The 57,671-nt window shown below is 34.6% G+C and carries 49 protein-coding genes, 2 tRNA genes and 1 rRNA gene (2 of these 52 only partly in view); 25 read left to right on the top strand and 27 right to left on the bottom strand.

Translation table 11 applies throughout. From position 1 onward, the window contains the following. The 5 genes from RBH94_RS00390 to RBH94_RS00370 form a co-directional block, all read right to left on the bottom strand. A protein-coding gene (locus RBH94_RS00390) for a T9SS type B sorting domain-containing protein (protein WP_307881878.1) crosses the window boundary here: on the bottom strand, positions 1–2,198 show its 5' portion. Its footprint begins 127 nt before the window's first position; only the first 2,198 of its 2,325 coding nucleotides appear in the window; the start codon lies at positions 2,196–2,198; its stop codon lies off the left edge, out of view. Positions 2,199–2,253: 55 nt separating this feature from the next. Beyond that, positions 2,254–7,122 (bottom strand): choice-of-anchor L domain-containing protein, encoded by a 4,869-nt coding sequence (locus RBH94_RS00385; RefSeq protein ID WP_307881877.1) that lies wholly within the window; start codon positions 7,120–7,122, stop codon positions 2,254–2,256. Positions 7,123–7,239: 117 nt separating this feature from the next. Continuing rightward, entirely contained in the window at positions 7,240–9,966 is a 2,727-nt protein-coding gene (locus RBH94_RS00380) for a T9SS type B sorting domain-containing protein (protein WP_307881876.1), read from the bottom strand. A 26-nt stretch (positions 9,967–9,992) separates the two neighbouring features. After that, on the bottom strand, positions 9,993–10,817 hold the full coding sequence (locus RBH94_RS00375) for an ABC transporter permease (protein ID WP_188223365.1): 825 nt from the start codon (positions 10,815–10,817) through the stop codon (positions 9,993–9,995). A gap of 19 nt (positions 10,818–10,836) precedes the next feature. Then, positions 10,837–11,733 (bottom strand): ABC transporter ATP-binding protein, encoded by an 897-nt coding sequence (locus tag RBH94_RS00370; RefSeq protein WP_307881875.1) that lies wholly within the window; start codon positions 11,731–11,733, stop codon positions 10,837–10,839. A 123-nt stretch (positions 11,734–11,856) separates the two neighbouring features. On the opposite strand from RBH94_RS00370, the gene RBH94_RS00365 reads away from it, so the two are divergent. Then, complete coding sequence (locus tag RBH94_RS00365; RefSeq protein WP_188223367.1) at positions 11,857–12,918, top strand: hypothetical protein; 1,062 nt, start codon at positions 11,857–11,859, stop codon at positions 12,916–12,918. A gap of 15 nt (positions 12,919–12,933) precedes the next feature. Here the strand turns inward: RBH94_RS00365 and RBH94_RS00360 are convergent, their stop codons facing one another. From RBH94_RS00360 to RBH94_RS00345, 4 genes are all read right to left on the bottom strand, one after another. Next, the gene (locus tag RBH94_RS00360) at positions 12,934–13,452 is read right to left on the bottom strand and encodes a hypothetical protein (RefSeq protein ID WP_307881874.1); all 519 of its coding nucleotides are present in this window, start codon (positions 13,450–13,452) and stop codon (positions 12,934–12,936) included. Between the two features lie 38 nt (positions 13,453–13,490). Continuing rightward, a complete protein-coding gene (locus tag RBH94_RS00355; protein ID WP_307881873.1) occupies positions 13,491–14,507 on the bottom strand; it encodes a COX15/CtaA family protein in 1,017 nt (338 codons plus the stop codon). Positions 14,508–14,527: 20 nt separating this feature from the next. Continuing rightward, on the bottom strand, positions 14,528–15,949 hold the full coding sequence (locus tag RBH94_RS00350; protein ID WP_307881872.1) for a CCA tRNA nucleotidyltransferase: 1,422 nt from the start codon (positions 15,947–15,949) through the stop codon (positions 14,528–14,530). Between the two features lie 69 nt (positions 15,950–16,018). Further along, positions 16,019–16,579 (bottom strand): L-threonylcarbamoyladenylate synthase, encoded by a 561-nt coding sequence (locus RBH94_RS00345; RefSeq protein WP_307881871.1) that lies wholly within the window; start codon positions 16,577–16,579, stop codon positions 16,019–16,021. A gap of 116 nt (positions 16,580–16,695) precedes the next feature. On the opposite strand from RBH94_RS00345, the gene RBH94_RS00340 reads away from it, so the two are divergent. Both RBH94_RS00340 and RBH94_RS00335 read left to right on the top strand, forming a co-directional pair. Then, a complete protein-coding gene (locus tag RBH94_RS00340) occupies positions 16,696–17,349 on the top strand; it encodes a DUF1919 domain-containing protein (RefSeq protein ID WP_307881870.1) in 654 nt (217 codons plus the stop codon). 9 nt (positions 17,350–17,358) lie between these two features. Then, positions 17,359–18,120 carry a lipopolysaccharide kinase InaA family protein gene (locus tag RBH94_RS00335; RefSeq protein ID WP_307881869.1) on the top strand — a complete coding sequence of 254 codons (762 nt, stop codon included), beginning with the start codon at positions 17,359–17,361 and terminating at the stop codon, positions 18,118–18,120. Here the strand turns inward: RBH94_RS00335 and RBH94_RS00330 are convergent. Then, positions 18,117–18,878 (bottom strand): glycosyltransferase family 2 protein, encoded by a 762-nt coding sequence (locus RBH94_RS00330; RefSeq protein ID WP_307881868.1) that lies wholly within the window; start codon positions 18,876–18,878, stop codon positions 18,117–18,119. The genes RBH94_RS00335 and RBH94_RS00330 overlap by 4 nt on opposite strands. A 43-nt stretch (positions 18,879–18,921) precedes the next feature. On the opposite strand from RBH94_RS00330, the gene RBH94_RS00325 reads away from it, so the two are divergent. Genes RBH94_RS00325 through RBH94_RS00315 form a run of 3 tightly spaced genes read left to right on the top strand, consistent with a single transcriptional unit; the run spans position 18,922 to position 21,375 of the window. Next, positions 18,922–19,746, top strand: a complete 825-nt coding sequence (locus RBH94_RS00325) for a glycosyltransferase family 2 protein (protein WP_307881867.1) — start codon at positions 18,922–18,924, stop codon at positions 19,744–19,746. Continuing rightward, entirely contained in the window at positions 19,724–20,566 is an 843-nt protein-coding gene (locus tag RBH94_RS00320) for a glycosyltransferase family 2 protein (RefSeq protein ID WP_307881866.1), read from the top strand. Before RBH94_RS00325 ends, RBH94_RS00320 begins: the two co-directional genes overlap by 23 nt. Continuing rightward, positions 20,566–21,375, top strand: coding sequence for a hypothetical protein (locus RBH94_RS00315; RefSeq protein ID WP_307881865.1), 810 nt, complete (start codon positions 20,566–20,568; stop codon positions 21,373–21,375). The genes RBH94_RS00320 and RBH94_RS00315 overlap by 1 nt, the downstream gene beginning before the upstream one ends. Positions 21,376–21,377: 2 nt before the next feature. Here RBH94_RS00315 and RBH94_RS00310 read toward each other — a convergent pair whose 3' ends face one another. Further along, positions 21,378–22,193, bottom strand: a complete 816-nt coding sequence (locus RBH94_RS00310) for a 2,3,4,5-tetrahydropyridine-2,6-dicarboxylate N-succinyltransferase (protein ID WP_307881864.1) — start codon at positions 22,191–22,193, stop codon at positions 21,378–21,380. 332 nt (positions 22,194–22,525) lie between these two features. Here RBH94_RS00310 and RBH94_RS00305 point away from each other — a divergent pair, with 332 nt between their 5' ends. From RBH94_RS00305 to RBH94_RS00275, 7 genes are all read left to right on the top strand, one after another. Beyond that, entirely contained in the window at positions 22,526–22,810 is a 285-nt protein-coding gene (locus RBH94_RS00305) for a hypothetical protein (protein ID WP_307881863.1), read from the top strand. A gap of 146 nt (positions 22,811–22,956) precedes the next feature. Beyond that, entirely contained in the window at positions 22,957–23,367 is a 411-nt protein-coding gene (ruvX, locus tag RBH94_RS00300) for a Holliday junction resolvase RuvX (protein ID WP_307881862.1), read from the top strand. Positions 23,368–23,431: 64 nt separating this feature from the next. Beyond that, positions 23,432–24,034: a T9SS type A sorting domain-containing protein gene (locus tag RBH94_RS00295; protein WP_307881861.1), complete on the top strand. Its 603-nt coding sequence runs from the start codon at positions 23,432–23,434 to the stop codon at positions 24,032–24,034. Positions 24,035–24,153: 119 nt separating this feature from the next. Further along, positions 24,154–24,744, top strand: coding sequence for a peptide deformylase (def, locus tag RBH94_RS00290; RefSeq protein ID WP_307881860.1), 591 nt, complete (start codon positions 24,154–24,156; stop codon positions 24,742–24,744). A 54-nt stretch (positions 24,745–24,798) separates the two neighbouring features. Further along, complete coding sequence (locus tag RBH94_RS00285) at positions 24,799–25,230, top strand: DUF5606 domain-containing protein (protein ID WP_307881859.1); 432 nt, start codon at positions 24,799–24,801, stop codon at positions 25,228–25,230. A gap of 93 nt (positions 25,231–25,323) precedes the next feature. Continuing rightward, positions 25,324–25,899: a TlpA disulfide reductase family protein gene (locus tag RBH94_RS00280; protein WP_307881858.1), complete on the top strand. Its 576-nt coding sequence runs from the start codon at positions 25,324–25,326 to the stop codon at positions 25,897–25,899. Next, positions 25,892–26,860 (top strand): D-2-hydroxyacid dehydrogenase, encoded by a 969-nt coding sequence (locus RBH94_RS00275; protein ID WP_307881857.1) that lies wholly within the window; start codon positions 25,892–25,894, stop codon positions 26,858–26,860. Before RBH94_RS00280 ends, RBH94_RS00275 begins: the two co-directional genes overlap by 8 nt. Position 26,861: 1 nt before the next feature. Here the strand turns inward: RBH94_RS00275 and RBH94_RS00270 are convergent, their stop codons facing one another. From RBH94_RS00270 to RBH94_RS00245, 6 genes are all read right to left on the bottom strand, one after another. Beyond that, positions 26,862–27,542, bottom strand: coding sequence for a lycopene cyclase domain-containing protein (locus RBH94_RS00270; RefSeq protein WP_307881856.1), 681 nt, complete (start codon positions 27,540–27,542; stop codon positions 26,862–26,864). A 3-nt stretch (positions 27,543–27,545) separates the two neighbouring features. After that, positions 27,546–27,995, bottom strand: coding sequence for a sterol desaturase family protein (locus RBH94_RS00265; RefSeq protein ID WP_307881855.1), 450 nt, complete (start codon positions 27,993–27,995; stop codon positions 27,546–27,548). 9 nt (positions 27,996–28,004) lie between these two features. Further along, positions 28,005–28,844, bottom strand: coding sequence for a phytoene/squalene synthase family protein (locus tag RBH94_RS00260; RefSeq protein WP_307881854.1), 840 nt, complete (start codon positions 28,842–28,844; stop codon positions 28,005–28,007). Further along, positions 28,841–30,307, bottom strand: a complete 1,467-nt coding sequence (locus RBH94_RS00255; RefSeq protein WP_307881853.1) for an NAD(P)/FAD-dependent oxidoreductase — start codon at positions 30,305–30,307, stop codon at positions 28,841–28,843. The genes RBH94_RS00260 and RBH94_RS00255 overlap by 4 nt, the downstream gene beginning before the upstream one ends. 45 nt (positions 30,308–30,352) lie before the next feature. Next, entirely contained in the window at positions 30,353–31,252 is a 900-nt protein-coding gene (locus RBH94_RS00250) for a MerR family transcriptional regulator (protein WP_307881852.1), read from the bottom strand. Positions 31,253–31,745: 493 nt separating this feature from the next. Beyond that, complete coding sequence (locus tag RBH94_RS00245) at positions 31,746–32,480, bottom strand: LytTR family DNA-binding domain-containing protein (protein ID WP_307881851.1); 735 nt, start codon at positions 32,478–32,480, stop codon at positions 31,746–31,748. A 739-nt stretch (positions 32,481–33,219) separates the two neighbouring features. Between RBH94_RS00245 and RBH94_RS00240 the strand changes: the two genes are divergently transcribed. From RBH94_RS00240 to RBH94_RS00230, 3 genes are all read left to right on the top strand, one after another. Continuing rightward, the gene (locus tag RBH94_RS00240; RefSeq protein WP_307881850.1) at positions 33,220–35,862 is read left to right on the top strand and encodes a glycoside hydrolase family 3 N-terminal domain-containing protein; all 2,643 of its coding nucleotides are present in this window, start codon (positions 33,220–33,222) and stop codon (positions 35,860–35,862) included. 303 nt (positions 35,863–36,165) lie between these two features. Continuing rightward, entirely contained in the window at positions 36,166–39,264 is a 3,099-nt protein-coding gene (locus tag RBH94_RS00235) for a SusC/RagA family TonB-linked outer membrane protein (protein WP_307881849.1), read from the top strand. Between the two features lie 10 nt (positions 39,265–39,274). Then, complete coding sequence (locus RBH94_RS00230; RefSeq protein ID WP_307881848.1) at positions 39,275–40,840, top strand: SusD/RagB family nutrient-binding outer membrane lipoprotein; 1,566 nt, start codon at positions 39,275–39,277, stop codon at positions 40,838–40,840. Between the two features lie 96 nt (positions 40,841–40,936). Here RBH94_RS00230 and RBH94_RS00225 read toward each other — a convergent pair. Next, a tRNA-Leu gene (locus tag RBH94_RS00225) sits at positions 40,937–41,021 on the bottom strand. Positions 41,022–41,160: 139 nt separating this feature from the next. Beyond that, positions 41,161–41,233 (bottom strand) — tRNA-Lys (locus tag RBH94_RS00220). Positions 41,234–41,378: 145 nt separating this feature from the next. Here RBH94_RS00220 and RBH94_RS00215 point away from each other — a divergent pair. After that, the gene (locus RBH94_RS00215) at positions 41,379–41,900 is read left to right on the top strand and encodes a shikimate kinase (protein ID WP_307881847.1); all 522 of its coding nucleotides are present in this window, start codon (positions 41,379–41,381) and stop codon (positions 41,898–41,900) included. Here the strand turns inward: RBH94_RS00215 and RBH94_RS00210 are convergent. Both RBH94_RS00210 and RBH94_RS00205 read right to left on the bottom strand, forming a co-directional pair. Continuing rightward, positions 41,892–42,395 carry a phosphoribosyltransferase domain-containing protein gene (locus tag RBH94_RS00210; protein WP_188223392.1) on the bottom strand — a complete coding sequence of 168 codons (504 nt, stop codon included), beginning with the start codon at positions 42,393–42,395 and terminating at the stop codon, positions 41,892–41,894. The two genes, RBH94_RS00215 and RBH94_RS00210, sit on opposite strands and share 9 nt — an antisense overlap. A gap of 32 nt (positions 42,396–42,427) precedes the next feature. After that, entirely contained in the window at positions 42,428–42,799 is a 372-nt protein-coding gene (locus tag RBH94_RS00205; RefSeq protein WP_307881846.1) for an RNA-binding S4 domain-containing protein, read from the bottom strand. A gap of 166 nt (positions 42,800–42,965) precedes the next feature. Between RBH94_RS00205 and RBH94_RS00200 the strand changes: the two genes are divergently transcribed. Then, a complete protein-coding gene (locus RBH94_RS00200) occupies positions 42,966–44,006 on the top strand; it encodes an FKBP-type peptidyl-prolyl cis-trans isomerase (protein WP_307881845.1) in 1,041 nt (346 codons plus the stop codon). Between the two features lie 65 nt (positions 44,007–44,071). Here the strand turns inward: RBH94_RS00200 and RBH94_RS00195 are convergent, their stop codons facing one another. Then, a complete protein-coding gene (locus RBH94_RS00195) occupies positions 44,072–44,656 on the bottom strand; it encodes an outer membrane beta-barrel protein (protein WP_307881844.1) in 585 nt (194 codons plus the stop codon). A gap of 298 nt (positions 44,657–44,954) precedes the next feature. On the opposite strand from RBH94_RS00195, the gene tgt reads away from it, so the two are divergent. From tgt to RBH94_RS00170, 5 genes are all read left to right on the top strand, one after another. Next, entirely contained in the window at positions 44,955–46,085 is a 1,131-nt protein-coding gene (tgt, locus tag RBH94_RS00190; RefSeq protein ID WP_307881843.1) for a tRNA guanosine(34) transglycosylase Tgt, read from the top strand. A 56-nt stretch (positions 46,086–46,141) separates the two neighbouring features. After that, positions 46,142–47,227 carry an LptF/LptG family permease gene (locus RBH94_RS00185; RefSeq protein WP_307881842.1) on the top strand — a complete coding sequence of 362 codons (1,086 nt, stop codon included), beginning with the start codon at positions 46,142–46,144 and terminating at the stop codon, positions 47,225–47,227. Between the two features lie 178 nt (positions 47,228–47,405). Next, complete coding sequence (locus RBH94_RS00180) at positions 47,406–48,359, top strand: acetyl-CoA carboxylase carboxyltransferase subunit alpha (protein ID WP_307881841.1); 954 nt, start codon at positions 47,406–47,408, stop codon at positions 48,357–48,359. A gap of 169 nt (positions 48,360–48,528) precedes the next feature. Continuing rightward, the gene (gene dnaB / locus RBH94_RS00175) at positions 48,529–50,070 is read left to right on the top strand and encodes a replicative DNA helicase (RefSeq protein ID WP_188223399.1); all 1,542 of its coding nucleotides are present in this window, start codon (positions 48,529–48,531) and stop codon (positions 50,068–50,070) included. A 206-nt stretch (positions 50,071–50,276) separates the two neighbouring features. Further along, complete coding sequence (locus tag RBH94_RS00170) at positions 50,277–51,461, top strand: asparagine synthetase B (protein ID WP_307883121.1); 1,185 nt, start codon at positions 50,277–50,279, stop codon at positions 51,459–51,461. A gap of 31 nt (positions 51,462–51,492) precedes the next feature. Here the strand turns inward: RBH94_RS00170 and RBH94_RS00165 are convergent, their stop codons facing one another. Continuing rightward, positions 51,493–51,945 carry a hypothetical protein gene (locus RBH94_RS00165; RefSeq protein WP_307881840.1) on the bottom strand — a complete coding sequence of 151 codons (453 nt, stop codon included), beginning with the start codon at positions 51,943–51,945 and terminating at the stop codon, positions 51,493–51,495. Between the two features lie 121 nt (positions 51,946–52,066). Between RBH94_RS00165 and RBH94_RS00160 the strand changes: the two genes are divergently transcribed. Next, entirely contained in the window at positions 52,067–52,489 is a 423-nt protein-coding gene (locus RBH94_RS00160; RefSeq protein WP_307881839.1) for a secondary thiamine-phosphate synthase enzyme YjbQ, read from the top strand. 69 nt (positions 52,490–52,558) lie between these two features. Here the strand turns inward: RBH94_RS00160 and rplT are convergent, their stop codons facing one another. The 4 genes from rplT to thrS all read right to left on the bottom strand — a co-directional run bounded on the left by rplT (position 52,559) and on the right by thrS (position 55,809). Further along, complete coding sequence (gene rplT, locus RBH94_RS00155) at positions 52,559–52,903, bottom strand: 50S ribosomal protein L20 (protein WP_044626052.1); 345 nt, start codon at positions 52,901–52,903, stop codon at positions 52,559–52,561. Between the two features lie 103 nt (positions 52,904–53,006). Beyond that, complete coding sequence (gene rpmI, locus RBH94_RS00150) at positions 53,007–53,204, bottom strand: 50S ribosomal protein L35 (protein ID WP_027138918.1); 198 nt, start codon at positions 53,202–53,204, stop codon at positions 53,007–53,009. A 92-nt stretch (positions 53,205–53,296) separates the two neighbouring features. Then, positions 53,297–53,785, bottom strand: coding sequence for a translation initiation factor IF-3 (gene infC / locus RBH94_RS00145; protein ID WP_307883120.1), 489 nt, complete (start codon positions 53,783–53,785; stop codon positions 53,297–53,299). 89 nt (positions 53,786–53,874) lie between these two features. Beyond that, on the bottom strand, positions 53,875–55,809 hold the full coding sequence (thrS, locus tag RBH94_RS00140) for a threonine--tRNA ligase (protein WP_307881838.1): 1,935 nt from the start codon (positions 55,807–55,809) through the stop codon (positions 53,875–53,877). An 894-nt stretch (positions 55,810–56,703) separates the two neighbouring features. Here thrS and RBH94_RS00135 point away from each other — a divergent pair. After that, positions 56,704–57,671: ribosomal RNA gene (locus RBH94_RS00135) — 16S ribosomal RNA — on the top strand; it runs 550 nt beyond the window's last position.

Below are 57,671 nucleotides of genomic sequence, written 5' to 3'. Positions count from 1 at the left end.
ATTTGTTTAATAAGCTTACCGTAGCGGTTAAAAATTTTTATGTCAATATCGTTATAAAATTCAGAAGTTACGCCATAAGGTTTCCAGAAGTCGTTAATGCCATCACCATTTGGTGTAAAATATTTAGGAAAACCCAAAACCGAAATCTGCTGTTGTACCATTCCACATCCGTTAAGGTCATTTACATAAACGGTATGAATACCGGCTGATACATTGCTGAAAGTATTACTGTCTTGAAATATTGAATTATCTATAGCAAATTCATAAATACCTTCTCCAGAAACATTAATGGTTACAGTACTGTTTTCTGATGCTTGAAGAATATCTATATTTTCAATGGTAGCAAGATTTGAAGGAACAACGTCGATGCTGTTACTTACTGCACATCCATTGTTAAATGTAACGGTAACTGTATACTTCCCGGTTTCGTTAACGTTTATAGTTGAGGTGTTTTGTGAAATTATACTGTTGTTTAAATACCATTGATAGGTTGGATTGTTATTTGACGCATTTAAAAGACCAGAATCAATAGTTATGGTTTCTGGATAGCTATTTAAACAATAACCAATATTTTCTATGGATGAAAATTGTGGTGATTCTAATACGACAAGATCAACAGAAGAAACTGCATAACAGTCAAAGCCATTTTCTATTTTAACCCAAATGGTTTCAGTATATGCATCAACATTTTCATAGGCATCAGGCAGTGCATTGGTTTCAGAAAATAAATTATCTGTGGTTTTATAAAAAGTTATTACAGAATTCACAGGAATATTAGGTTCAATGCGATTTCTTAAATCGTCAAGATTGAAGAGTGTGAATCCGTCAGGAGTGTCATCATCACAGGTTTCAAAAGGAGCAATTACAATGTTGTTAGTTGAAATATCTAAAGTGATTTCAGCTATAGAAAAACATTGATTTTGGTTTTCAACGCGAGCATAAACAATTTGTTGTGGTATGGTGTTTTCAAATGTTGAAGGGTTTGATATTTCATTCAGTTGATTCTCTGCATCAGATGGTATTCTGTAGAAATTAGATATTTGTAATGTGTTATCGCCATTGGTAATTGTTTGTTCTACGTCAAAAAGATTATAAGTTGTTAATCCATCCTGATTTTCGTCGCAGGCCATTAATGTCGTGTTTGAAACTATTGGCTTTTCAATATATTCAATTGTAATTTCTCCATAAGATGTACAATTATTACCCAAATCAATTTCTACGTTATAGGTGCCTGTTTCGGTAGCTATATAGGTGCTATTTGTCTCATTAATAAGAGCGATATTATCTTTAAACCATTTATAGGAAATACCATTGGAAGAACTGGCGTCAAGAGTGATTGTTTCATTTTCACAAAGTGGATTGTTAGTTGCAACAAGACGATGTTCGCCTAAATCGGTATTGAGGATAAAACTGCCTGCCTCAAGAAATACTGCCGAGTCGTATCGGTAATTTTGTTCGTCTGCAATTACCAGTTTAACATGATAAGTCTCATTAGGAACCGTGTTAGCGGTGGCAGTTAATACAGTTGTTTGGCCGTTAAAATTAATAGGAGCAGAGGTATTATTCCAACTCCCAAAATAAGCTTCGTTTTGAGCAGCACATCCATTTGGAATTTCCGGATGGACTGTAGTCACTTTTACGGGGGTTTGCGTGTTAGGGATAAGCGCAATATTATCGTATTGCACGTCATTTACATTTCGAATTAAAAAGCCAAACAAATCGGAATATTGGCAGGTGTTCGCATTATTTTCCTGATATTCTTCGGAAGCAAAAAGGTAGCGAAAACTAATTTGTGAAGCTATGGAAGTGAATTCAAATTCTATAATAGTTGCATTGGTAGTGTTGCTTTCGTTTAAAATATTTTCCAGATCATTGTCGCCATTCCAGTTATTGGCATTATCATCACTTAATGTTGTGTTGGGACCGGTAACATTTGAGAGTTTACCGGTACTTAAAACCACACCACTTTGAAAAGGAAAGGAGGTTCCTGAAGCGTCAAAATAACCATAACTTTGGTCGGTACCGTTAAAGTTTCCTCCACTAACATTGGTTACTACAACATTAGAAATGCAGTTACTGCCTATTAGAATATCTTCAATAAGTTGCTGCGCTGTATAAGATTGGCTGTCTACCTGAACATTTTGCGTAAAACCAAGTTTGTAAATTAAAAGAAAGCTTATAATTACGAGGTGCTTCATTATGAATGAACTATACCTGTAAAGATAAAAACTTCATTAGAAATCTATTGGACTTTTAACGTTTTAATGCGAAATGTCCTTTCACTTCAAAAGGGGGGCCATTTTGAATGATTTTGGCAACAAACCAATAGTCGTTTGAAGGCATAGGATGTCCATTGAAAGTGCCATCCCAACCTATAGAATTATGCGTTAAGGTTTTTAATAGTTTCCCATAGCGATCATAAATATAAACTAAAGTCCCCGGAAGCTGGTTGATACCTATAACGTGCCAGGTATCGAAAGTGCCGTCGTTATTCGGGGTGAAGAATTTAGGAATATCAAACACAAATACCTCGGTAATAACATCTTCACAGCCATTTAAATCTCTAATAGTAACCTGATGAAGTCCGAAGGTAACATTGTTAAATACGTTTGAAGTTTGAGGCTCGCCATTATCTAAAATATAAACATAATTACCGATACCGCTTACATCTACGGTGATACTGTTTGGGTCGGCAAAATCAACTTTAGTCGTGAAGTTGATATCCGCTATTTCAGATTCAATAAGGTTAAAATCCTTTCTAAGCGAACAGCCATCAGGGGTTGTGACTTCTACCCAGTGTGCTCCAATATCGGCAATGTCTAATTCAATTTCAGGGGTTATTTCTCCTGTATCCCAAAGATAAGTGTCTCCTGCATTTCCGGTTTCGGCACTCAAGGTTTGCGGTAAATCGTCAAGGCAAAGTGGCTGGACATCTTCAATTGGGATAATTGGTAATGGGTTTACATAAATGGTAAACTGGGTGACGTCGTAACATTCTGTGGTATTATTTTCAATTCGTGCATATACAACTTCACCATCAACAGCGGCGTGTAAGTCACCTAAAGGACTTATTCCGTCCATAGCATTGCTAATATCGTTATGATAGGTAATTGTATATTCGGCAGCATTTTGATTACCTAAAATAGTAGCGTTGTTATTCGTTAAATTGAATTCTAAAAAGCCATCAAAATCATCGTCACAATCCTCAAAATCCTGTGGCGTGTTAGCAATAGGATTTGGGTTGATTTGTAGTTCAAAAGCTTGTGTTACAAAACACCCAGTAGAGCTATTTGCTACTCTTGCGTAAATAGTAGGATTGTTACTGGTATATGTGTAATTTGTACTAAGGGCAGAAGTACCATTTTCGGCATCTAATTGCGAATCATGGTAGGTGATCGTAATATTATTAGTATTATCGACGAGCATATTATCTACCTGAGATAAGTCGTAACTATTGGTAGCGTTATCACAAAAAGGAATCGGGGCAATGGTATTTACGGCAGGAGGTAAATTGACTTGTAAATCCATAGCTATATAATCATAGCAACCAGTAATTTCAATTTCAGCTTTAACATATATGGTTTTGCTGGTTGTTATTGGGTACGTATTTATGGTTGAAGAAGGTATTTCATTAAGCAAATCTTCGTCCTCAAAGTATGTAATGGCAACATCACTGAATCTTACATTTTCAATATCGTAAACCGTTGTTGTTAGGTCTATGGTTGTAGTGCCGTCGTAATCTGTATCACAAACAGGGGCTATAGTTGCCGATAAAATATGTGGTGTTGGAAAGGTAATATATCTTACAACTTCAACTAAGGCACAGGCATTTCCTGCATTTTCGATACGTGCATAAAATTGGCCTTGTCGGTTTTGAGCGTTAAAGGTATAAGTGAACTGATCTGGTAACGGTGTTCCTGTATTGTTTATGGCATCATTTTCATCTAAGAAAAATTGAATGTTTAAATTATCGGTGCTCCCTTGAGTAATCTCCTGACGTTTTTCTTCAAAATTGAAAGTGTAATCGTTGGCAATACTTTGGCATACCGGAGGGAAATCGTTAAAGTTTTCATTATAAACAGGTAAGGTATCGACGGCTAAATCAAATGAACCAGTAGCGTTACAACTCGGATCTGAAATATTTTCAACACGAACATAAATGGTTTGCGCCCCTGAGCTGTTGTAAGTTGAGTTTTTGTCGATTAAGGTTGTGAAACTACTATCTTCAAAATAATATACTTCTTTACCGGTTTGGCCATTTAAAATTTCAGCATCTTTATTCGAAAATATAAATTCAGCCGCAGTAGTACCTTGTGGAACACAAATTTGATAGGTTGAAATGGAGGGGACTACTGGAAGGGTGTTAATGATAATATCGAATGACTGAATAGAAGGGCAGGCCGTTGTAGCAGATGCATCGGTAACACGAGCATATATACGCTGTGAATTGGCATCGTAATCAGAAGAATTCGTTATAGGTGCTATGTTTGCTTCAGCATTAGCAAGTGATGTGTGAAAACTTATGTTTAAACCACTAGGATCCGCAACTAATTCATCGATGGTATCATCTAAATTCACAATGGAAAATCCATCTTGATCGTTATCGCAAATAATAATATCATTGGGTGGAGTTGTTTCAGGAGCAACTGCTATGGCAATATCGAAAGGGTTTTCGGTGTGGCATCCTGTAGTGTTATTCGTAATACGTGCCCAAACTGTGGTTTGCTGATCTACAAAATAGGGAGTGGGCAATTGGTTCGCCGCCAAATTTTGTATTGCATCATTTTCAGAGGCAAAGTAAGTAACACTAAAATCTGTATTACCATTAAGAATCTGGGCATCAAATTCATTTAAATATACATCTGCCTGTCCATCATTATCGGTATCACAGTAAGGTAAGGGATCGGGAGTTGTAAATAATAAAATGGGGTTGACGCGTAAAATAATATCTTCTTCTTCGGTACAACCAGTATCGGTATTTACGATTTTAATTAATAGAGTTGAGGGCTGGGTAGCGCTAACATCGTAAAGCACATCTTTATCAATAGCATTATCGTTATCTAAATCGGTTTGTGTTTCGTAAAAGGAAACTTCAATAGGGAAATATATGGTTGGAATTTCACCTATAATGTAGCCTTCAACCGTGTACAAATCGAAACCAATAACCCCGTTACTGCCGGCTTCATCACATAAGGCGAACTCATTAGTGTCTGTTCCTGTAAGTAATAAGTTGCTGTGAATTTCTAAAGGAATAATGGCATAACATCCAGTTGTACTGTCTTCTAAACGAATAAAAATAGTTTGTTCGTTAGCAATAGTATTTTGAAAATTTGTCGGATCTGCAATGGGATTGCTGCCGGATTCGGCATCTTCCTGAGAGGTGTGGTATGTTGGATTGTTGAATCCGCTTTCACCATTTAAAATACGACTAATAACTTGTGTTAAATCGAAAGTAGCAAAGCCATCATGATCTGGATCGCAGGCATCAAGATACTGGCGGTCTCTTACAATTTGCGTATTACCATTAGTTACATTTAGTGTTAATATAACCGATGTATTTGTACAGCCTGTTTGTGTATCTTCAACTCTAACATATAGGGTTTCATTAGGGGTTGTGTTGGTGTAAGGATTAACAACAACATCATAGTCATTAATTGCTCCATCCTGCGAAAAGTGGTAACTCACAGATAGGTTTGCTTGTCCGTTCGTAATAATGTCGTCTTGTTCTCTTAAATCTATTTCAGTTTGGCCGTTAGGTACGTTGTCGTTATCACAGATATCCCAAACAGGAGGTTGTGTTACGTTGGGTAAAGCGTTAACAATTAAATCTATAGTTCCAAAAAACAAACAACCAGCATCAGTGTCCTCAACTCGAACATAAATGGTTGTAGATCCCGTTGTAATTGAAGTGATATTGTTACCAGGGTTATTTCGGGCATCGGCATTAGAAGTATAATAGGCGATGGTGTAATTTGCAGGAAGCGCCGGAATAGCATTTACAACGTCATTGTTTTTAGTTGATAAATTAAAAGTTTCTTGATTATCTCCGTTGGCATCACATAATGCATAAGGCGAAATGGGATTGGTGGTTAATTCGGTGTCAATCGTAACATTAACTTCGTCGGTGATAACACAGCTAACGCCACTTATAGTAACTTCAACTCGATATAAGCCACTTGTAGAGGTTGTTAAAATGGGATTCGTTTCACCCGATAAAAGGACATCGTCTCTATACCAGGCATAAGTAGCTAACGGATTTTGTATTTCACCGTTAAGGGTAACACTACTTGAGCAGGTATTAATATCATCGCCAAGGTCTAGGTCATTAAATGTAGCAGATTCTATAAATACCGCAGAATCGTAACCTGGGTCTCCAGCCTGGTCGGCAACAATAAGTTTTACATGGTATTGTACATTGGGAGTGACATTGCTAGCTGCCGTTAAAACCGTCGTGCTTCCATTGAAATTGGTGTTTGCAAGATTATAACCAGCAAAGTAATTTTCATTAGAAGCATCACAAATACCTAAAATTTCACTGTGAATATTGTTAACAGTTACAGGAGTGTTTGTTCCGGGTACAACAGCTATGTTCTCATAAGGACCTGTGCTGCCGGCTTCTCGAATTAAAAAGGCAAAACCATCCGATGAATTACAAGGGTAATTAGCATAGTATTCTTCAGATGCGAAAATGTAATTGAACTGAATGACATCTGAAAGGGCAACAAAATCAAACTCAATAACTGTAGCATTTACGGTATTACTTGTTCCTAAAGCGGCTTCTATATCGGGATCAGTTCCCCAATTTAAATCGCCTTCACTCAAATCATCAGAAACAACCGAGTTTCCTGCAGAAGCCGCATTACCTGTAGATAGAATAATACCTTGGCTCAACGGAAAATTTGTGTTGCTGCTTTGAAAACTACCAAAGCTGGAAAATCCATTGACGTTACCGTTTATGGAGGTTGTTACATTTGAAATTTCTACACAATTACTGGCTAAGTTGTTTTCAATAAGGTCTGTAACAGTGATAGAATTGTCTACCGTAATCTGTTGTGAAAAGACAAAATGGTATCCAAAAATAATCAGGATAAAACTCAGACAGGTATTTAGGCTTTTAGTCACTTGAGATGGTTTGGGTATTGGTTAATTAAAACGTAGTTTTAAACGTGTGAAAAGTAGCTAAAATTTAGATGAAACGCAAAGAAAATGCGACGAAATGCGTTATTATTAGGTTAAATATTAGCGTTTTAGGGTAAAGTGATCTTTGAAAATTCTACCATCCTGTAGCGTTACAAAAAACCAGTAGTCATCGTTTGGCAGCTGCTTGCCATTAAAATTTCCGTCCCAACCACCATTTAGAGGAGTTAATTCCTTTAATAGTTTGCCATATCTATCAAAAATCTGAATTTTTGAATTTGGCTGAAACATATCTGAGGTTCCATAAACCTGCCAGGTGTCATTAAATCCGTCGTTATTTGGGGTAAATACTTTCGGGAAGCCAATAACCGATACACTTTGGTAAACCATACCACAGTTGTTTTTAATATCTCTGATATAAACCTGATAAATTCCCGGAAGAACGTTGTTAAAAACATTACTTTCCTGATAGTCGGTTACAAGTATATTATTTTCATCGTAAAGAGCAAATTCGTAAAGCCCTTCGCCAGATACAACTGTTGTTATGCTATTATTGTTTGAGGCATCTTTAACGTTGATATTATCAATCGTAGCAATATTCGAAGCTTCTACAGTTACCGTTCTTTCCTTACTACAATTAGCCGAATTGGAAATGGTTACTGTATAAATTCCTGGTTGATTAATAGCTATGTCGTGTGTTGTTGCTCCGGTTGACCAAGTGTAGGTGTAATTATCGGGGCTATCGTTAAGCATACCAGCACTAATAGTAATGGTTTCCGGGTAAGTATTTAAGCAGTATAGTTTGTGGTCTTCAGGTTCAACTTTTGGTATTTTATTAACCGAAAGGAAGATCTTATTGATGCCAAAGCAGCTGTTGTCGTTTTCTATTCTGGAGTAAATGGTTTGGTTGTAAGGTGTTGTGTTTTCGAAACTTGAGCCTAGTGAGTTTTGTTCCAAAAGGGCGTCATCATAGGTTCTGTAATACTTAATGCTAGATGTTGAAATATTATTAGAAGATCGTAATTCCGTTGAAATATCATCCAGATAAAATGTATTGAGACCGTCTTCAGGATTCAGTTCATCACATAAAGGTGTAGCAGAAAAATCAGGGATTTGGGTTGTGCTAACTTGTAATGTTAGTGTTGAAGTATCAAAGCAGTTCGTGACTTTATTGAAGACTTTTCCGTATACCGGCTCTGGTACATCTGCATTGAAATTATAGCTTTCAGGGACATCGATAAAATTTGTAAGTGATGCATCTTTATAAAATTCAACATCCAGGTCTGGATTGTTACCGGTTAAATACGTTGAAGCTTCCGTTAAATTAAACCTGGTAAAACCACCTTGTATGCCATCTTCATCACATTGGGTTAAGGTGTAATCGAACCCTACTGGATTATCATTATAAATAACGTTAGCAACACCTTCTAAGGTTTTGTCGCATTCCCCAGTATTTGGATCGATAAAAACACTGTAAACCCCTCCTTTATTTACTTCTAAAAAATAATCGGTATGTGTTATTTCTTGCCCATTATACGACCAGATGTAAGTAGCTCCAGGAATTTCTGGTGCTTGTAAGGTATAGGTGTCTCCTTCGCATAATTCAAGTTCAGTAGAAAAGGTATCTGTATAACCAATAATATCGATTTTTTGTGAAAAGAACGAAGTGATAAAAGGCGGTAAGCCTTGACGCCCATTTCTACTTAATTGAAGTGCATTATGAGCATAATTACTAGCAGCCCCTTTGTTATTAGGGGAATTGATTACTGATAGGTAAGGCAACCCTTGGTTATAGCTTTGATTCATAGAACGGTAAATTTTACCATTCGGTCCTAATTGTAGGGCACCTCTATAGGTTTGTCGGTGGTCTAAAACAACCTCGGTTAAACTGATGTTTGGTGCAGTTACATCGTATTGTAAAAGAGCTCCATATTGGTAAATAGGATTAAATCCTTCTTCTTCGGTAGTTTCATAATAAGAGGTTATATAAAGTAATTCACTATTAGGAGAAAACTCAACACCATAGGAAACCTGTGGCTTTTGTCCGTTTTTAGAAAAACTAATACCAATTCGTGTTTCATTGCTTACAACTCCCGTGGTTTTATCAAAATCATAGATGAAAAGTCCGTATCTACCATTAGCAGAAACTAGTTTTGTCCCTTCTGGAGATAATTTTAAATAACCTCGTTTATCTTCAATATTAGTGGCAAAGGCCGATTTTACAGGAGTTGTGTTTAGGCCGCGCGTACTTACTTCATAAGCATAATAGGTGTCAATAAATTCAGTTCTATCTGGTGCAAATGTAATGACCCATATCGATTGACTAACACAATCTTTAACAACAGCAGTAACCTTTTCTGAACAGTTAGATAACAATCTTGAATTTTTGGTAGTTACATTACCTAAACCTGATTCTAAACTCATATCTACAATAGAGTAATTAAATCCGTAGTCGGGATCATTTCTGCCAACAGAGGTGTCTACTGTAAAAATATAATAGATATTCGGGTTTTCGGGTTGTGGTACGACTATGGCTGATTGTGTGCTTGAGGAGTCACCGTAAAGCCCAAAACCATTAGGCATACGGTTATGATTTTTGTTCCAAACGCTTACACCATCGGTATAAAATAAAAGATTGCCGTTGGCATCAGAAATCGTAGCGCAACCTTCGGTGGTACTTAAACGGCCGTTGTTAAGTTCAGAAATGGTTCCGTCAAGATTAAAACGAATCCCGGCATTATCGCCAAAAAACCAGTTAGAAGCTTCACTTTGACTAAACCCCAAAAGGCCATTTAAACATATTAATAGAGTGGCTATTTTCTTTATCATATGATAACAAATCTATTAAAAGATTGTTATAAATCACGTTTTTTTAACAGTCTGTACGATAAAAAGATGAAAAGTGCTGTCCAACCTAAAACTATGGCGATTTCATACCAATGTACGGCGTAGTCGTACATAAGTTCGCCTTTATCCGGAAACTTTGTCATAGCAATACGTTGAAACGGTTGGTCGATTAATTTATACATTGATTTTAAAGGGAAAAAGTTTTGAATGCTTTCGGCTACATCCATATTGAATTGCCATGTTAGTAGGCCAAACCCTAACCACTCTAAAATAAAAAGGATAAATAAAAAGGCTAAAGCGAATGCCGAGCGTTTAGCTAGCATTCCGAAGAATAAACACAAACTAAAGAAACCAATAAGCTTGACTAAATACGCTAGTAAAAAACTAGTTTCTCTAATTATGATATTAAACTCGTTGTAACTGGAATAGTATAATCCAATACATAAAGAAATTAATCCGATCAGTACTGTTGAAGCTAGAGAAAAGAATATAATGGCGTAAAATTTAGACAAGATAAATTCCTTTTTACTTAATCCGTCTATCAGGTTTTGTTTTATGGTTTTGTTACTGTATTCGTTACCAATCATACTTACCACCACAATAGCAAAAAAGAACTTAAACTGCGATGCAAAAAATGTAGTTAAATGCCAGATGACTGGGAAGTTGAAAATGCCCAATTCACCGAGTTCTAAAGTGAAAAAACCAAAAACGTTAATTTTTAACGAGGATAAAAGGATAACAAAAAAAGGTAGGATGAAGGATATAAATATTAATACCTTACTGGTACGATTCAATAATAATTTTTGTAATTCTAGATGTAATAATCGAAGCATGCTTGTAGGTTTTTAGCGGTTAGTTTTTGTCTGTTAATTGTAAAAATTGCTCTTCCAGGCTTTCTTTACGTTGCACTAAATGGGTAAGCACAATACCATTATTAAAAAGGTATTGGTTAAACGTACCGCTATCTATAGGTTCATTTAAAAATGCTGTGACTAAATGGTCTTTCACTTTAATTTTTGAAACCGATTTGTGGTTTTCTAAAAGTGAAATTAATGCTTCTTGATTATTGGCTTTCAACTCGAAGAAACCATGACTGGAAATCATTTCATCAACACGACCGGAATATAGCTTCACGCCTTTTCTTAAAACCACCACATGAGAACATACCTTTTCAACCTCGTCTAATAAATGGGAGGCAAGTAGAATAGTCGTGCCTTTTTCCGCAATTTGCTTTATAATTTCACGTATTTGATGAATACCTTGAGGATCTAATCCGTTTGTTGGTTCATCAAGAATTAAAATTTCCGGATCGTTAAGCAGGGCAGAAGCAATTGCTAATCGTTGTTTCATACCTAACGAATAGTTACTAAACTTACTATCCTTACGATCTAACAGACCAACAATTTCCAGCTTTTCATCTATTTTACTTTGGTCAACACCTTTTATTTTACAAACCAGTTTTAGGTTTTGGGTTGCTGTCATATAAGGGTAAAAGTTAGGGCGCTCTATAATAGCACCAACTTTTTTTAAGGCATCATGAGTTGTTGTGTTACCATCAAACCATTTAAAATCGCCACTGGTTTTATTCACCACGTTTAAAACAATACCTAAAGTTGTGGATTTTCCACTGCCGTTTGGACCTAGAATACCGTAAACATTGCCTTTGTTTATAGTAAATGAGAGGTCTTTTACAGCGGTTAAATGACCGAAATTTTTGGTGAGATTATTAATGCTAAGTATTGGTTCCAAATGTTTTAGTTTTTATGCCGAAGCACAGGTTAGTTAAAAGTATGACGATATAGCTTATATTTTGTTACAGGTTTAAAATAAAATAAGTAAATTATGACCTCGATTTGAAGGAACAAAATGCATATGAACGATTTAATTATTTCAAAAAAGAAACCATCTTACCCTATAACTGAAAAGCTTGATGCTTATTTAGCCGAATACAACAGAAACATAAAATTACCGATATTTTATGATGATTTATTGCGCTTTCAAGGGTCTATTGTAGTTTATGATAAAGAAGATAACGATACCCTTTGGATTCGTGTTTATTATAACGATTATGAGCGTGAGGAGATTGAATATGCTTTAAAAAAGGTATATACCATATTGCATTCCGATGGAAATGAAAACACCTTTCCGTTTTTAAGTGTTGATGCGATCGACTATTGTACGTTTGGAAATTCTAAACCTTTCAGAATTAAAGTACGAAATATTTTAAATGATAATTTTACGTATTTCTACATAAAACGAGCAGATGCTTCGCGTATTTATGGTTTAGAGTTAGAACATATGTTGTCGCCTTACAATTTAAATTTTTTGGTGTATAGAGACACATTAATTGAAGAGCACATTGCGGGTATTCCAGGTGATGAGTTTATTAAAAAGTTCTTGCCTAAATGTGATAAATCTGAAAAGTCACAAATTGCAAAGGAGTTTGTTAAGTTTAATGAACGCTGTATGATAAGGCTTTTAGGCGATATGCGCTCCTACAATTATGTAATTGTCCCTACTCATGATTTTGATCATGTGGTGTATAAAATTAGAGCGATAGATTTCGATCAGCAATCGTATGAAGGAAAGTTTAATATTTACCGTCCGCAGTTTTTTAAAGAGAATTTAAAAATGGTAGAATTGGTATCTGAAACGTTTCAGAAATTATCAATAGATCAGTATAAAATAGAAGAACGTTCTATATTGGTGAAACGTTTAAAAAGTTATCATAATCGTATAGGAACGCTCTTAGAATGTATGGAGGATGATGTGATTTCTAAAGAAGAAAACATCAAATTATTGAAGTCTAAAATATACGATTATACTTTAGATGTCGGTTTTAAAAAGTGTAAATCTATGGGAAATATTCTAAAGAAGTCTCTAGAATATTTAACCCATAATTATGAAAATGTGAATCCTTTAAAGTTTAAATAACTTTGGGATTATTTTTTAGTTCCAGTTTTCGTCGAAGTCTAAACCGTCGTAGTCATCGAAATCAAAGCCGTCTTCGAATTCGTCATTAAAATCATCATATTCTTTTTCAGCTTCAAAGTTTTTCTCTGGAGCTGTATCAGGAATTTGTCCGTGAACAAACATGAGGTTCGGATAGTCTACACTTTCGTTTTCTTCAGCAATTTCAGCTAATTCCACGTAAAATGTCCACATACTTAAAAAGTCGTAAACATAAATAAGTTTGGTGCGCGATTTGTCTACAGCATCGTTAATAGAGGTTTCGTTCATCAAGCGAGCCGAATTATCGTCGCTTAAATCGAATAACGAAATTTCTTCACCTTGGTTCCATTCATCATCACTTAAATAGAATGAAGCCATTTCATTACCATCAAATCCAAAAGATTGTGTAATGGTGTTATGTAAATCTTCAAGGGTGTCGTCTTCACGAATTTCTAAATCACGAAACACATCCTCTTCAAGATCGTTATCAAGTATAACTCTAAATCTGTAAATCATTGTAAAAAATTAAAGTGCAAAGGTATGTTTTTTTTCAATTATTTTGTGAACCTATGCAAGGTAAATGTCATGGCGCTTAATAAGAAAAATGCCCCTATTTGATGGGCGATTCCTAACCATAGTGGTACTTGTAATAGTATTGTAAACACCCCTAAAACAAATTGAACTAAAACCAAAATAATTAAACTGTTAACGCCTTTTCTTTGTAATTCTGTTAGGTTGAATTTTTTAGATTTCCACCAAATAAGACCAATACAAAATACAACCAGATAAGCAATTGTTCTGTGCACAAATTGAATACCACTTGGGTTTTCTATTAGGTTTTTATAGAAGGGCTCTAATATGTAAGCACTAAAGTGGATAAATTGCCCTTCATTCATTAAAGGCCAATGGTTATGTAATAAACCAGCTTTTAATCCAGCAACAAACGCACCATAAATAATTTGAATAATTAGTACTAAATAACCTACAACAATTATGTTTCGCATAGGTTTGTTTATTGGCTTTCTATTTGGGTAAATTAAATCTAATGCGACCCAAAGGGTTGCTGCAAATGTTATGAAAGCTGTAATTAAATGTGCTGCCAGTCTAAAGTGGCTTACATCAGGCATATCTATTAAACCACTTTTTACCATATACCAACCTAAAAAGCCTTGAAAAGCCCCGAGACCTAATAAGACAATACATTTTTTTATAGTTGCCTTTGTGAGTTGTTTTCTTATTAAAAAGTAGATGAACGGAAGAATAAAAACCATGCCAATGGTACGACCAATGACGCGGTGCAGCCATTCCCAGAAGTAAATCGATTTAAAATCTTCAATAGTAAAATGATTATTTAACTTTTGGTACTCTGGGTATTGCTTGTATAAATCAAAAGCTTCTTGCCATTCCTGGTCGCCAATAGGAGGGATGGTTCCTGTAATTAATTTGTAGTTTGAAATCGATAAACCAGAATCGGTTAATCGGGTAATTCCACCTACAATAACCATGATGAAAATTAGTAAACAACCGGAAAGTAACCAGTAAATTACACGTTTATTGTCTTTTGTTTTCATAGCTTTTTATGCTGATAGGTCTATTTGTTTACAGCAACAAGACCTAATTTTTCTCCTTTTTGAAGCATTAAATTATAAGCGGCTTCATATTCATTTGGAATGTCTCCTTCTAAAATGGCTTCTTTTATGGTTTCTTTAATGATGCCTATTTCTTTTGAAGGTTTTAAATTGAAGGTTTCCATAATTTCTTCACCCGAAATTGGCGGTTGGAAATTTCGAACATGGTCGCGCTCTTCAACTTCAACGATTTTCTGACGAACAATTTTGAAGTTGTTATGGTACTTTTTAAACTTTTTTGGGTTTTTGGTTGTGATATCGGCTTCACAAAGCGTCATTAAATCTTCAACAAAATCTCCGGCATCGAAAATTAAACGACGTACCGCAGAATCAGTAACGATATCCTGAGCTAAAACAATAGGACGTGAACTCATAAATACCATTTTTTGAACGAATTTCATTTTGTCGTTAAGTGGCATTTTAAGTCTTTTAAATAATCGGTAGACCATTTTTGAACCTTCGAATTCATGTCCGTGAAATGTCCAACCAACTTTTTTACTAAACTTTTTTGTTGGTGCTTTTCCTATATCATGTAATAAAGCCGCCCAGCGTAACCAAAGGTTGTCGGTGTTTTCGGCAATATTATCAACTACTTCTAGAGTATGGTAGAAATTGTCTTTGTGGCGCTGTCCTTCTACTTCATCAATACCTTTTAAAGCCATAAGTTCAGGCAGGATATAAGGTAATAGACCTGTTTTTTCAAGGAGTAGAAAGCCAGTTGATGGTTTGTCGCTTTCAAGAATTTTATTCAGTTCGACAACAATACGTTCTTTGGTGATGATTTCAATGCGCTTACTATTTCTGGTAATAGCCTGTAAAGATTCATCTTCAATTCTAAAACCTAGTTGCGTTGCAAATCGGATGGCCCGCATCATACGTAATGGATCGTCGCTATAGGTAATATCCGGATCTAACGGGGTGCGAATGATTTTGTTTTCTAAATCTTCAATACCTCCAAAAGGATCTAAAAGATTCCCAAATTCGTCTTCACTTAAATTAAGTGCTAAAGCGTTGATGGTAAAATCACGGCGGTTTTGGTCGTCTTCAAGCGTGCCATTTTCTACAGCAGGATTTCTACTGTTTTCGTCATAAGATTCTTTTCGAGCGCCAACAAATTCAATTTCAATATCGTCATAACGCAACATAGCTGTGCCGTAGGTTTTAAAAACCTGTACTTTTGGTTTGTTAGGTAAGTTTTTTGCAACTTGTTTTGCCAGTTTAATACCATCACCAACCGCAACCACATCAATGTCTTTTGCGTTACCGCGTTGTAAAATAAAATCGCGAACAAAGCCACCTATAACATAGCTATCGAGATTTAATTCTTTGGCAGATTGAGAAATTACTTTAAATATGTTGTGCTCTAAAGCTTGCTTATGATTCATAATCATCAAATTTCAAACAGGAATTTTCAAATTTTTTAATTGAAAACCGTAGTCTGAAAACATGTATTTTTAAGGTCTTATAACTTTTACGACACCATTGTTACTCAATTTAATAATTGATGAGGGTTTGTCGCATTTTTTTTCGTGGTGCAAATTTACAACATAGTCTACACCTTTTAAAACCTCTTGACTTATTTCTTTATATGATTTTGGAGTAGGTTCTCCACTAATATTAGCTGATGTAGAAACAATAGCGCCATTTAATCTTCGGGTTAATTGATAACAGAATTCGTCGTCGGGTATACGAATGGCAATAGTTTGATCGTCAGCAATAAGGTTGTCGGCCAAATTGCGAGCATCGTCGTATATAATGGTTGTAGGTTTATCGGTAACCTCGATAATATTTAAAGCAACAAGAGGAACCTGTTTTACGTACTTTTTAAGCATGCGGTCGTCGGCAACCAGACAAATTAGAGCTTTGCTGTCTTCTCGTTTTTTAAGTTCGTAAACTTTTTTAACGGCTTCAGGGTTTGTAGCATCGCAACCAATTCCCCAAACGGTATCGGTTGGATATAATATTAAACCACCGTTTTTTAGAACTTCTAAGGCTTTATTTATTTCGGCTTGCATCGTTTTGTTTTTGGTGCAAATTTAATATTACTTTTTCACATTCTTTAAATGTTTAGTAATATTGCGCCGTATTAAAAAAGAGGCGGTTAAAACCTTGATTTAATATAGAAGTAATTATGATAAGAGAAAGTTCTGTTTTTATTAAAAGAAAGTTTAGGGAAAAGTTTAAGAATGTTATTAATAAAAAAGATATTGAATTATTAAAGGATAAAAACTTTGTAATTGTCTCTAATAATTGTTGGGGAGGTACAGCATATCAGTGGTATGAAAGACCTTATAATTCACCATTCGTTGGTTTATTTTTATATGGGCCTTGTTACTTGAAATTATTAAATAATTTTGAGTATTATATGAATCAGAAGTTGGAGTTTGTGTCATCATCTAATTACCCGGATAGAGAATTAACGTATCCATTGGCAAAGCTTGATGATATTGAGGTTCATTTTACCCATTATGAAACTGAAAATGAAGCGAGAGAGAAGTGGGAACGGCGAACAGAACGCATGTTACAAGAAACCAATTTAGATAATTATTATTTTAAAATTTGTGACAGAGAGCGCACCACTAAAGAACATTTGTTGGAGTTTCATAAACTGCCTTTTAAAAATAAGGTGTCGTTTAGTATTAAGGACTATAAGGAATTAAAAGGTAAAAAGCATATTACAGTTATAGAGTCACATAAAAAGAACAAAAAATATGTGCCAAACGGAAAGAAAATGTTTAAACTTACTTTTTTGTATTTTAATTTAAATAATTGGTTATTGAACTAAAATGTTCTAATGAAGAAAGTTTTTGCAGAAGCTTACAAAGCACAGGAAAAGGAAATATTAGATATTGTTGAAAATTTTGATTCCCACGGAAGTGAAATAGGGGATCAGGATAGGAACACGATTAAAATATTTCCCTTTCATGGAGAGGTTTTAAATGTTAAGGCTTTTAAAATTCCTAATATCTTTAACCAAATAGCTTATAAATTTCTTCGGAAGAGTAAAGCACAACGTTCTTTTGAATACGCTAATCGATTAATTGAATTAGGCGTTGGTACACCCAAACCTATAGCTTATTTAGAACAGGCTACTCCTTTTTTATTCAAACGTAGTTTTTACATTAGTGAACATCTGGATTGCGACTTAACCTATAGAGAATTAACCAAGCAATTCGATTACCCTGATTACGATACTATTTTAAGAGCTTTTACCAGATTTACCTATAGTTTACACGAAAAAGGCATTCACTTTTTAGATCATTCGCCAGGAAATACTTTAATACGTAAAGAAGGAGATCAATACGGATTCTATTTAGTAGATCTTAATAGGATGAATTTTGGTACTTTGGATTTTGAAACGCGAATAAAGAACTTTTCACGTTTAACTATTCATAAATCCATGGTGGAAGTCATGAGTGACGAATACGCTAAAGTTTCTGGTTACGAATATGAAAAGGTCTTTAACCTTATGTGGAAAGAGACTTCTGATTTTCAAGACCGTTTTCAGCGTAAAAAAGAACTAAAGAAAAAATACAAGTTCTGGAAGAAAAACTAAACCTGTTGTTTTTCTAATTCTCTTAGTTTAGTATACTTTAAAAACGTAATGTTAGCGGTTTGCACACAAATAACAAATCCATTTAAACCATCCAAGAATCCTAAGCGTAAAAAGTAGGCTTTAAAAAAGGCCCAGGTTGGGTTGAAAAGGATTTTCCAAATTGAAGATTTTTTACCTAAATCCAGATAAGCCTTAGCGGAAATACTGGAGAAGTGTTCGGTTTTTAGGTTAAATTCAGAATAGGTTTGGTACGTCCAATGTAAAATGTCACCTTTTAAATAGCCTGTTTTTTCATTTGTATCATGCATCACGACATTGTCATGTGGATTGATGCCTCTCCATTGGGCTTTTCGCCTGTCAAATACACGTAATTTTTTGTTTGGATACCAGTCGGAATACTTAATCCACTGACCGCAAAAATTATTAAAGCGGTTGCTGTAATAGCCGTTTAAAGTCCAGTTGTGTTTTAATTTTACAATAGATTTTTGAAGCGTCTCCGATAAGGCTTCATCACCGTCTAAAGACACAATATAATCGTTACTGGCTTGTTCAAGTGCAAAGTTTTTCTGTTCGATGTAACCTAAGAATTTTTGTTCAACAAACTTCACATTATATTTCTCGCAAATAGCTTTAGTGCTATCTGTAGAGAATGAATCTACAACAACTATTTCATCAACAACATTAACCAAAGATTGTAAACATTTTTCGATATTGCGTTCTTCGTTGAAGGTTATTATAACACCAGATAGTTTAATCATGTTCTTTATTTAAGGTTCGTCAAAAATAGTTATTTTTGCGGCAATGGACATACTAAAAGCATCAGTAATCATAAGTACTTATAACCAACCAGATTGGTTAGAAAAAGTGCTTTGGGGGTATGAAATTCAGACGGAAAGCAATTTTGAAATTATTATAGCCGATGACGGTTCTGCTGCAGCTACAAAGAATCTTATCCTACGTTTTATTAAAGAATCAAAACTTAAAATTACTCATGTTTGGCAGGAAGATGATGGTTTTCAAAAAACTAAAATTCTTAATAAAGCCATTTTAAAAACGGCTTCAGATTACCTTATTTTTACTGATGGCGATTGTATTCCGAGAAACGATTTTGTTGAGACTCATCTGAAATTAAGAAAGCCCAATACATTTTTATCGGGAGGCTATTTTAAACTTCCGGAACAGATTTCAAATGCGATTTCAAAAGAAGATATTGAAAAACAGAATTGTTTTCATTTAGATTGGCTTTTGGAACGCGGGTTGAAAAAAACATTCAAAACAAATAAGTTAACAGCTTTTGGACGGAAGTCCTGGATTTTAAATACGTTTACCCCAACGAAAGCGACCTTCGACGGAATGAATGTTTCCGGATGGAAACAGGATGTGCTTAATGTTAATGGTTTTGATGAGCGTATGCAGTATGGAGGGGAAGACAGAGAGATTGGCGAACGCTTAATGAATTGTGGAATTAAATTTAAACAAATACGATATAGTGCCATTTGTGTACATTTGCATCACGATAGACCCTATAAAAATGACGAAGCGATAAAGCTTAATCAAGCGATTCGTAAAGCGACTAAAACAAATAAATACAAGATAACTAAGTTTGGAATCAAAAAATATAAATAGTAAACCTGAAATTTCAATAATCATTAGTACTTACAACTCTGAAGCATGGTTAGAAAAAGTGCTATGGAGTTATGAAGCACAAAGGTTTAAAGATTTTGAAATTGTTATTGCCGATGATGGTTCGAAACTACCAACCTTCGATTTAATCGAGCGAATGCAAAAGGAAGTGCATTATCCAATTATACATGTCTGGCATGAGGATAATGGCTTTCAAAAATCTCAAATATTAAACAAAGCCATTGTAAAATGTAATGCTGATTATATTTTAATGAGCGATGGGGATTGTCTTGCCAGAGAAGATTATGTTCAGGTGCATATCGACAATAAAGAACAAGGGTATTTTCTTTCAGGTGGGTATTTTATGTTGCCAATGTCAATTTCTGAAGCTATAACAAAAGAAGATATCCTGTCTCAGGATTGCTTTAAGTTATCATGGTTAAAATCTCAAGGATTAAAATCATCATTTAAAAATAATAAGTTAACGGCTTCTGGAATAAAGGAAAAATTACTGAACAAATTAACCCCAACCAATGCCAGTTGGAATGGACATAATGCTTCAGGTTGGAAGTCTGATATTTTGGCGGTTAATGGTTTTGATGAACGTATGCAGTATGGTGGTCAGGATCGCGAATTAGGTGAGCGTTTATTTAATTTAGGAATTAAATCGAAGCAGATACGATACAGTGCTATTTGTTTGCATTTAGATCATCCACGAGGGTATAAAAATCAGGAATCCATCAATAAAAATTTAGCCATTCGAGCGACCACGAAAGACGAAAAACTTAGTTGGACGAATTACGGAATAAAAAAAGAGGCGTAATGAAATTAAAAGAAATGCCAGTGTCTTTAATAGAGACCTGTAAATTAAGTTTGCTTTCTGCTGAAAAAATAAAATCAATACAAGGGAATGAGTTTCCCGTGGTTGTGTCCTTAACAACTATTCCGTATCGCTTATCTAAGGTTCATTTGGTTATTAGAAGTGTTTTGTCGCAAAGTGTTCGTCCGCGCCATATTGTTTTATGGATTAATGAAGACATGCAGTCACAAATTCCACAATCCTTAAAAAAACTTGAAGGAGACATTTTTCAAATTAGATTAACGAAACTTCATTGTTCACATAAAAAGCTAATTCATTCACTGGAATTATTTGAAAATCTACCTGTTGTTACCTGTGATGATGATGTTATTTATGATAATAATTGGTTAAGATCACTTGTTGAAACACATAAAAAATATCCTGATTGTGTGGTTGCGCATCGTGTACGTTGTATAAAATACGATGATAAGGGAACGCTTTTACCATATAAACAATGGAACTGCGACGGTAAGGAAGATGAAAAATCATTGCTGCCTATTGGCTCGGAGGGGATATTATATCCTGCTAATAAGTTTTCAGAATTAATTAGAAATGATAAGTTATTTCTGGAATTAGCGCCTAAAGCTGATGATTTGTGGTTTAAGGCTGTAGCTTTAGTAGAAGGGGTAGGCTGTAAAAAAGTTGAGTCCCCGGTAAAGGATACAATTCCTATTATGGGGACTCAAAAAGTTTCTTTAAAGAAAGAAAATGTATCTGAAGATAAAAACAAGTCTCAATGGCAAGCCTTAGAGACGCATTTTAACTTAAAATAGTTTTAAACTGCGACATCGTTATCACGAAGTGCATCGTTTAAAGATGTTTTCTTATCTGTACTTTCTTTACGTTTTCCAATGATTAAAGCACATGGTACTTGGTATTCACCAGCAGCGAACTTTTTAGTGTAGCTTCCAGGAATAACCACAGAACGTGCAGGAACGCGACCTTTCATTTCAACAGGCTCATCACCAGTCACGTCAATAATTTTAGTACTCATTGTTAATACAACGTTAGCACCTAACACCGCTTCTTTCTCTACGTGTACACCTTCCACAACGATACAACGAGAACCAACAAATACGTTATCTTCAATAATTACCGGAGCAGCTTGTAATGGCTCTAATACACCACCAATACCTACACCACCAGATAAGTGTACATTTTTACCAATTTGAGCACAGCTACCAACTGTTGCCCAAGTGTCCACCATAGTACCTTCGTCTACGTAAGCACCAATATTAACATAACTTGGCATTAAAATAGTACCAGGAGAAATGTATGCACCGTGTCTTGCAACCGCATGAGGTACTACACGAATACCTTTTTCTGCATAACCGGTTTTTAATGGAATTTTATCGTGGAATTCTAATGGACCACATTCAATAGTTTCCATTTTTTGAATAGGGAAGTATAATACTACGGCTTTCTTTACCCATTCGTTTACTTGCCAACCGTTTTCAACAGGTTCAGCAACTCTTAATTCTCCTTTATCTATTAAGTCAACAACTTTTCTAATAGCAGATGTTGTGTTTTCATCTTTTAATAGCTCTCTGTTGTCCCAAGCTTGCTCAATAATTTCTCTTAATTCTGTCATTCTTAATAAAATTTTGCACAAATATAATATGTATAGCTTAAAAAAAAGGAATGAATCATAATTAAAATCGATTCATAACAAGTAAAAGTTGATGTCGTTTATCGGAGGTTTTTCATTCTATTTTTTAGCGTTTTGTCTGTTGAATAAAAAACAATTATCGATTAAATGCATTTTGCGTGTTTTTGGTCTAAAAAAACAGGCTTTTTATCTGTTTATCGATGAAAATATGTGGCTCTTCTAATAATCGAAAATACGACGTTTTACAACTATTTTTTTGTGTAAAGGCTTTAGTGTCAATATATCTTTGGAGTGTAATTAATACCCAAATCAAGATGAAAACAAATATCTACATACTAATCGTTTTTTTATTTTCAGTTTCTTTTGTTGGTGCTCAAAACACTAAAGAAACTTCAAACGTATCAAATGAAGATAAAGTATTTGTTTCTTCTACTGAAGATAATACTAATGAAAGTGAAGCGGTATTAATTGAAGCTTCAGAATTAAAAGAGGCGGTTGCAAAATCTACAAGTGATATTAGAAAGTATTTCAACAAAACTAGAAATGTAGATAATTTAAGTTTATTATTTCCAAAAATTAATAAAGCTGAAAAAGCATAAAGATAAGGCTCAAATTTTGAGTGTTGATATTTTAAGATTAAGTTAGAAGCAGCTACTTGTACAAGTGGCTGCTTTTTTTAGAAGAAATAAAAACTAATTCTTACAATATATATCGATAAAATACTATTTTTGCTTAAACACTTATTATGGCCCGAATTTTAGCAATCGATTATGGAATGAAACGCACAGGTATAGCTGTTACCGATGAGTTACAAATCATTGCTTCAGGATTAACAACCGTTAATACCAAGGAATTACTATCATTTTTAAAGGAGTATACCAGTAAAGAAGATGTAGAATTATTTGTTGTTGGTGAACCTAAACAAATGAATAATACGGCTTCTGAGAGTGAAGTGTTAATCGTGCCATTTTTAGAAAAGTTAAAAAAACAATTCCCAAATATACCAATTTACAGAGTTGATGAACGTTTCACGTCTAAAATGGCTTTCCAAACCATGATAGATAGTGGATTGAAAAAGAATCAACGAAAAAATAAAGCGCTTGTTGATGAAATAAGTGCGACACTAATCCTACAGAGCTATTTGTATTCTAAATGATGAAGGAGTTATGGTTTAATGTAAAATGTTTAAATTTAATATACTAACACTAAACCATGTATTTATGAAACAAATTTACTTTTTATTATTAATCTCCTTATTTGGGGCTAATCAAATGTTTGCTCAGCCATGTCCAGAATCAGGTGGGGCTATTCAAAACGGAACGGTAATCGTTTTTTATTACCCTAATGCAGCTACAGACTGTAGTTCTATGCCTGCATCAATTACGGTTACAGACAACGTAACAACAAATGCGTCTACTTTTTCGTTGGATACTGATGCTTGTGGTAATACCATTGCTTCCTATACGTTGACAACAGGTGATGCATTATCTGGTCAGGGGTTTGAGGTAACAACAGGTTTTGATTCAAATTGTTCTTATTCAGATGGAACACTTCCTGTGGAAGCCTTCGAGTTAATGGGAAAAGATTTAAAAATTTACCCAAGTCCAGTAGTTAAAGGAAATGAAATTGAACTTGCGTTTGGTTTTACTACTTCAGCTAAAATTGAAGTTTATAATATTACAGGTAAATTGGTTTTAATTGATAATATCGAAGAGTCTACTTCAAAATCAATTAATATTAGTAGCCTGGTAAACGGATTATACATGGTGAAAATTGGAGCCGATTACGGGACGATAACCCGAAAAATTGTGATTTCAAAATAAATAAAAATTTCATTACTCTTTAAACTCCCTAATCTTTAGGGAGTTTTTTTATGGAATTCTTTAACAGGTTTTATTTTTTAGAATTGTATTTTTGCAGCAAATAATAACAGATAACAAAAATGATATTACCTATTGTAGCTTATGGCGATCCTGTTTTGAAAAAAGTAGGAGAAGATATAGATCAAAATTACCCGGATTTAAATGTGTTAATCGATAATATGTTTGAAACCATGTACAATGCCTACGGCGTAGGGTTAGCAGCGCCACAAATAGGCTTGCCAATACGTTTATTTGTTATCGATGCAACGCCTTTTGCAGAAGATGAAGATTTAACTAAAGAAGAGCAGGAAGCTCTAAAAGGGTTTAAACGAGTTTTTATTAACGCAACGATTATAGAAGAAGAAGGTGAAGAGTGGGCGTTTAATGAAGGCTGTTTAAGTATTCCTGATGTTCGTGAAGATGTATTTAGAAAACCAAAAATTACTATTGAGTATGTAGATGAAAACTTCGAAGAAAAAACCGAAGTTTTCGACGGTTTAGTGGCACGTGTTATTCAACATGAATACGATCATATTGAAGGCGTATTGTTTACCGATAAATTATCGGCTTTAAAAAAGCGTTTAATAAAAGGACGTTTGGCAAACATCTCAAAAGGGAAAATAAATGTGGATTACAGAATGCGTTTTCCAGCCCAAAAAAAGAAACGATAATATTTGCAAGACATCAATAAACAGTTGATATTTGCGACTTTCAAAAAATAAGTTATGAGTTTAGATAAAGTACTTTCAATAGCAGGAAAACCGGGTTTATACAATTTAGTAGCTCAAACACGTGCTGGTTTTGTTGCAGAATCATTAGTAGATAACAAGCGTATATCTGTAGGTATTCAGCAAAACGTTAGTGTATTAAGCGAAATCGCTATTTATACATTAGAAGAAGAAGTGCCTTTAAGACAGGTTTTTGAAAATATTAAAACTAAAGAAAACGGTGAGCAAGCTTCTGTTTCTCCAAAAGATAGTAAGGATAAATTAGAAGAGTATTTCTTTGAAGTTTTACCAAATTATGATGAAGATCGCGTGTATGCAAGCGATATTAAAAAAGTAATTCAGTGGTACAACTTATTACAAAAGCATGGTCTTTTAGAAGATTTAACTGCTGAAGCTGAAGAAGAAACAGTTTCTGAAGAAGAAAAATAAATTCGCTGTAACGATATTTAAAACCTCCAATTTTGGAGGTTTTTTTATGTCTAATTTTTTAGTTTTACAATTATCAATTTATTCTATAACCTGATGGCTATTTCGAAATCAAAATTCAAAAACATATTATTTTTTATTGTAATCGGACTTTTAATTATTCCGCAAACACGTAAGCCAATTCAAGTGTTTCTGCAAAAGGGCATCGCGTTATTTGGTCCTTCTTTAGAATCATCAGATGATTTAAAGAAAATAACAGATTATAATTGGTTGTTAAAAGACGAGAATCAGGAAACTTATAATTTTCAATCGGCCAAAGGTAAAGTGGTTTTGGTTAATTTCTGGGCAACCTGGTGCCCGCCGTGTATTGCCGAAATGCCAAGCATGCAAAAATTGTATAATGATTATAAAGATAAAATCGAATTTCTGTTTATTACCAACGATGATTTTACAGAGGTTAATACCTTCTTAAATGATAATAATTACACGTTTGAGGTGTATCAGCCCGCTACACAATATCCAGAATATTTTGATGTAACCACTATTCCTAGAACCTTTTTAATTAATCAATCTGGACAAATTATTATAGATGAAAGCAGAAGCGCTAACTGGAATAGCGATAAAGTAAGAATGACAATTGATAATTTATTAAAGGCATCAGGAAATGAGTAAAAAAATAGTTGTTTTAGATGGATATACGTTAAATCCGGGAGATTTAAGTTGGGAGGGCGTTGAACGATTTGGAAATGTAAAGGTTTGCAATCGTACCGCTTTCGATTCAGAAATAGTTATAGATACTATAGGAGATGCCGAAATCGTTTTTACTAATAAAACCCCATTACCGGCAGAGGTTTTAACACGGGTTACAAATGTCAAGTATATAGGAGTTTTGGCAACTGGTTATAACGTGGTTGATGTTGTTAAAGCAAAGGAGCTAGGTATTACAGTAACTAATATTCCATCGTACGGAACCACGGCCGTTGCCCAGTTTACTATGGGGTTGTTATTGGAGTTATGTCATCATATAGGTAATCATAATGAAGCGGTTCAAGCAGGAGAATGGGCAAAGTCCTTAGATTTTTGCTTTTGGAATTCTCCTTTAATAGAATTGGAAGGTAAAACTATGGGAATTATTGGTTTCGGTCGCATTGGTCAGGCAACAGCTAAGATGGTGCAGGTCTTTGGTTTGAATATTCTTACATACAGTCGAACAAGAAAACCGGAATTAGAATCGGAAACCTGTAAGTTTGTTGAGTTAGACGAGTTATTAAAACAATCGGATATTATAAGTTTACATTGTCCACTATTTGAAGATACAGAAGGTATTATTAATAAAACGAACATTGCTAAAATGAAAGATGGCGTGATGTTAATTAATACCTCACGAGGAGGCTTGGTTGTTGAAGCAGATCTTGCTGAAGCTTTGAATTCCGATAAAATTTCCGGAGCGGCAGTAGATGTGGTTTCTAAAGAGCCTATTTCCGCAGATAATCCCTTGCTAAAAGCTAAAAATTGTATTATTACACCGCATATTGCATGGGCGACCAAAGCCGCAAGAACAAGATTGATGGCTACAGCTGTAAATAATTTAGAAGCTTTTCTAAACGGAAAGTCTGTTAATGTGGTTAATTAGCTTATCGGTTTTCAACCAATTTAATCACGTATAAATTCAGAAGTATTAAAGAGAAGGCGTAAACACTATCTTCAACAGGAATGGTGAACATACGAATCCCTAAGTTTTCATTATCGTTATACCATACCACTTCATTCGGAATAAAACTTCCGGTTAATATACCGTTTACAATAAAGAAAGGAATTAACATCACTAAAAAAGTAAGTAAATAGCTTTGTAAAATATTTGGTGATTTAGCGATTACAATAGCTGTTAAAAGGGTTGCCAGACCAAAATTGACGAGAGTGTACCACTTATCAAAATTATAAATAGTGATTATAAAAAACACTAAAATTAGTAGATAACTAATCAGCATTGTGGTTCGTTTCTTCAATTTCAAATTCGGGAAATAGTATAATAAAGCGTAGTGCGTAAACACACAGGCGTATGGAATACATATAAAAAACAACCATTCTTCAATAGGTAATCCCAATATGGTTTTATCTAAGTAATAGGTTGGGTTAAATCCCCAGAATTGCTTTATGGTAAAAAACACATCCCATGGAATGAAAATAAGCATCCCGCTTAGAATTCCAAGGGCTAAACCTTTCCAATGGTTATAGAATTTTAATTTGGGGTGAAAACTAAATAAAAATGGAATTGAAAGTGACCCTAAGTTTAGTAATAAATATAGATAGGGCATGTGTTATTGCTTAAAATATTTAAACGGAACAAATAACATTCCAAAGCATTCTCCATCGTCTTTTCCTAAATGTTTATGATGTATTTTATGCGCACGTCTTATGCCTCGAGCATACCAATTGTTGGCGTTTCTGAATATTTTAAATCGCTGATGGATAAAAATATCATGTACCATAAAGTAACAAAAACCGTAGGCAAAAATGCCTAAGCCAATAGGTAAACCGGTCCAAAAATTAGTGTATTTCCATAGTAAAAAGAAGCCTATACTTATCACAGCATAAAATATAAAGAATGCATCATTTCGCTCAAACCAGCTGTCATGGTCTTTTTTATGATGGTCTTTGTGTAAACGCCATAAAAACCCGTGCATAATGTATTTATGGGTAAACCATGCCATAAATTCCATAATACAAAATGTTGTTAAAAATATAAGTATCCAGTACAATATTCGCATAGTTTAAAATTACATTAAATTTAATTGATACTTGACATAGCTACGCATTAAAAGTTCAATTTTTTTTGGGTTAGAAACACGTATTCTCGAGTTTTTAATCTGGAGAGCAGGAGTTTTTCGCAATTTTTTAAGTAATTGACTATAATAACGATATGCCATAAAAACTCCGAATTTTGCCTCTATAGGTAGTTTTTTGATGCCTTGTAAGCCTCGTTCAAAATCATATTCTATATCTTCAATAATGTGCTGTTTAGATGTTTCATCCAATTCATCAAGGTTAATGTTAGGAAAATAACTTCGCTGTAATCCTTCCATATCAGCTTTTAAATCTCTTAAGAAATTAACCTTTTGAAATGCTGACCCTAATGCCATGGCCGACGATTTTAACTCATTAAATTTATCTTGATCACCTTTAACAAACACTTTTAAACACATTAAACCGACTACATCGGCAGAGCCGTATATGTAATTTTGATATTCCTCAACGGTGTTATAATCACTTTTATTTAAATCTAAACGCATACTTTTCATAAAGGCATCAACCATACTTTTCTCAATATTGTATTTATGATAGGTGTGCTGAAAAGCATTTAAAATAGGGTTTAAACTAATTCGATTTTCTAAGGCTTCATTTAAATCGTTATAAAATTTGTTGAATAAGGTTTCCTTATCGTAATCGTGAAACGAATCGACAATTTCATCTGCAAATCTTACAAAACCATAAATATTATATATATCCGCTCTAATCGATTTGTATAGCATTTTTGTTGCAAGCGAAAACGAGGTACTGTAATTTTTAGTGACTATTTTGCTACAGCTGTAGGATACCGTGTCGAATAATGCTTTCATAAATTATGGTGTTTAATTACTAAATCGGCTACTAATTTTCCTGAAATCAAAGAAGGCGGAACACCAGGGCCAGGAACCGTTAACTGTCCGGTGAAATATAAATTGTCTACTTTTTTACTTTTTAATTTAGGTCTTAAAAAGGCGGTTTGCATTAAAGTATTTGCCATACCATAAGCATTGCCCTTATAGGAGTTGTAATCGTTTATAAAATCGTTGATACAAAAGCTCTCCTTAAATAGAATGTGTTCTTTTATAGGTTGAGAGGTTAAATCTTCTAACCGATTTAAAATTTTATCAAAATATGTTTCTCTAAGTTCAGGTGTGTCGTTTAGTCCTGGCGCAAGTGGAATTAAAAATATACCAGCTTCTTTACCTTTAGGAGCGGTGCTTGAATCTGTTTTACAAGGGAAACTTGCGTAGAACAATGGTTTTTCAGGCCATTCAGGATTGTCGTAAATGGCCTTGGCATGTGCATCAAAATCGACATCAAAAAATAAGGTGTGATGATCAACATTTTTAATTTCTTTATCGAAACCCACATAGAACAATAAGGAAGAAGGAGCAAAAGTCTTTTTAGTCCAGTAATTTTCTGAATATTGTTTATAAGGAGTGTCTAAGAGTGTTTCGGTGTGATGGTAATCGGCACCACTCACAATAATATCGGAAGTATATGTTTTTCCATTTGAAATAATACCCGTAGCTTTTCCATTATTTACGATAATTTTTTCAACAGGGTTTTGTGTTTTAATGGAGACCCCCAACTCTTCAGCCAGACTTTTTAGAGCTAAAATTACCTGATACATACCTTTTTGGGGATGAAATGTTCCAAGCCCGAAATCGGCATAATTCATAAAATTGTAAAATGAAGGCGTGTCACTAGGTTTTGCACCCAGAAACAAAACTGGAAATTCTAAAATTTGTGAAAGACGCTTGTTTTTGAAAGCTTTGTTTACATCCTTTTTAATGTTACTAAAAAACTGATTGAGTTTTTTTATGGTTGCGGGGGTAACCAATTCCAGAGGAGAAACGCCAGGGTTGTAAACCAAGTCTTTTATGGCAATATCGTAGTTGCTTTTCGCATTAGCTATAAAAGATTTGAGTTTCACAGAACTTCCTGGTTCTTCTTTTTCAAAAGCTTTACATATTTTGTCTAAAGTATCTTCAATGGTAATGCAATCATTTTTTCCAAAGTAAACACTATAGGCAGGGTTGAGTTTCTCAAGACTGTAATAGTCTGATGGTTTTTTATTGAAATCGTTAAAAAAACGTTCAAAGACATCTGGCATCCAATACCAGGTAGGACCTATGTCGAAGGTGAACCCATCCTTTTTTAATTGCCGGGCGCGACCTCCAATAGTGGCGTTTTTTTCAAATATTGTTACATCGTAACCTGCTTTAGCCAGATAACATGATGCAGCTAAAGAAGAGAATCCAGAACCTAAAATTGTAATTGTTTTTTTCATCTTGTTTAATAAATATAGTAAAAAGTTAAACAAAATAACCTTCTATCACATTTCTTTAACTAAATTTTCAATACTTTCAAAAACCTTAACCTTTTCGGGTAATAGAGAAGGTTTTAGGTTAATGGTTTTATTACCAAGTAAATAAAGATAAGATTTGTTGTCGATTAATAGCAATTCGTTGAAATCTTTTATATAAGTTTCTATTTGGTCATCTTCAGGAAAAATAGTGAAATAAGATATAAAAGTGATGTTGTCGAAAAATTCATATAGCTCGTATAGATTAGCGGTTGGGACACTAGGCCCTAAAAAAATGGTGTGATAGCCCTTACTCTTTAATAGGTAATTAATGAAGAGCAGACCTATATCATGAATTTCATTATCCGGCAAGAAAAGGACAAACGTTCGTGAGTCGTTAGAATCTTGTAAGTCGCCTAATTTTTCAATACTAAGTAATAATTTTTGTTTAATTAATACAGAGATAAAATGTTCGTGTACCGGGGTTATGGTATTGGTTTGCCATAATAAACCAATTTCGCTAAGCAGAGGAAGAAAGACGGAGTAAAATACTTCAGAGAAGGATTTTTCCTCTAGTAGGTCTTTGTAGGTTCGATCAAACAGATTTTGATCGAAATTAATCATGGCCATTTTAAAGGCATTTATGGCAAAACTATCTTTATTTTTTTTAGAAATAATCTCTTTTACTTTTTGAGGAATTTCATTTTCGCTTAAATCTGCAATTTTAGAAATTTTAAAACCATTATTGTTTAAATAAGTGATGTTTAAAAGTTTTTGCAGACTGGCCGTATTATAGGTTCTAATGTTGGTATCGGTGCGATTAGGTGCCAACAGATTATAACGTTTTTCCCATATTCTTATAGTATGAGCTTTAATCCCAGAGAGGTTTTCAAGATCTTTAATACTGAAATTTACACGAATCTTGTTCATTTTTTATTGAATTTAGCTAAACAAAAATACGTAATAAGTATTAAAAATCGATAACTAATGAGATTTTAATTAAACGTAAGCAGGAAAAAATAAAGTTGTAATGCATTGTTTTTCTTAAATGTGTGTAGAAACAAAAAGTAATAAATGATATTTTAAATGACGTTAATGAACCAACGACGAAGCACCGTTGTCCGTAGTCGAAATTTTAATTTTAAGATGGATTCAATTTTTAGTTTTGAACACAGAAATGCAATAGAAAGCATTTAGGTATTGTAGTCTAAGAATATGTGTTTTTAAAAATTAAGGTAAATATGCCTTTAAATTTAAAAGACTTAAAATAATTTAAAAATAACTGTTTACTTGTTTAGTCAAGTAGATGTTTGTTATAAAGGTAACACCTATGTTATTTGAAAAATTTTTTGATTAGCATAATGTTTAGTTTGGTTAATATGAAAAATGGTCTATTTAAAATAGACCATTTTTTTTTTTTTTTTTAGATGTTTTGAATTCCGGATTCTAAAATTTTGTGTTTTACATCGTCTATATACGATCGTCCAAAGGCATATCGCATGCCTTCAATTTCAACGCTATTGCCTTCAACAGAATCTATTTTATTGATTGCAATAGTGTAAGATCTATGAATCCGAATAAACTCTTTTGGAGGCAATAGGTTTGTAAAATCTGTTAGTGTACTATGAATAATATATCGTCCGGTTTCGGTGTTAATTTTTAAATAATCTTTTAGGCTTTCAACAACTAAAATTTCATCTAAAAAGATTTTTTTCATTTTCTTTTTATCGATTTTAACAAAAATATACGGACGTTCATTTATGACTTCTAAAGGCTCTTTACTAATGGTTTTTAATTTGTTTTCAATCTTATTTACGGCCTTCATAAACCTAGGGAAGTTCACTGGTTTGATTAAATAATCTAAAACATCTAGTTCGTGCTCGAATGTTTCAATAGCGAATTCTCCGTAAGCACTCGTTATTATTAGTAAAGGAGGGTTTTGTAGGCTTCTAATAAAATTAATACCGTCTAATAAAGGCATTTTAATATCTAAAAAAATAACATCTACGTTATGGTTTTTTAGGTAGTTAAGTCCTGATATGGCATTGTTGAAAGTATTTTCAATTTGAAGACCTTCAACTTGGTTAATGTAGTTTTTAATTATGTTTATTGCCAGTGGTTCATCGTCAATAATTAAACACTTTAGATTCTTTTTCATCAATATTTTTCTTTTCTTTTTTTAGCTTTTCGAAAGCAGAAATCCAAAGAAACGTTTTAGGTTGCGATGGAGCGCAAAACCCTAGTGCTATATGTAAAATATAACTTTTTTGTTATTACTTCGTTGGAAGAGATGCTCTCTATTTTTTTCTATAATACTAGATTTCTTTAATTAGTATTGATAGAGTAGTAGTTTTTGGGTATAGAATCTATATGGCTAAGTTAAGTGAAAAATACATTGAAAGTTAGCTAATTAAATGATTTTAACTTTTTTTTTGTTTTTCAGAAAGGCTTGATAGCATTGTGTTTAGGGTAAAAACATATTGAAAAAAGAATTAATAAAAATAATTTTGTTAATCTAAAATCATAGCTAGAAAAACGTGTCTATTTTTAGTGTGTTTTCATTATTTTAAAAAAGCCCCACAATTTTTGTTTAATTGAAAAAAATAAAGTGATAAAATAAAAATTTGATTATTGGGTTGTGATTTTGTGTGTGCGTAAATTCTTGGTTTTTAAGGCATTGTTTGTATTGAAATGAATTTGGAATTTACAGTTTTTTAACCTTCATATTTGTTTTTATGTCATCCGTCTAAATAACTTTTTAGAACTAAGAAATTTACAAAAATTTAACATTTAGTAATTTATAGAGTCTAAATAATGTACTTTTTATGGTAGATTAAATATAGTAGTTACAATTTTTGGGGTATAGGTAGTATTAAGAAATAAAATTATTTAAATAAATGAAAAAGATAAAAATAGCATTTGTCGTTGTTTTTAGCGTGTCCTTTATGGGGTTTACTCAAAATTATCCGTATCAAAATTCAAGCCTTTCGGTAGAAGATCGTCTTAAAGATCTATTAGGTCGTATGAGTTTAGAAGAGAAGGTGCGCCAAATGGATATGTATAAAGGAGAGTTTTTTAAAGAAGATGAAGATTTTTCTAAATCGAAAACAAATGACAAAATAGGTGATTTGGGTGTTGGGGCTATTCATGATATTTATCCTCGTTCGGCTAAGATGATAAATGACCTTCAAAAAAATGTTATAAAAAATAACCGCTGGGGGATTCCTGCATTAATTATGTGTGAAATGCTTCATGGATATTTAGATGAAGGCAGTACAGCATTTCCTATGAATATTGGGCTTGGGGCTACTTGGGATACCGAACTTATGAAAAAAGTAGGCGGTGTTATTGGTAGTGAAGCTCGTGCGCATGGTGTACATTTTGGATTGGGGCCTGTATTAGGTATAGGCCGTGAACCAAGATGGGGGCGTGTGGCAGAAACGTTTGGTGAAGATACCTATTTGGCAGGAGAGCTTGGTCTGGCTATGGTGAATGGTATTCAGGGCGATACGCTGGCTTCAGATCGTTCTATTATAGCAGAGCCAAAACATTTTGCAGTACATAGTTATCCTCAGGCTGGAGGAAATTCATCACCGGTTATTGTTGGTGAACGCACTGCCAGAGAAGATTTCTTACCTGCATTTGAAAAAGTGTATAAGCTGGGAGGCGCATTGGGTGCTATGTGTGCTTATTCCGAGTTGGATGGCATTCCTTGTGCGGCTAATCATTGGCTGTTGACGGATGTTTTAAGAAAGGAATGGAATTTTAAGGGTATCGTGGTCTCCGATTTAGGAGCTATAAAATATATTCAAACCACCCACTATGTTGCAGATTCTCCAAAAGAAAGTATTCGTCAGGCGGTTTCGGCAGGAGTAGATATGCAGTTCTATGATTTTTCAAATGAATTTTGGCAAGAAACTATTATTGAATTAGTAAATGAAGGAAAACTATCAATGGAAGACATTAACCGAGCAGCAGGTGGTGTTTTGAGGCTTAAGTTTACATTAGGTTTATTTGAAAATCCGTATACTGAAAAAGGTTTAATTGAAGCTCGTTTTCATTCAAAGGAAAATCAAGAAATAGCTTTGGAAGCCGGTAGAAAATCAATCAGTTTACTTAAAAACCAAGACAAATTATTACCATTAAGTAAAGATTTAAAAACGATTGCCGTTATCGGGCCTAATGCAGATGCGTCTCGATTGGGAGGATATTCAGTAAAAAATAAAGTTGCCACAACGGTACTTGAAGGTATCACATCGGTGGCAGGAGAAAATACTAAAGTGCTTTATGAGGAAGGCGTACCGCTAATTGTTAAAGGACAAATAGTTCCATCGAAATATTTATTTACTCCAGACGGAAAACAAAACGGCCTAAAGGGGGAATATTTTAATAATAGAAAAGTGGAAGGAGAGCCTGCTTTAACGCGTATAGATAGCCAGTTACAATTCGATTGGCCTTGGAACCCGGGAGAAGGTGTTAATGATGATGATTTTTCAATTCGTTGGACAGGGTACATTCAGTCCGATACTTCTTTTGATGGATGGATTGGCTTAAGTTCTGATGATGGTATTAGAATGTGGATTGATGATCAGCTTGTTATTGATAATTGGACAAAAGGAGCTACGAGTATTGTCACAACTCCAAAAAATATTGAAGCAGGTAAAAAGTATAAAGTTCGCATAGAAATGTGGGAAGGAGGCTGGGGGGCCAGAGCTCACTTACGTTGGAATTTAGAAAAGATAAACTTACAACCAGCTATTGATATCGCAAAACAAGCAGATGTGGCTGTTGTAGTTTTAGGTGAATCACGAGAATTAGTAGAGGAAAATCGTGATGTGGCTACTTTAGATTTGCATGGGATGCAACAAGAGTTGATTGAAGCCATTCAAAAAACAGGAACACCGGTAGTATGTGTGCTTGTAAATGGCCGTCCACTTTCTGTTAATTGGATAAACGAAAATGTACCAGCTATTCTAGAGGCTTGGTTTCCGGGAGAAGCTGGAGGGCAAGCTGTAGCCGATGTGTTGTTTGGAAATTATAATCCGGGAGGACGATTACCAATTTCATTTCCTAAATCTGTAGGTCAGTTACCTATTTATTACAACCAAAAACCATCTGCCATTCATAGATATGTTAGCGAAAGTGAAAATCCGTTGTATACATTTGGTTACGGGTTGAGTTATACGACTTTCAAGTATTCAAATTTGGAATTAAGCTCAAATGAAATAGCAGTGAACGGTAAGGTTAAAGTAACTGTAGATGTTGAAAATACTGGGGATTATGATGGAGATGAAGTAGTTCAGCTTTATATTAATGATGTGTATAGTAGTGTCACAACGCCACATAAAACATTAAAAGGTTTTAAGCGTGTATTCATTAAAAAAGGAGAAACAAAACACATTGAATTTGAATTAACACCTGATGAACTCGCTATATGGAATCGTGATATGAAACATGTAGTAGAACCTGGCGATTTTGAAGTTATGGTTGGGGGAAATTCTAAAGATGTACTAAAGGCGAAGTTTAGGGTTGTGGAATAACCAGGCATAATAAAAAGTTTAAAAAGAAGGGCTAACCAAAGCAGGTTAGCCCTTCTTTTTTTGTTTTTAAACCATATTGAAAAGGAAGACTTATTTAAATAGAAGGAAAAGGATTATTTATTTGATAGGTTCATGAATATGCTGATTTAAAATGTTGAATGGTAGTAGCTTGTAATGTTACCAACGTCTTTTGAGCGTTGTCCGTGGTCGAAATAATGCATTTTTGAATGTTTTGTAGTTATAGATTTAACGCATTAATAACCTAATAATAAACGAGAAATTATTAACGCAAAAAATTTATTTATGATTCAAAATGTTTTAAAGCTACTGTTAGTATTTTGCATTTTAGGTATTCAAAATGCTTATGCACAAACTACAGTTACAGGAACAGTAACAGATGCTAATAGTAGTGTCCCATTACCTGGGGCGAGTATTGTGGTGAAAGGAACATCAAATGGAGTTTCTACAGATTTTGATGGGAATTACAGTATTTCTATTTCAGAAGACGGTGTTACTATTGTTATATCTTATGTTGGATATGCCACAAAAGAAATAGTATATAACGGAGAGTCTGTACTAGATATTCAGTTGTCTGAAGATGCTCAAGCCTTAAATGAAGTGGTTGTAACTGCATTGGGTATTAAAAGAGAAAAAAAGGCAATTACCTATTCTGCTCAAAATGTAAGTATGGATGAGGTGTCAGAGGCTCGGTCTTTGAACGTTTCAAACTCACTTTCAGGAAAAGTGGCTGGACTGAACTTTTCAACCACCTCAAATGGTGTGGGTAGTGCTTCCAGAATTACTTTAAGAGGAAACAGATCGTTAACAGGAAATAATCAGCCTTTATATGTTGTAGATGGTGTGCCAATTAGTAATGGTAGTTCAAATGGTAACCCAGACATCGATACTGGGGGAACAACCCAACCAGACGGTATTTCCAACCTTAATCCTGAAGATATTGAATCGATGACGGTTCTTAAAGGACCATCGGCAGCAGCGCTTTATGGAACGCGTGCTAGTAATGGTGTTATTGTAATTACCACTAAATCTGGAGCTGGTTCAACAGGTACAAAGGTTTCGTTATCGTCTAACTTTATGGCTTCGTCGGCTTATAATTTATTAGACTTGCAAAATGAGTATGGGCAGGGAACAAACGGAATTTATAACCCTACTTCTCAGTATAGCTGGGGAGGTCGATTAGATGGAAGCCAAGTGTCTTCATGGCAATTAGTAAGAAATCCAGATTACGATGGTCCGGCAACTTATAGTTATGCTGCGCAACCAGATAATGTTATAGATTTCTTTCAAACAGGATATAATTTAGCAAATACTGTATCGGTGACAACAGGAAATGAGAAAACTCAAGGTTATTTCTCTTACACTAATACAATAGCAGAAGGTATTGTTGGCGGTAATAAATTAAACAGACATAATTTAAACCTAAGGTTAACAAGTCAATTAACTGATAAGTTATCGTTAGATGTAAAAACAAATTACATAGTACAGAATATCGATAATATTTTAAGAACAGGAGAAGAGTCTGTAGGAACAGCAGCTTACTTGATGCCTCGTAGTATAGCTTACAATCAATATAAAGATTTCGAATATTTTGATGCTCAAGGTCAACGTTACGTAAATTACTTTATAGATGAGGTTGGTGCAGCAGGAGGAAACCCATATTGGGCTGCATTGCGTGATGATGATCGTGATGATGATAGAAACAGGTTTATAGGTTTCGCTTCCCTTAAATATGATTTTACTGATGCTTTGAGTTTTCAGGTTAGAACAGGTTTAGATCAAATGACAAATACAACCTTCAGAAATCGTTATGCAACTAATGCTTTTAATAACGATTTAGGGTCGTATAGTGAATCTTATGAAAAAGTAAGAGAATTTAATACAGATGCCTTATTGTCTTATAATAACACGTTTGGTGATTTTTCTGTTGGTGTTAATGTTGGTGCAAATATGTTAAAACAAACGAACAGTTCTTTAGGTTCTGGAGGTGTGTTAAGTAGAAGAAACTTTTTTGCTTTAGCAAACGTAGAGACTATCTCTTCAACGTCAACAATCTACGAGAAGCAAATCAATTCTTTATATGGATTCTCTCAAATTGGGTATAAAAACTATTTGTTTTTAGATGTAACGGCAAGAAACGACTGGTCGTCAACTTTACCAGAGGCTAATAGATCTTTCTTTTACCCATCGTTTGGTCTTTCAGGAGTAGTCTCAGATATGGTAGAATTACCAGAAGCTATTACTTATGCGAAATTGAGAGCGTCTTATGCTGAAGTAGGTAATGATACCGATCCGTATCAGTTAAGTCCTCAGTTATCTTACATAGGAGGTAATGGAGGTATGTTATATGCTCAAACCACAGCTGCTAACCCTAATTTAAAACCTGAGATTTCCAGTTCTGTTGAGTTTGGAGCAGATTTAAGATTCTTTAGTAACAAGTTAGGTTTAGATTTCACGTATTTTAAAACGAATACAAAAAACCAAATTTTTAGTATAAACACACCTGAAGCTTCTGGATATTCCAGATCGGTTATCAACGGAGGTGAAATTCAAAATAAAGGTATAGAGCTTGTTTTAACAGCCACGCCTATTGAGACCGAGAATTTTTCTTGGGATGTAATGGCTAACTATGCATCGTATGACTCTGAAGTAATATCTATCTCAGAAGGTCGAGAAGAGTTAGTATTAGGTGAAGGACGTCTGGTAAGAAGTAAAGTAGTTAAAGGTGGTGAATATGGCGATTTATACATAAAAGGTTTTCAAAGAAATGATGATGGAGACATAATCGTTAATTCAGCCGGATTACCAATTGCAACAAACGATTTCGATGTGCTTGCAGGAAACTTTAATCCAGACTGGACTGCTGGTTTAAAAAATAGTTTCAGATACAAGGATTTCTCCTTAAGTGTATTATTTGATTTCAGAATTGGAGGCGAGGTTATCTCTTATACACAGGCTAGACAAGCAGGTATGGGAGTAAGTTCTTTAACATTAGCTGGTCGAGAAAATGGTTTTGTTGTAGATGGTGTTGTTGATAATGGAGATGGAACATACTCTCAAAATACAACTAGTGCAACAGCAGAACAATACTGGACAGAAATAGGGCAGAGAACTCCTGTTGCAGAAGATTTTATTTATGATGCCACAAATATTAGGTTAAGAGAAGCTGTTTTAGGGTATTCAATGCCTAAAAGTATGTTAGAAAAGTCTCCGTTTTCTAGTATAGATATCTCTTTAGTTGGTAGAAACTTATTCTTTGTCCTAAATGAAGCTAAATATTTTGACCCAGAACAAGGTGCCGGAACAGGAAACTTACAAGGAATAGAATCATTCAATATTCCTTCAACAAGAGATTACGGAGTTAATGTGAAATTTGGATTTTAATAAAAATATTATGAAGTTGACTAATAAAATATATACAATAGCCACATCTTTGGCATTGATGTTTACAAGTTGTACAGACGATTTCGACAACTTAAATACAAATAGTAATACGCTTACCGCAGACCAGTTAGATGCGACTTTAGCAGGGCCTTCTTTTGCATCTGCATTATACGCAGGAATACATAACGGCTCGTATTCTTCTCCTGGAGTTGACGATCAGGGAACCTGGGGTATTGCTACAGGAATTATTTCCTCTCAATTTGTGCATTATATGAATACAGGATACGGAACCGACAGAAATGCTTTTAGTGGTTTCGAAGCTCGCGGATGGTTGCGTTTTTATACTGTAGCAGTTCCTGCATTAAACAATGCAATTATAGCTTCAGAAGGTGATGAAAATGCCCTGGCTGTACTTAAAATTTGGAAGGTGTTTATGTATAACCAAATGACCGATCATTACGGGCCTATACCTTATACAGAAGCGGGAAATGGTGAAGAAAATGTAATTTACGATAGTCAGGAAGATATATATGAAGACTTTTTTAATTTATTAGAAGAAGCCGAAACTACTTTAAGTGCAACTTCAGAAAGTACAGTAGGTTTATTTCAAATATCCGATCGCGTTTTTTATGGAGATATTGATAAATGGAAACGTTTTGGAAATAGCCTTAGATTGCGTTTAGCTTTAAGAATTTCAGATGTTCAACCATCAAAAGCGCAAACCGAAGCGGAAACAGCAGTAGCAAACGGAGTTATGGAATCTAACGACCAAAGTGCCTATTTTGCTGTTAGTAATATTACACCAAATAATTTAAATATGATTGTTAATAGCTGGGGGTATTACATGTCGGCTTCAATGGAAAGTATTCTAAAAGGGTATAACGATCCTAGAATGTCTATTTGGTTTTCAGAGACAGAAGATGAGGTGTTTCGTGGCCAACCAGCCGGAGGTTTGCAAGATCAATTTGGAATAACTGAATTTTCATCATTTAACAACGATGTCTTAGGTAACGACTACCAGGAAACAAAGAATATTGAAATCATGATGGCCTCTGAGTCATATTTTAACAGGGCAGAAGGTGTTTTGAATGGTTGGAATATGAATGGAGATGCACAAACATTATACGAGACAGGTATCCAGTTATCATTAAATCAATGGAATGTTACCGATACTTCAATCGTAACTGATTATTTAGCTGGAACTACTACTGGAGCACTACCGGAAATACTAAATACTTATCCTGATTTAGATTTAGCAACACCACCAGTAGATGTGCCAGTAGCTTGGAGTTCTGATGTAACCGAGCAACGTAAACAAATTGCTGTTCAAAAATACCTTGGATTATTCCCTGAATCTTGGGAGACCTGGGCAGATTTGAGACGCTCAGATGCAAATATCATTTATCCGCTGCTTTATACAGATAATAATGATGAAGGTGTTGGAACAAGTTTAATGAAGCGTGTAATATATGTATCGAATGAATACTCTTCAAATGGGGAGGCCGTTGAAGATGCTATAGTAAAATTAGGAGGTCCTGATACCGGAGGAACAAAACTTTGGTGGGATATAAATTAGGTATTCTTAATTAGGTTTAAAACGAAGAGGGGTAGTATTACCTCTCTTTTTTTTTTATCAAATTTAAAAAAAAGTACTAAAAGAAAAGTTAATAAGTGCGCACGAGAAGACTCGAACTTCCACATTCTAAGCGAATACCAGCCCCTCAAGCTGGCGCGTCTACCAATTCCGCCACGTGCGCTAAAACTATAAACTATATCGAATTAAGAACTCGATGTGTTTCAAAGAAAAACTAAAAACAAATTTATTTTTCTATTAACATCACTCACAACAAAGTGAGTAAAAATAAAAAAAGTTAAGCGAATGCTTAACTTTTTTTGTGACCAGGCTGGGGCTCGAACCCAGGACCCTTTCATTAAAAGTGAAATGCTCTACCAACTGAGCTACCTAGTCTTTAATTGTAAACCCTAAATTCTTAGCGTTTGCGGGTGCAAATATAAAACCTATTTTTATAAAAACAAGGGAAATTCTGAAGAAATTTTTGTTTTTTTGTGCTTCTAAAACATATGTTTTTAATAATCAATTTATAACCTTATCAATGATACTGATTTTAGTTGGATATATGGCTTCGGGAAAGTCTACTTTAGGAAGAATTTTAGCTGAAAAATTAGACTACGACTTTTTAGATTTAGATGATTATATAGAAGATCAAGAGCAGGCTTCGATTAGTTCTATATTTAAAAATAAAGGTGAAATTTATTTTAGGAAGGCTGAAACCAAATATTTAAAAGAACTCTTGGAGACCAAGACTGATTTAATTTTGTCGTTGGGAGGAGGTACACCATGTTACAGCAATAACATGCAGATTATTTTAGACGCTCCAAATGCTAATAGCGTCTACCTAAAAGCGTCTATTCCAACTTTAGTAAATCGGTTAAAAGGTGAAAAAGGAAAACGTCCATTGGTAGCTCATATAAAAACAGATGAGGAACTAACCGAATTTATAGGGAAACATTTATTTGAGCGCTCACCTTTTTATAGTCAGGCCAATGTTGTGTTACCAACCGATAATAAAACAACTAAAGAAATTATTGAAGAATTGAATTCGAAGCTATTCTAAAGTAGCTTCGAATTGGTTTCCATTTAGTTCCACATTTACATGTTCATGTAGTGAGGTTGATAAGGAAATACCTTTAAAATCTGCTTTTACAGGATATTTTTTGTGATTCCTGTTAATTAAAACGGCTGTTTTAAATTGTTTTAAAGGAACGTTTAAAAAGTGTTTAACACCATAAATTAGTGTGGTTCCGGAATTTAAAACATCATCAACAAGAACTAAAGACTTGTTTTCGTATTCTTCAGGAGTCAGCGATGTTTTTATCTCGTTTTGAGGCTGTTTTTTATCGATACTTACTTTGCATAAAACCACATTAATCTCTGAAATATCATCAAGTATGGCTTTTAGTTTTTCAGCAAAAATATACCCATTACTATCAATACCAGCTAAAATAACTTCAGTTTCATAAACATTGCTTTCATAAATTTGAAATGCAATACGTCTTATTTTATGAATGATTTCCTCGTGGTTTAAAATGACATTGTTTGTAACATGCATAATCAATAGTGTGTTAAATTGAGAGGGTAAAATTACTCATTTTCGGTTGTAAAATCATCAATATCGCGTCTATCTTTTTTGGTTGGTCGTCCAAAACCTTTTTTCCTGTAATAGTCTTTAGCGTATTTTAAAAGTTCTTGCGCCTCAAATTGTTCTTTAGGGGTAATATCTGTTCTGTAAATATCAACTAGCTTGGCACCTACACGACTTTCGGGAACATCGTTTACTTTAAGTTTATAGTTTATTTGATCTTTTCTTAACTCAACAATGTCTGTAGCATAAACCTCTCTACTGGGTTTAACCACATCTCCATTTATTTTTACTTGTCCTTTCTTGCAGGCAGTCGTGGCAATGCTTCGAGTTTTATAATATCTCACACACCATAAGTACTTATCTATACGCATATCTTAATTCTAAAAACTACGTTAACCATATATGCAAGATTGCATTAAAATTGTATCTTGCGTGCTCAAAAATAAAGAATATTAAAACACTGGTATAAAAAAAGCGATGCTTTTAAAGAATTAAGACCAATGTTTAAATACCCAAATAAATAAAAAAAAACGTTGCATGAAATTTAAAAAATTGAGTTTGTTAGCCTTGTGCTTAGCTGTTGGTTTTGTGTCTTGTAAAAAAGATGATGAATCTGAAGTTGCTGTAATTCCACCGAGAGACCGTACAGAACAACAAGCTGCAGACATGGATTCTTTACAAGTCTATTTACAGAGTCATTACTATAATAAAGCTGAGGTTGAAGCAGCTTTGCCTAATGTGGGTATTAATGATATTAAAATTATTGAAATTACAGGGGATGAGACGGTGCCTGATGGTTACGAGTTATTAGAAACTGCTGTTGGAGCTCCAATAGATACTACTTATGCTGATACAGAGTATCAATATTATGTTCTTAAAATAAATCAGGGCGGTGGATATAATTCACCAACAATAGCCGACGATATTCAAATTCTTTATGAGGGATTTTCTTTAAACGATGTGGTGTTTGATGGCAAATATTATCCGGATAGCAATCCTTTAGATTTAATAAGTTTAATTCCTGGTTGGCGTTTTGTTATTCCTAAATACAACACATCCGAGAGTTTTTCTGACAATGGAGACGGTACGGTAAGTTTTAGTAATTCGGGTGTTGGAGTTATGTTTTTACCTTCAGGATTGGCTTATTTTTCTAGTGCTACCGGAGGTATTGCAGCATACTCACCGCTAGTGTTTAAGTTTGAATTATTGCAAATGGGGCAGAATGACCATGATAATGATGGAGTGCCATCTTATTTAGAAGGCCTAACTGAGAATACCGATGAAGATACTTATGCTGATGCCTATGGATATGTATATCCTAGATATGATTATTTAGATACAGATGATGATGGTGATGGCGTACTAACTAAAAATGAGATAACATTACGTAAAGTTACCGGTCTTACTGTTGAAGAGGTTAAAATGGAACCCTTAGATGCTGATGAAGTTTTATTGAATTATATAGGAAGAGATAGTGAAGGGCAGTATGTAGGTACTGTTTTAAAACTTTATGATTCTAATGGCGATGGAACACCCGATTATTTGGATTCTGAAGCAACAACAAATCGTAATGAATAATAACTATAACAAACTATAAAAAAAGCCTCGCAATCGCGAGGCTTTTTTTATAGTTTGACAATGATTTAAATCAATAAAGAAAGACTCAATATTAATTGGTCTGGTCTTGTGGCAATTCTGTTTGTGCTAATCCCGTTGTTGTCTAAGAACGTAGCTTCGTTATCACTAAAACCGCGTTCGTAACGTAAATCAAGTCCAACTTTTTTAAAGTTAACACCAATACCAAAGTTTAGTCCAACAGTTAAATCTTTATCGACATCATCAATAGTAATATTTTCAAATTCAGTATCTAGAATATATTGAAATGCAGGTCCAGCAAAGACATTAAGAGGTCCAATGACTTTTACACCAACTAATAACGGAACATCAAGTTTTTGCATTTTAAAGCTATCGTCGTTATAGTCACTTTTCGTACTGGTATAAACAACTTCTGGTTTAAAAAAGATTTGATTTCCCACTTTACCAAACAAACCAATATGGAATCCCACATTTCTGTCTGGGTGTTGGTAGTTGTCGCTTATAGCTTCAAAATAATCACCGTTAGCATTGTAGTTCAGTCCTCCTTTTATACCAAAGCCTGGAACAGATTGGGCAAAAGCAGTAATAGACAAAGCTGTTAATAGTAGTAAAAAAAACAGGTTCTTTTTCATAAATAGTTTTTTAGGGTTCATAATAATTTAAAAACGATATTATATGTTTTATAGTATCCTTACTCTTATCAATATACGAGCCAAAAGTGTTTAAAAGTTCAAAAATCATTTAAATTAAAGAAAGGAAGTAAGTTGTTTTAGTAAAGTTTTTGAAATGATTAAAAGGGTAAGTGTTTGATATTGAAGAAAACATTTCGGGATCGTCTTGATTATGGAGTAAATCATAAAACCAAGTGAAAAGTATAATTTAAAACTAAAAAAATATGTAGGTTTGCCCAACGGAAGAATAATTAGGTATATGCAATTCGAATTAAAAGCTAAAGATCCGCAAAGTCAGGCTAGAGCGGGCAAAATAACAACCGATCACGGGGTGATTGAAACTCCTATTTTTATGCCTGTGGGTACAGTAGCGACTGTTAAAGGGGTGCATCAAAGAGAGTTAAAAAATGATATTAACCCAGATATTATTTTGGGGAATACGTATCATTTATACTTACGCCCGCAAACTCATATTCTGGAACAAGCCGGTGGATTGCATAAATTCATGAACTGGGACCGCAATATTTTAACGGATTCCGGTGGATACCAAGTATACTCGTTGTCTTCTAACCGAAAAATAAAGGAAGAAGGTGTTAAGTTTAAATCGCACATCGACGGAAGTTATCATACGTTTACACCAGAAAACGTTATGGAAATTCAACGTACTATTGGTGCCGATATAATTATGGCTTTCGATGAGTGTACACCATACCCATGCGATTATAATTATGCAAAGCGTTCTATGCATATGACACATCGTTGGTTAGATCGTTGTATTAACCATTTAGAAAAAACACCGTTAAAATACGGCTACGACCAGGCATTTTTTCCAATTGTTCAAGGAAGTACTTATAAAGATTTGCGACGACAATCGGCTGAATATATTGCTAATGCAGGCGCTGTTGGAAACGCTATTGGAGGACTTTCTGTGGGTGAACCAGCTGAAGAAATGTATGCGATGACTGAAGTGGTTACCGAAATTCTTCCGGAAGATAAACCACGTTATTTAATGGGTGTTGGTACACCAATCAATATTTTAGAAAATATTGCGTTAGGTATAGATATGTTTGATTGCGTAATGCCAACACGTAATGCTAGAAATGGTATGTTGTTTACCGCTCACGGTACTATAAACATTAAAAACAAAAAGTGGGAAGCCGATTTTTCTCCAATTGATGAAATGGGCATCACTTTTGTTGATACCGAGTATTCTAAAGCATATTTACGTCACTTGTTTTCTGTTAATGAATATTTAGGAAAGCAAATAGCAACCATTCACAATTTAGGATTTTATTTATGGTTGGTTCGCGAAGCAAGAAAACATATATTAGCAGGAGATTTTAGAACCTGGAAAGACCAAATGGTGAAACAAATGGACAAGCGTTTGTAAATAAAACGGATTCTAAAGATTTAAAACCTCAAATACGGACTTAATAAGTTAAGCGTGTGAAAATATTAGATTGGTACATTTTAAAACGATATTTATTTACATTTTTTATGATGCTTTTGCTGTTTGTACCAATTGGTATAACGGTGCATTTAGCTGAAAAAATTGGAAAAATTTTAGAAAATGAGGTTCCAATCGGTGAAGTCCTGCTGTATTTCTTAGATTTTACCATCTATTTTGCGCATCTGCTTTTCCCATTATTTTTATTCCTGTCTGTAATATGGTTTACATCCAAACTGGCAAATAATACTGAGGTGATTGCCTTTTTAAGTTCGGGAGTGTCATTTTACAGGTTTTTGCGTCCATATATGATTGGGGCAACTATTGTAGGCATTCTGTCTATTGTATTAGGCTTGTATTTGGCGCCTATGGCAAGTCAAGGGTTTAACGACTTTTCATATAAATATTTTAAGAAAGGAAAAAGTGCCTATGATGGTGCCAATGTAGATTTGTTCCGCCAGATTAACGATAACGAAATGATTTACGTAAGTAGTTTCGATGTTAAAAATAAAAACGGAAGTAACTTTACTTTAGAGCATTTTGAAAATAATAAGTTAACCTACAAAATTACCGCTAACAGTATTAGATATATTGAAGAAGATACGACGTATAGGTTAGTAAATTATGTAAAGAGAACCATTGGAGAAAATGACGATATTCTTGAGGAGATAGAAAGGCGAAAGGACACATTATTTCCTTTTAAGGTCGATGATTTAACACCTGAAATTTATGCTGCAGAGGTAAAGCCTTATGGCGAATTAAAACGTTTTATAGCTAAAGAAGAGGCCAGAGGCTCATCTAATGTTGGGCGTTTTAAGTTAGTATTATATAAAAAATGGAGTTTGCCTGTATCTGTATTCATCTTAACCATTATTGCCGTGGCGGTTTCATCTATGAAACGTCGAGGTGGTATGGGGGTTAATCTGGCTATTGGTATCTGTATTGCTATGGTATTTGTCTTTTTCGATAAAATTTTCGGAGTTATGGCAGAGCAGTCCGATTTCTCTCCAATTATAGCCGCATGGTTTCCTAATGTGGTATTTGCTGTGTTATCAATTTTCTTATTACAAAAGGCGAAACGATAAGTGTTTCAGCCAAAGTATTTACGCTAAAGCATTAAATCTTTCGTAGTTTATTAGAGATTGATTAATTTTGCATTGTAATTAACGAGAACCAATAATTCATGTTTTTTCTTAGTTTAAAATGAAAAAATATGTAGGTTTGTAGGCTAAAATAAATAAACAGCCATAATAAAAAATTCTTATGGAATATTTAGAATTTGAACTCCCTATAAAAGAATTAGAAGAGCAACTTCAAAAATGTAGAGTCATTGGAGAAGAGAGCGAAGTAGATGTTACAGAAACCTGTAAAAACATCGAATCCAAATTAAAGGAAACTCAAAAAGATATCTATAAAAACTTAACACCATGGCAGCGTGTTCAGTTATCACGTCACCCTAACAGACCTTATACTTTAGACTATATTAAGGCTATTTGTGGAGATACGTTTTTAGAACTTCACGGCGATAGAAGTTTTAAAGATGATAAAGCGATGATTGGTGGTTTAGGTAAAATTGGAGATCAAAGTTTTATGTTCATTGGTCAGCAAAAAGGCTACAATACTAAAACGCGTCAATACAGAAACTTTGGAATGGCTAACCCAGAGGGTTACCGTAAGGCACTTCGTTTAATGAAGTCTGCTGAGAAGTTCGGAATCCCTGTGGTTACGTTATTAGATACACCTGGTGCTTACCCTGGATTAGAAGCTGAAGAGCGCGGACAAGGAGAAGCTATTGCCAGAAATATATTAGAAATGACTCGCCTAAAAGTGCCTGTAATCACTATTGTAATTGGAGAAGGTGCTTCGGGAGGAGCATTGGGTATTGGTGTTGGTGACGTTGTATTAATGTTAGAAAACACTTGGTACTCTGTTATCTCACCTGAATCATGTTCATCAATTTTATGGCGTAGCTGGGAGTATAAAGAGCAAGCAGCCGAAGCTTTAAAATTAACAGCTAGCGATATGAAGAAATTAAAGCTGGTTGATGAAATTATTAAAGAGCCTCTAGGTGGCGCTCACAGAGATAAAGAGAAGACTTTCAAAACTGTTAGTAATACTATCGTTAAAGTTTTTGAAGACCTTAAAAACTTATCACCAGATGAGTTAGTATCTCAGCGTATGGAAAAATATTCCAACATGGGAGTATTTAAAGGGTAGACCTTGTAAAATCAACATAGATAAAAATCTGAAGTGTCTAACTTCAGATTTTTTTTGTGGTTATTCACAATTTTTATAAGTTATTAACAGTTAGATTGTTAACTATTGGTTAATAATCAGAATCGATTTTCTGTTCGTTAAAAGATTCATTTTAGTTACATTCGTACACATGAAACAACCCGACCAAATTAAAGGATATAGAGTAGACAAGAGCACCCTTATCAACCTTGAAAAAGGAAAAATACCTCCTCAAGCTATTGATTTAGAGGAAGTTGTGTTAGGGGCAATGATGATTGATAAAAAGGGTGTTGATGAAGTAATTGATATTTTAAGTGCTGAAGCATTCTATAAAGAATCCCATCAGCATATTTTTTCGGCAATCTTCCAGTTGTTTGAAAATAGTGAACCAATTGACTTATTAACCGTTTCAACACAGTTAAAGAAGAATGGGAAGTTAGAATTGTCTGGCGGTGATTTTTACTTAATTTCTTTAACGCAGAAAGTGTCATCTTCAGCACATATCGAGTTCCATGCTCGTATTATTTTACAGAAATTCATTCAGCGTAGTTTAATTAAAATTTCAAATGAAATTATTGAAGACTCTTACGATGAAACCAAAGATGTATTTGATTTATTAGATAATGCTGAAGCTAAATTATACGAAGTTACTCAAGGAAATATTAAGAAATCAAGTGAATCTGCGCAGGATTTAGTTATTCAGGCGAAGAAAAAAATTGAAGAGATTTCCAATAAAGAAGGTTTAAGTGGTATCCCAACAGGATTTACTAAACTGGATAAATTAACCTCGGGTTGGCAACCATCCGATTTAATTATCGTCGCTGCGCGTCCAGGTATGGGTAAAACTGCCTTAACGTTATCCATGGCGAGAAATATTGCGGTAGATCAAAATATCCCGGTAGCGTTTTTCTCTTTAGAGATGGCATCGGTACAGTTAATTACACGTCTTATTTCTAGCGAAACCGGATTGTCTTCTGAAAAATTAAGAACCGGTAAATTAGAGAAACACGAGTGGGAACAGTTAAATGTAAAGGTTAAGGACTTAGAAAAAGCGCCGCTTTATATTGATGATACACCATCGTTATCTATTTTCGATTTAAGGGCCAAGGCGCGACGTTTATCTTCACAACACGGCATCAAGTTAATCATGATTGATTACTTACAGTTAATGACCGGAGGTAGCGCACATGCCGGTAACCGTGAGCAGGAAATTTCCATGATTTCGCGAAACCTAAAAGCATTGGCTAAAGAGTTAATGGTACCTGTAATTGCGCTTTCTCAGTTATCTCGTGCTGTTGAAACACGTGGAGGAAGTAAACGTCCGTTATTATCAGATTTACGTGAATCTGGAGCGATTGAGCAGGATGCCGATATTGTAAGTTTTATTTATCGTCCTGAGTATTATAAGATTGATGAATGGGATGACGAAGAACGTTCGCCAACCGAAGGTCAAGCCGAGTTTATTATCGCAAAACACCGTAATGGTGGATTAGAAAATATTAGATTGAAATTCTTAGGACACTTAGGTAAGTTCGATAATTTGGACGATTTTGATTCGCCGTTTGAATTCCATTCTAAAATGAATGATGGAGGCGGAGAGGATAACTTTAGTTCTAATAACTTTACAGCAAGTCCAGATCAGGCTTTCGGAAGTTCATTTAATGATGATAACGATGACGAAGTGCCATTTTAACAGATAATCTTTTGGTTAAAAAGAATTCTTCAAAAATATTTTAAGTATCTTTAAGTTTAAAATATACCGAAGATAAATGCATGAAATTAGTTTTGTGTATTTATCTTCGGCTTTTAAATACCATTTAACTTTTGAAAAAGATACTGTTTACATTTCTTTTTATTTGCTTGGGCTTACAAGCCTTTGCTTCATATATTCTTATTCCAATGGATGCGGAAGGCCAGAAAAACCATTTAAAGGCCTACGGATTAACGTATTGGATTCTTACCAAAGACCAAAAAGTAAAGTGGTTACTTAATTACCGTGGAGGTTCGTTTTTGTTGCCAGATTCAGAAACTATTCAACGTGAATGCCAGATTCGAGGCGTTTCTTTTGAAGTGTTATCAGATGCTAAAACCGAAAGTATTCTTGAGGAAATAAGCAGTCCGAGCCAGAATATGGAAGCCGTGGTTTTAGAAAAGGCTCCTAAAGTTGCAGTTTATACGCCAAAGGGTAAATTACCATGGGATGATGCGGTAACCATGGTGTTACAGTACGCAGAAATCCCATATGAAACGATTTATGATGAAGAAGTGCTAAATGATGGTTTGTTGCTATTTGATTGGCTGCACTTACATCATGAGGATTTTACGGGACAATATGGGAAATTTTATGGGGCGTATAAAGCGGCATCATGGTATATTGAAGAGAAAAAGGAAGCTGAGGCTTTGGCTACAAAATTAGGATATAGTAAAGTGTCTGATGAAAAACTTGCAGTTGCTTTAAAGATTCGAGACTATGTTGTTGGAGGTGGATTTATGTTTGCAATGTGTAGTGCGACTGATAGTTTTGATATAGCCTTATCGGCTGAAGGAATTGATATCTGTGAACCTATGTTTGATGGTGATGCCAGTTCTCCCGGATACCAAAATAAAATTGATTATAACCGAACATTTGCGTTTACTGATTTTACCTTGGAACGTAATCCTAACATATATGAGTTTTCGTCGATAGATATGACCAGAAAACGAATGATTCATAAATCTACAGATTACTTTTCATTAATGGAATTTTCTGCAAAATGGGACCCGATTCCTACCATGTTATGTCAAAATCATACGGCGTTAGTAAAAGGTTTTATGGGGCAAACTACTTCGTTTACCAGAGATGAGATAAAATCGAATGTATTGGTGATGGGAGAAACGAAATCTAATGGAGAAGCCAAATACATTCATGGTATAAAAGGAAAAGGCTTTTTTACGTTTTACGGCGGGCACGATCCGGAAGATTATCAGCATCGTGTTGGAGATGCCAAGACCGAGCTCGATTTGCATCCTAATTCACCAGGATATCGTCTGATTTTAAATAATATCTTATTTCCTGCGGCTCGCAAGAAAAAACAAAAGACCTAATAGCTTGTCAACTATTAGGTCTTTTTATTGCTTACTCTTCATAAATAATGACACGTTCAAAGGTATAGATATAGCCATCGGCAGCCTCGCCACTAACGGTTATGTTTTGGTCTATGACCATTTCATTTTCACTATTGTTGATAATTAAATTTCCAAATTCAGTATTATTTACAAGCAGAAACTGGTTTGAATCCTGTTCTGTAACACTAAAACTGTAAACGCCACTATCAAAACCGTCCTCAATAGTATCATCATTGTTTGTATTGGTTATGGTTAGTGAACCATATTCCTCATTAAAGATCCAGATAATCTCATTTAATTCGAAATTATTATCAACTCCGGCAAGACCTCCAAATACGTTGGTTAGATGCCATTCTATGCTAATGATATTTGGTAAATTAGAATCTGTATTGCTGTCGCTCTCAATACTGCAGTTGATCAAGGTTAAGCATGCAATTAATAAGATGTAAATCTGTTGTTTCATTTTCTTTTTCAATTTATTTATAGATGTAATAAAACGAATAAGGTTGCGTGTTTATGACAAAAAAATATCCGTTTTTTTAAATTTTCATTTTAATTTAGCGTCATTATAAAATTATAATAGAATGAAAGTTTTTCAAAAAGAAATACGTTTAAAAGCTTATCCCAGAGGTTTTCACTTAATTACCGATACGGTTTTAGAAGCTATACCGGAAATTAAGGAGATTGAAGGAGGTCAGTTGCAGGTATTCATTAAACATACTTCGGCTAGTTTAACCATTAACGAAAATGCCGATTATACAGTTCGAGGTGATTTTGAAAGACATTTTAATGTTATGGTACCAGAAAATGCAACCTACTATCAGCACACTTATGAAGGTTCAGATGATATGCCAGCGCATATTAAAGCATCATTACTTGGACCTTCAGTACAAATACCAATAACCAAAGGAAAACCAAACTTAGGAATTTGGCAAGGTATTTATTTATGTGAGCACCGAGATTATGGCGGTGAACGCCGTTTGGTAATTACTGCCTTTGGCATATAAAAAAATCCGATTCGTGAGAATCGGATTTTTTATTAAGCGAATAATATGTTTTACAATAGGCGGAACGCCTTATTTTACTTTCTCTACTACAGCTTTAAAAGCCTCTGGGTTATTCATAGCTAAATCGGCTAAAACCTTACGGTTTAATTCGATATCGTTAGCTTTTAATTTCCCCATAAATTGAGAATAAGATAAACCATGTAAACGGGCTCCAGCGTTAATACGTGTAATCCATAATGCACGGAATGTTCTCTTTTTATTTCTACGGTCTCTGTACGAGTATTGCATCGCTTTATCAACCGCGTTTTTAGCTACTGTCCAAACGTTTTTACGACGTCCGAAGTAACCTTTAGCTTGTTTTAGAACCTTTTTTCTTCTGGCTCTTTTTGCTACAGAATTTACTGATCTTGGCATAATTTTAAATGTTTTTTGTAGTAGGCGGTAGACAACTCTACACTTTTTAATTTTGGCCTAACTCCAGGGTTTATAATTTATTTAATAACCGGTTAACACCGTATTACTTTAAACGTAACATGGTTTTAACATTGTTCTCATCCGCTTTATCTACTAAAGTGTCATGAGTTAAAGCTAACTTACGCTTTTTAGACTTCTTTGTTAAGATGTGACTTTTAAAAGCGTGTTTTCTTTTAATCTTACCAGTACCAGTTAACTTGAAACGTTTTTTGGCACTAGATTTAGTTTTCATTTTAGGCATCTTCTTTTCCTAGGTTTTAATTATTTCGCTTAATTATTGTTTCGAACTAAAATTGCTTTTAGTGTCTTAGTGTTCTAATTATATTTACCTAATTATTTTTTAGGTGCAATAAACATGGTCATACGTTTACCTTCTAGTTTAGGCATTTGTTCTACCTTACCATACTCCTCTAGATCTTGAGCTAAACGAAGCAATAAAATCTGACCTTGTTCTTTAAACACGATTGAACGTCCTTTGAAGAATACAAACGCTTTTAACTTAGCGCCTTCTTTTAAGAACTTTTCAGCGTGCTTTTTCTTAAATTCGTAATCATGGTCATCGGTTTGAGGACCAAAACGAATTTCTTTTATAACTACCTTAGTAGCCTTAGCCTTTAATGCTTTATCACGTTTCTTCTGTTCGTAAAGGAACTTTTTATAGTCCATGATTTTACAAACAGGAGGGTCTGCATTTGGAGAAATCTCTACTAAATCGAACTCTTGTTCTTCCGCTATTCTTAAAGCGTCTTTGGTAGAGTAAATTCCAACTTCAACGTTATCACCTACAAGGCGAACTTTAGGTACGTTAATTCTAGAGTTAATTCTGTGTTTATCCTCTTGAGATACCCTTGGTTTGGGCTGTGATTTTCTTCTAATTGCTATGGCTCTTAAATTTTTAGTTAAACTTTATTTTAAAACGGTTTTAGCGTTTTGCTTATTTCTTCATTTATAATTTTAGAGAAGTCTTCTACTGAGATCATCCCTAAATCTGCTCCACCATGTTGACGCACAGTGATTTTGTTTTCGTTTGCTTCTTGCTCACCAATAATAATCATATACGGGTGTTTTTGCATTTCGGCTTCACGAATCTTTTTCCCGATAGTCTCATTTCTATGGTCTACAAGGGCGCGAATTTCGTTATTTTCTAGCAAATTTAAAACTTTTTCGGCGTATTTTTCATATTTCTCACTAATTGACAGGATAATAGCTTGAGTTGGCATTAACCATAATGGGAAATTTCCAGCCGTATGTTCTAGTAAAATAGCGATAAAACGCTCCATACTACCAAAAGGTGCACGGTGAATCATTACCGGACGGTGTAATTCGTTATCACTGCCTTTATATGTTAAGTTGAAACGCTCTGGTAAATTGTAATCTACCTGAATGGTTCCTAATTGCCATTGGCGACCAAGGGCATCTTTAACCATAAAGTCAAGCTTTGGTCCGTAGAAAGCAGCTTCTCCGGTTTCGATAACGTAGTTAAGACCCTTGTCTTTAGCAGCGTTAATAATAGCTTGTTCTGCTTTCTCCCAGTTTTCAACGTTACCAATGTATTTGTCGGGATTTTCAGGATCCCTTACAGATACTTGTGCTGTAAAGTTTTCAAATCCTAATGATCCGAATACATAAAGCACTAAATCGATAACATTTTTAAACTCTTCGTCTAACTGATCTGGTGTACAAAATAGGTGAGCATCATCTTGAGTAAAGCCTCTTACTCGAGTTAACCCATGTAATTCTCCACTTTGCTCATAACGGTAAACCGTACCAAATTCAGCATAACGCTTTGGTAAATCTTTATAAGACCATTGACTGTTGTTGTAAATCTCACAGTGGTGAGGACAGTTCATTGGTTTTAATAAAAATTCTTCACCTTCCTTAGGTGTGTTTATAGGTTGGAAACTATCGGCACCATATTTAGCATAGTGACCAGAGGTTTCGTATAATTCTTTTTGTCCGATATGTGGTGTAACCACCATTTCGTAACCAGCTTTCTTTTGAGCCGATTTTAGGAAGTTTTCTAAACGCTCGCGTAAAGCAGCACCTTTAGGTAACCATAAAGGTAGCCCTTGACCAACGCGAGGAGAGAAGGTAAATAACTCTAATTCTTTACCTAGCTTTCTATGGTCACGTTTTTTAGCTTCTTCAAGTAGCTCTAAATATTCCTTAAGTTCCTTTTGTTTCGGGAACGAAATACCATACACACGTGTTAATTGTGGTTTGTTTTCATCACCTCTCCAATACGCACCGGCAACACTTAATATTTTTACAGCTTTAATAATGCCTGTATTTGGTATGTGCCCACCACGACATAAATCGGTAAATGTCGAATGGTCGCAGAAGGTAATGGTACCGTCTTCCAGATTCTCAATTAATTCTGTCTTAAACGGATTGTCTTTATAAAGATCTAAAGCTTCAGCTTTAGTTGCCGAACGCATATTAAAATCGTGCTTCCCTCTGGCAATCTCCAGCATTTTAGTTTCAATAGCTTTAAAGTCCTTTTCAGAAACGGTGTGCTCACCAAAATCAACGTCGTAATAGAAACCATTATCAATCGCAGGACCAATAGTTAATTTCGAGCCTGGATATAATTCTTCAATGGCTTGTGCTAATACGTGCGCAGACGAATGCCAGAAAGCTGTTTTACCAGCTTTATCATTCCATGTATACAAAACTAACGAGCCATCGGTGGTTAAAGGGGTTACCGTTTCAATTGTTGTACCATTAAAACTAGCCGAAATCACGTTTCGGGCAAATCCTTCACTAATGCTTTTAGCGACATCCATAGGTGTAACGTTCGCTTCATACGATCGTACACTTCCGTCGGGCAATGTTATATGTATCATAAAATAATTTAAATTCGACTGCAAAGATAATAGGATAAAAAAAGACATACAATATATATGTATGTATAATTTTATTAAAATGGTGGAGTAGGGCGTTCCCCTTCGCAATACTTCGGGTTGGGCTATCCATTATATCTTTTTATGCTATTATATATAATAGTGTAATAAGTGGTATTTATTATACATATATAACAAAGAAAGTAGGGAGCAAGCATAAAAAGGATGTCATTCCTATCCCTAACGCAGAAATCAACTTTATATAGTGTATAGTAGAGACATTATTATATCTATTTATTTATATACTATAAAGAATGTTTAAGCTTGATTGTAATTTAAATCAGTGTTAACTCATTGAGAATAAGCTTGGGGTAAAAAAGATTCAAAAAAAGGTTTAAAAAAGTTTGTTTGGTAGAGAAAAAGGGTGGTATATTTGCAGCCCGTTAGCGGCGAAGCTGCTAGGGTAAGTTCATAAAAAAGGTGGTGATACGAGGTTTAAATAGTTGGTTTTCAAACCAAATAAAAAAACTTCAAAAAAATATCAAAATACAGTTTGTAGAATTAAAAAAGGTTGTATGTTTGCAGCCGCAAAAATAGCGAGCGTTATGAGTAGCGAAGTTCTTATAAGATGTGTTGGTATGGTTGAGAAAAGCGGAGTTTAAGAGCTTTAAAATTTTTCTCAAAAAAAGTATCAAAACTATTGTGAGGTTAAAAAAAGGGTTTTATATTTGCACCCGCTTAACGAGGAAACGAGTTAAGGAACAAAGAGAAATAAGTTCATAAACATATTGAATTGACAGCGTAAAATAATAATTGGAAACGGTTATTATTGACTAAGAGAATAAACCATTTTGAGTACTAGAGATTCTAATTAGTTGTTAAAATATTTAAAATTTAACGATGAAGAGTTTGATCCTGGCTCAGGATGAACGCTAGCGGCAGGCCTAACACATGCAAGTCGAGGGGTAACAGGGTGCTTGCACCGCTGACGACCGGCGCACGGGTGCGTAACGCGTATACAATCTGCCTTGTACTGAGGGATAGCCCAGAGAAATTTGGATTAATACCTCATAGTATGTTCTAGTTGCATGACTTAAACATTAAAGGTTACGGTACAAGATGAGTATGCGTCCTATTAGCTAGATGGAGTGGTAACGGCACCCCATGGCGACGATAGGTAGGGGGCCTGAGAGGGTTATCCCCCACACTGGTACTGAGACACGGACCAGACTCCTACGGGAGGCAGCAGTGAGGAATATTGGACAATGGGCGCAAGCCTGATCCAGCCATGCCGCGTGCAGGAAGACTGCCCTATGGGTTGTAAACTGCTTTTATACGGGAAGAAACCACTCTACGTGTAGAGTCTTGACGGTACCGTAAGAATAAGGATCGGCTAACTCCGTGCCAGCAGCCGCGGTAATACGGAGGATCCAAGCGTTATCCGGAATCATTGGGTTTAAAGGGTCCGTAGGTGGAAGATTAAGTCAGAGGTGAAATCCTGCAGCTCAACTGTAGAATTGCCTTTGATACTGGTTTTCTTGAATCATTATGAAGTGGTTAGAATATGTAGTGTAGCGGTGAAATGCATAGATATTACATAGAATACCAATTGCGAAGGCAGATCACTAATAATGTATTGACACTGATGGACGAAAGCGTGGGGAGCGAACAGGATTAGATACCCTGGTAGTCCACGCCGTAAACGATGGATACTAGCTGTTCGGCTTTCGGGCTGAGTGGCTAAGCGAAAGTGATAAGTATCCCACCTGGGGAGTACGTTCGCAAGAATGAAACTCAAAGGAATTGACGGGGGCCCGCACAAGCGGTGGAGCATGTGGTTTAATTCGATGATACGCGAGGAACCT

It is taken from the genome of Aestuariibaculum sp. YM273, from assembly GCF_030908365.1.
In the GTDB taxonomy this organism is placed as follows: domain Bacteria; phylum Bacteroidota; class Bacteroidia; order Flavobacteriales; family Flavobacteriaceae; genus Aestuariibaculum; species Aestuariibaculum marinum.
Note: the sequence above shows the minus strand (reverse complement) of the source record. Positions and strands in the feature narration are given on the sequence as shown.

Bases quoted from the DNA above. Each gene is read 5' to 3' on its own strand.
- RBH94_RS00255 (WP_307881853.1), bottom strand. From the start codon at position 30,307: ATGAAAAAAACAATTACAATTTTAGGTTCTGGATTCTCTTCTTTAGCT.
- RBH94_RS00285 (WP_307881859.1), top strand. From the start codon at position 24,799: ATGAGTTTAGATAAAGTACTTTCAATAGCAGGAAAACCGGGTTTATAC.
- RBH94_RS00195 (WP_307881844.1), bottom strand. From the start codon at position 44,656: ATGAAAAAGAACCTGTTTTTTTTACTACTATTAACAGCTTTGTCTATT.
- RBH94_RS00270 (WP_307881856.1), bottom strand. From the start codon at position 27,542: ATGCCCTATCTATATTTATTACTAAACTTAGGGTCACTTTCAATTCCA.
- RBH94_RS00335 (WP_307881869.1), top strand. From the start codon at position 17,359: ATGAAGAAAGTTTTTGCAGAAGCTTACAAAGCACAGGAAAAGGAAATA.
- RBH94_RS00345 (WP_307881871.1), bottom strand. From the start codon at position 16,579: ATGCAAGCCGAAATAAATAAAGCCTTAGAAGTTCTAAAAAACGGTGGT.
- RBH94_RS00170 (WP_307883121.1), top strand. From the start codon at position 50,277: ATGGATGCGGAAGGCCAGAAAAACCATTTAAAGGCCTACGGATTAACG.
- RBH94_RS00200 (WP_307881845.1), top strand. From the start codon at position 42,966: ATGAAATTTAAAAAATTGAGTTTGTTAGCCTTGTGCTTAGCTGTTGGT.
- RBH94_RS00165 (WP_307881840.1), bottom strand. From the start codon at position 51,945: ATGAAACAACAGATTTACATCTTATTAATTGCATGCTTAACCTTGATC.
- RBH94_RS00250 (WP_307881852.1), bottom strand. From the start codon at position 31,252: ATGAACAAGATTCGTGTAAATTTCAGTATTAAAGATCTTGAAAACCTC.
- RBH94_RS00325 (WP_307881867.1), top strand. From the start codon at position 18,922: ATGGACATACTAAAAGCATCAGTAATCATAAGTACTTATAACCAACCA.
- RBH94_RS00205 (WP_307881846.1), bottom strand. From the start codon at position 42,799: ATGCGTATAGATAAGTACTTATGGTGTGTGAGATATTATAAAACTCGA.
- RBH94_RS00350 (WP_307881872.1), bottom strand. From the start codon at position 15,949: ATGAATCATAAGCAAGCTTTAGAGCACAACATATTTAAAGTAATTTCT.
- RBH94_RS00305 (WP_307881863.1), top strand. From the start codon at position 22,526: ATGAAAACAAATATCTACATACTAATCGTTTTTTTATTTTCAGTTTCT.
- RBH94_RS00295 (WP_307881861.1), top strand. From the start codon at position 23,432: ATGAAACAAATTTACTTTTTATTATTAATCTCCTTATTTGGGGCTAAT.
- RBH94_RS00260 (WP_307881854.1), bottom strand. From the start codon at position 28,844: ATGAAAGCATTATTCGACACGGTATCCTACAGCTGTAGCAAAATAGTC.
- RBH94_RS00160 (WP_307881839.1), top strand. From the start codon at position 52,067: ATGAAAGTTTTTCAAAAAGAAATACGTTTAAAAGCTTATCCCAGAGGT.
- RBH94_RS00365 (WP_188223367.1), top strand. From the start codon at position 11,857: ATGAACGATTTAATTATTTCAAAAAAGAAACCATCTTACCCTATAACT.
- RBH94_RS00380 (WP_307881876.1), bottom strand. From the start codon at position 9,966: ATGATAAAGAAAATAGCCACTCTATTAATATGTTTAAATGGCCTTTTG.
- RBH94_RS00230 (WP_307881848.1), top strand. From the start codon at position 39,275: ATGAAGTTGACTAATAAAATATATACAATAGCCACATCTTTGGCATTG.
- RBH94_RS00310 (WP_307881864.1), bottom strand. From the start codon at position 22,193: ATGACAGAATTAAGAGAAATTATTGAGCAAGCTTGGGACAACAGAGAG.
- ruvX (WP_307881862.1), top strand. From the start codon at position 22,957: ATGGCCCGAATTTTAGCAATCGATTATGGAATGAAACGCACAGGTATA.
- RBH94_RS00330 (WP_307881868.1), bottom strand. From the start codon at position 18,878: ATGATTAAACTATCTGGTGTTATAATAACCTTCAACGAAGAACGCAAT.
- RBH94_RS00215 (WP_307881847.1), top strand. From the start codon at position 41,379: ATGATACTGATTTTAGTTGGATATATGGCTTCGGGAAAGTCTACTTTA.
- def (WP_307881860.1), top strand. From the start codon at position 24,154: ATGATATTACCTATTGTAGCTTATGGCGATCCTGTTTTGAAAAAAGTA.
- RBH94_RS00355 (WP_307881873.1), bottom strand. From the start codon at position 14,507: ATGAAAACAAAAGACAATAAACGTGTAATTTACTGGTTACTTTCCGGT.
- tgt (WP_307881843.1), top strand. From the start codon at position 44,955: ATGCAATTCGAATTAAAAGCTAAAGATCCGCAAAGTCAGGCTAGAGCG.
- thrS (WP_307881838.1), bottom strand. From the start codon at position 55,809: ATGATACATATAACATTGCCCGACGGAAGTGTACGATCGTATGAAGCG.
- RBH94_RS00235 (WP_307881849.1), top strand. From the start codon at position 36,166: ATGATTCAAAATGTTTTAAAGCTACTGTTAGTATTTTGCATTTTAGGT.
- rpmI (WP_027138918.1), bottom strand. From the start codon at position 53,204: ATGCCTAAAATGAAAACTAAATCTAGTGCCAAAAAACGTTTCAAGTTA.
- RBH94_RS00315 (WP_307881865.1), top strand. From the start codon at position 20,566: ATGAAATTAAAAGAAATGCCAGTGTCTTTAATAGAGACCTGTAAATTA.
- RBH94_RS00275 (WP_307881857.1), top strand. From the start codon at position 25,892: ATGAGTAAAAAAATAGTTGTTTTAGATGGATATACGTTAAATCCGGGA.
- RBH94_RS00280 (WP_307881858.1), top strand. From the start codon at position 25,324: ATGGCTATTTCGAAATCAAAATTCAAAAACATATTATTTTTTATTGTA.
- RBH94_RS00210 (WP_188223392.1), bottom strand. From the start codon at position 42,395: ATGCATGTTACAAACAATGTCATTTTAAACCACGAGGAAATCATTCAT.
- RBH94_RS00240 (WP_307881850.1), top strand. From the start codon at position 33,220: ATGAAAAAGATAAAAATAGCATTTGTCGTTGTTTTTAGCGTGTCCTTT.
- rplT (WP_044626052.1), bottom strand. From the start codon at position 52,903: ATGCCAAGATCAGTAAATTCTGTAGCAAAAAGAGCCAGAAGAAAAAAG.
- RBH94_RS00375 (WP_188223365.1), bottom strand. From the start codon at position 10,817: ATGCTTCGATTATTACATCTAGAATTACAAAAATTATTATTGAATCGT.
- RBH94_RS00360 (WP_307881874.1), bottom strand. From the start codon at position 13,452: ATGATTTACAGATTTAGAGTTATACTTGATAACGATCTTGAAGAGGAT.
- RBH94_RS00180 (WP_307881841.1), top strand. From the start codon at position 47,406: ATGGAATATTTAGAATTTGAACTCCCTATAAAAGAATTAGAAGAGCAA.
- dnaB (WP_188223399.1), top strand. From the start codon at position 48,529: ATGAAACAACCCGACCAAATTAAAGGATATAGAGTAGACAAGAGCACC.
- RBH94_RS00245 (WP_307881851.1), bottom strand. From the start codon at position 32,480: ATGAAAAAGAATCTAAAGTGTTTAATTATTGACGATGAACCACTGGCA.
- RBH94_RS00265 (WP_307881855.1), bottom strand. From the start codon at position 27,995: ATGCGAATATTGTACTGGATACTTATATTTTTAACAACATTTTGTATT.
- RBH94_RS00340 (WP_307881870.1), top strand. From the start codon at position 16,696: ATGATAAGAGAAAGTTCTGTTTTTATTAAAAGAAAGTTTAGGGAAAAG.